The organism is Synechococcus sp. MU1642, assembly GCF_020514115.1.
In the GTDB taxonomy this organism is placed as follows: Bacteria; Cyanobacteriota; Cyanobacteriia; order PCC-6307; family Cyanobiaceae; genus Parasynechococcus.
This window is the reverse complement of sequence record NZ_VTKZ01000006.1, coordinates 1-56,353: the sequence shown is the minus strand read 5'-3', so window position 1 is coordinate 56,353 and position 56,353 is coordinate 1. Positions and strand designations below refer to the sequence as shown.

Here is a 56,353-nt window from a genome sequence, read left to right as displayed (position 1 = left end):
TCGAGAACACCGCCCTGCTCAACATGCAACTCCAGGAAGGCGGCATAGGCCTCATCGGAGCGTCGGGCCGAGGCCAAGGAGGGCCAATGCCCGCCGATGCGCGCCAGATTGTCCTGAATCGGCTGGCCATTGCTGGTGGCAAAACTCTCCGGGTCATCGGAGGCCGTGCCCGTCAAACCTTTGCAGCCCACCATGGTCGACTCCTCGTCGGCAAAGGCGATCAACTCGATTCCATGACGCAGGCGCAGGCCCTGGTCTTGAAGAGCGCGGCAGACTTCCAGACCGGCCAACACTCCCAGAGCCCCATCAAAACGTCCACCAGTAGGAACCGTGTCGAGGTGAGACCCGGTGACCAAGGCAGGACAATCGGGATCAAGGCCTTCAAAGCGTCCGATCAAGTTGCCAGCAGCATCGACACGCACCTGCATGCCGAGCTGCTTCATCCAATGGGCCAGCAACTCACGGCCCTGCACATCCTCAGGCGAGAACCCGCGTCTACAAACGCTGCCATCGGGCTTGGCACCAATGCTGGCCAGCTGCTCAATCGTTGCAATCAAACGATCACGGTTTGGTCGCGCAGCAAATTTGCTTGGCTCGCTCTCGGTTGCGGGTTTAGTCGGAGAAGCCGAGATGAGCGTGGGCAATGCCGTGACCTTCGTTTCAAACGGGGATCAATATTCACCCGAAAACCCGCGGAGCCTTGTAGCTAGCGCAACGATTTAATCCTGACCAAAGAATTCAAACGGGCATCAGCACCCGCCAGCCCAGACGGTCAGCCTCCCGACGGGCCAGGGCTGGCACGTCTTCGGCCACAAACATGCGGTGCAGCATCTGCACACCCAGCAGGTGGTTTATCACCGCATCCATCTGCACACGCTCCGCATCAGTGGTAGCCGGGTCCTCGTGACGCGCAAACAATGCATGCACTCCGGCTTTGCTCAACAAACCAGCGGCATCGATCACCTCATCACTGAGGTAGTCGTCGGCGAGCTGCTTCATCTGCTCCCACTTCTCAGGCTCAGTGTGGGCTGGCGGCGCCATGAAGGCGAACTTCTCACGCCGGTACAACACCTCCGGCAACAGGCCCGCCATGGCTTCCCGCAGCACGTATTTCTCGGTTTTCCCCTTGATCCGCAGTTCGGGCGGCACCTGCACCGCCACTGCTGCCAGATGATGATCCAGGAAGGCTGGTCGGGCCTCCATGGAATTGGCCATGTCGACCCGGTCGCCACCCCAGGTGAGGATCTGGCCCTCCAGCATGGTCTTGATCCAGACGTACTGGGCCTTATCCAGGGCATGGCGCCCGTCCAGTTGATCCGCATCCAGTTGCTCGGCAATCGCCTTGCCCGGGGAGTAATCCTTCAGGGCTTCGGCATGGGACTGCGCCAGAAGCTCAGGCACCAAGGGCGCGCAGGCCAGCCACGGCTGCAGACAGCTGGGGGTGAAGCCGACGACCGCATCGAGATCGGGATCATCCACCTGGTTTTCAGCCAGCATCGCCCCTTGAACCAGGGCATTGGACTGCTGCAAAAGGCTTTCCCAGCTGGCGCGCTCCTCCGGCGGCAGGTCATCCAAACCGTGCAGGAACATGTCGCGGCGAAAGGCGGGATAGCCGCCGAACAGCTCATCTGAGCCTTCACCGGTCATCACAACTTTGTAGTCCACATCGTTGACGTGGCGGCTCATCAAGAACTTCGCCACCGCCAAGGTGTTGTAGATCGTTCGCTCGGCGTGCCAGATGGTGCGCTCCATATGGCCATAGAGCTCCTGGCCCGAAAGACGCATCAGATCCTGCTCAGCCCCCGTGGCCTCGGCCATCTCCCGGGCGATCGGCGACTCGTCGTAACGAGCGTCATCAAATCCAATCGTGAACGCCTTCACCGGTGCCTGGCTGACGGCTGACGCCAAGCCGAGGATCGAACAGCTGTCGATGCCGCCGGAGAGGTAACAACCCACGGGCACGTCGGCCACCATGCGCAGCTCAACGGCCTCCAGCAACGCCGCACGAACGGCAGCGATGTGCTCGGCCTCAGTTCGGTTGGAGTCCCGCTCGTCTTTACGCGGAAAGTCGACATCCCAGTAGGTGGACTCCGATACCTCCAGCCGCCCACTCACCCGTTGCACCTTCAGCACATGGCCGGGCTTCACCTGGTGCACCCCCGCAAAGGCTGTGGTGCCGGGGACCATGGTCTGCATCAACTGGTGAAAGAGACCTTCCGAGGTGAAGCGTCGCTCCACCGCCGGATGGGCGAAGAGCACCTTCAACTCGGAACCGAACACCAGCCCCTCGGGCGTCATCGCCCAGTACTGCGGTTTGATGCCGAAGCGATCCCGCACTAGGTAGAGGCAGTCCTCTGCCCGATCAAACAAGGCGAAGGCGAACTCACCGCGCAACAGAGGCAGGGTCGCCTCTAACCCCTGGCGTTGGTAGAGCCGAAGCAGGATCTCTGAATCACTCTTGCTGCTGAAGCGCACCCCCTGGGCGGTGAGGTCAGCCCTGATGCGCTGGAAGTCGTAAAACTCACCGTTGTGGGCCATCAGCACCTCACCGTCATCTGTGAGGAAGGGCTGCCGAGCCCGCGACTCGTTCAGGTCAATGATCGAAAGGCGCGCATGGCAGAAGCCGACGCCAGCCTGATCGAGCACCTCAACCCCGAAGCCGTCGGGCCCGCGATGGGCCTGGATCGCCGCCATGTTGACCAGCAGCTGGCGATCCACCGTCTGTTGACGATCTGCATTAAAAACACCTCCGATTCCGCACATCAGATCGCCTCAGATCACATCCATCACGCGTTCGGCCCGATCCACCATGCAGGTGAGCAGGGCCATCCGCAGGAACACGGCTCCCCTGGCCTGACTGAAATACCAGTTGTGGGGCGTGTCATCCAGGCAGGTGCTGAGTTCCGCTCCCCGCGCCAAGGGATGGAGCACAATCGCCTCCGGTTTAAATGGCATGTCGCGGGTGAGGCGAAATCCTCCGCCGTGCACTTCATAGGAATCACCCACCCAGGCGATGGCGTTGATGTAAACGACATCCAAGTCGGGCACTTCAGCCTGCAGATCGGTGCTGGAGCGCACCTTCATCCCACACGCTTCAAGCTCCTCCAACTGTCCTGGGTCGAACAGCGGCTGATCCGGCTCCAACCCGGGGGCGTGAATTACTACCACCTCGTCCACCGTCTGCGGGAATTTGGCCAGGATCCTCAACAGGGAGCGAACCGTTCGCATCCGCGAGGGAATCCCGACGATCCCAATTCGAATCCGATCTGCAGGTGCCACGTCCAACTCAGCGAGCTGGGGACGCCACTTGAAGATTGTGTAGAGATCGGCCATCGCCTGGGTGGGATGCTCATCGATCCCATTTCCAGCATTGATGATCGGGATCCGAAGGGTGGACGTCATTGCATAAACGGCACCGGGATCGCTATCCCGAAGCACCACACAATCGCCATAGTTGTTGAACATATGGGCGACATCTTCGAGAGACTCGCCCTTGGCAATCCCTGTGGTGGCCCTATCGGTGATGTTGATGGAGGTACCGCCGAGTCGGTGCCAGGCACTGTCAAAAGACAGCCGGGTCCGCGTGCTTGGTTCGTAAAACGCGTTGATCAGAATCTTGCCGGTGAGTGGCGTGTTGTGACGGCAATAGCGATCTGGATTGCTCTCAAACTTCGCCGCCAGGCGAAACACCTGCAACAAAGCCTCGGGGCGAAACGGTTGGATCGACACCACGTGCTGATCCACCAAATCCTTCAAAGGCTCAACGTCTTCGGCAATCGCAGCCAACAGCTCCTGAGGTTGGTTCTGCCCGTAGACATCGGGCCCCATCGGCTCAAACCGAATCTGGACCGACGACGCGTCCACAACTGCTGATTTGGCCTGTGCCATAGCGGAATCGGATCAACACCCTGTTTGCCAGACCGAGTGCTAGAGCCAGGAACAACATCTTTCACCGGTAACAACAACCACACTCCTGCGTCCACGAAGAACCAGCTTCTTAAGCAAAGATCCGGAAAAAATGTTCAGCTGGTTACTAACACTTGCAGGCGTCACCACACACGATCATTCCGCCACTCCACCCACCAAATCAGCAGCAACACAAGCACCGACAGCACCAGGGCGAACTGACTGGCAACCAGCAGAAACTGAAAGCCAGATAGACCAACGAGGCCGGCCATCAAAGGAACCGTTTGGATCATCCCTCCTCCTGCAAAAAGGTGAAGTCAAAGCGTTCCGGCCAGATCCGACTGCCCATCAGCATCACAACCGCCGACACGGCCGCCGAAAACACAGCAGCGCAATAGGGCGCGATCAGCACATAGGCGAGCAGGCCCACAACGCTGCCGGCAAGCATGGCCGCAATAGCAGCCGTGCGGTTGGCCGTGCGCCAATACAAACCGCACGCCACAGGCCAGACCGTGGAGGCCACCAGGGCACCGGTGAAGAACAGCACCGAAGCCAGCGAATCCAACCTCGGCCAGGACAGCGCCAGGGTGACGACGGCCAACCCCACCACCATCAGCCGCGCCGCCTGCTTCAACTGCAGGTCACTGGCCTGGGGCCGCAACAGGCGAAAATAGACATCCTCCGCCAGCAGATCGGCGGTGGACGCCAGCAGCGAGTCCAGGGTGGAGGTGAGCGAGGCAAACACCACCACAAACACCAAAGCCGCTCCGCCAGCCCCGAGCAGATCAGCCGCCATCACTGGGAACACCATGTTCACCTGCTCGAGGGGCAACTCACGCGCCAGGGCCACCAGGCCGATTGAGCCCGTCACCATCGGCACGCTCATCCAGGCGATTCCCCCCAATACAAAAGAGGTCATCACCACCGAACGCCGACTGGCGAAGACCCGGGACCACCAGATGTTGTTGTGAAACACTTCGCCCATCGAAAAGAGGGCGGAATTCCAGGCAATCAACAAGCCCGCCGGCAACAGCAGATCAAGCCGATCGGGATGCCGGGCCAGCAAGGAAGCATGCACCTCGGGCATAGGGAATTGCCGGAAGGCGAGCACCGCCACCACCGCCAGCAGCACCATGATCAACAGCGACTGAATGAAATCGGTGCCGATCACGGCCCGCATTCCGCCGAACAGGGTGTACACGGTGGCGACACCAATCACCACCACCATTCCCACGTGGTAGTCGAAGCCTGAAAGGGCCTGCAGCAGCAGGCCAGCACCCATCGCCTGGGTCATCAGAAAGCCCAGGGTGTAGACCGCGGTGATCAGCATGAACACCCACCAGGCCAGACGCCCGTAGCGCAGGCGAATGAAGTCGCCGCTGGTGCGCCCGTTGGGCATCAGTTGCTTGATCCGCGAAGCCAGGGGGGCGAACAAAATCAGGCCAAGCCCGGCCAGGGCATAGCTGAACATGCCCCAGAGACCGGTTTTGTAGCCGAATTCAGGGGCGAGCAGGGTGGTGTTGCCGGTGACCCAGGAGGCCATCAACGTGGCCGTACTCAGGGCCAGCCCGATGTTGCGCCCCGCCAGCATGTAGTCGTCGGCATTGCCTTGCCCGCGCCGGCCCCAGGCAATCCCGAGCGCCACCCAGAGAACAGAGAACAGCACCACCAGCGCCCAGGCGATCCCGGGCTGTAGGAAGGGAACCGAGTCAGCGGACATCCGTCGACCCCCTGCGGTTCCAATAGATATGTCCGCGCAGAATCATCACCACCGTCGCCGCAGTCACAACGGCACCAAGGGCAAAGATCAGTCGGGCCCAGAGCAATTCATCCAAGGCGAAGAGCGTTTGAAATCCAAAAACAGATAAGCAAAGGAGGCACCAAACCCTCGCCCTGCGCCCTCCATACAGGTGCCTACGGATACCCAAACATCAAGCGATCAGCACCATGTCGCCTGAAATTGCGGAATGTGTAGCAACTACACCCAAAGGGGGTTGGGGCGACGCCTTGGATGACATACGCGCAGACCATCGGAATGTTCACCGACTACAAACCCACGGTCGGCTTCGACGAATATTTCTGCAGTGAAACGGCGAGACCTCGCGACGATCTGGCCACTCTGCTCACATCACTGGGGCAGCTGGGATTACCCGAGCTCAACCGCAGCCATGCCTCGGCCAGCCAGCTGCTGCGTCGCCTCGGCGCCACCTTCCGCTTGAACGATTCCGGGCTCAAGGGCAGTGAACGGATTCTTCCTTTCGATCCCTTGCCCCGACTGATCGGCCGCAGCGACTGGATCAACCTGGAGCGGGGACTACTGCAACGCCTGGAAGCCATCGACTGCTTCCTCGCCGACATCTACGGCCCCCAGCAGATCCTCAACGACGGTGTGATCCCGCGTGAAGACGTGGAAAGTTCCTCCGGTTGGCGACCCCAGATGCAGGGCATCAGTCTGCCCCTCAACCGCTGGTGCCACATCTCCGGGCTCGACCTGATTCGCGACGGCAATGGCACCTGGCGTGTGCTGGAAGACAACCTGCGCTGTCCATCGGGGGTGGCCTATTTCCTCGAGAATCGTCGGGTGATGAAAAGGTTGTTCCCTGGCCTGTTCGAGGGCCGTGCCGTTCAACCAATCGACGCCTATCCCTCCCATCTGCTGCGCACCCTTCAGGACCTGGCGCCCTGGAGTGACAGCCCCCGCGTGGCGATCCTGACCCCCGGGGTGTTCAACAGCGCCTATTTCGAGCACAGCTATCTGGCCCAGCAGATGGGCATTGCACTGGTGGAGGGACGCGACCTGGTCTGCGAAGACGGCCGGGTGTGGATGCGCAGCACCAGTGGCCTCGAACCCGTGGATGTGATCTACCGCCGCATCGACGATGATTTTCTTGATCCCACCGTGTTCCGCAAGGACTCAATGCTTGGGGTGCCGGGAATAATCGATGTGCTGCGGCAAGGACGGGTCGCCATCGCCAATGCTCCTGGCACCGGCGTCGCCGACGACAAGCTGATCTATGCCCATGTGCCGGGAATGATCCGCTACTACCTCGATGAGGAGCCAATCATCGAGAACGTTCCCACCTATCTCTGTGCCCGGCCAGACGATCAGCGCTATGTGCTCGAACACCTCGAGCAACTAGTAGTGAAATCAGTGGCGGAAGCCGGGGGCTACGGAATGCTGATCGGCCCCCAGGCCAGCCGATCGGAACTGGCTGACTTCGACACCAAGATCCGTGAGAATCCACGCAATTTCATCGCACAGCCCACGCTGCAGCTCTCCACCGTGCCATCCCTTAGTGACGGTGAGCTCTACCCCTGCCACGTGGATCTGCGCCCCTATGTGCTGCGCGGCGCCAGCAACTGGGTGAGCCCAGGGGGGCTGACGCGGGTGGCCCTCAAGCGGGGCTCACTGGTGGTGAATTCATCCCAAGGGGGCGGTTGCAAGGACACCTGGATCGTCGACGACCAACGGATAGCAGCACCGCAGCCAAAGGAGGCTGTGCCGTGTTGAGTCGCGTCGCCGATTCGCTCTACTGGATCAATCGCTATCTGGAACGCGCCGAAAACATCTCGCGTTTTCTGGAAGTGAGCGAAGCGATGGCGTTGGACTGTCCTCCGGGCAGCGCCGAGCCTTGGCTGCCCTTGGTGGAGGTGACGGGGGATCGCCACCGCTTTGATACGGCCTATCCCGATGCCACGCCGAAACAGGTGGTGCGCTTCCTGCTGCTGGACCGCAGCAATCCCAACAGCATCGTGAGTTGCATTGCGATGGCCCGGGAAAACGCACGGCAGATCAGGGATGTGATCACCACGGAGATGTGGGAGCAGATCAATGATCTGCACTGGACCCTGCAGGACGACGAAGACATCTGGCGGGAACCGGTGCAGGAGCAACTGCGGATCATTCGGCGTGGCTGCCAGCTCATGTACGGGATCACTGACACCACCCTGAGCCGTGATCTGAGCTGGCTGTTCAGTCAGCTGGGACGTTTGATCGAACGCGCCGACAAAACCTCCCGCATCCTCGACGTCAAATACTTCCTGCTGCTGCCCTCCCCCGAGGAGGTGGGCGGCGTGCTGGATGAATTGCAGTGGATCACCCTGCTGCGCACAGCGGGCGCCTATCAGATGTACCGCCAGAGCGTGCAGCAAGCGATCAGCCCTGCAGCGGTGGCCCGCTTTTTGCTGCTGGATCCCAGCTTTCCTCGATCGGTTCGGTATTGCCTCCAGGGCATCAGCGACACCTTGCAACAAATCCAGCAGCACCCGAGCCAAGACACCCCAGATGACCTCGACTGCTTGCGCGGACAGCTCCTGGCCCGCTGGAGCTATGTGCGGATCGACAACTTGATCGAAGCCGGTCTGCATGAAGCTATTGACCAGCTTCAGCAGGACCTCAACCAACTTCACAGCCTGATCCAGACCCGCTACTTCACCAGCGCCGACCTCCGTTCCGTTCCCACCGATCCCGCATGCGCGCTCTCATCGTTCACCGCCTGACATATCGGTATGAAGCCCCGGTGTATCTGGGAGAGCATCGCCTCTGTCTGAGACCCCGAGGGCAAGGGTTTCAGACCCTTCTGGAGCATCAACTGAGCGTGCTGCCGGAACCGGAACAACGTCGGGAACTGGTGGCCGCCAGCGGCGACGAAATCCAACGGCTCCGCTTTCTCGGCAGCACTGATGAACTGATCTTTGAAGCCCGCAGCCTGGTGGAGACCCGACCGGCACCTCCGCTAGAGATCTGCTTCAACGGACTCGAACCACCCTTGCCTTACCCGCAAGGGCAGCTCAACAGCGATCTGCAGGGAGCCTTGGAAGGCTGGTTGCCCAATGGCCAGCACGAACCTGCGGCCATAGAGCTCACCCAGGAAGCGCTGATGGGAAGCAACCAGCAGACCCTGGCCTTTCTGAAGCAACTGATTGAACTGATTCAAGAGCGGGTGAAATACACCCAACGCCATGTGGGGCCGGCCTGGCCAGCGGGCCGAACCCTGCGCGAGCGGATCGGCTCCTGCCGTGATCTGGCCATGTTGATGGTGGCCTGCTGCCGCGTGGTGGGTCTTCCCGCCCGCTTCGTGAGCGGCTATCAACTGCAGCAACCTCCCCCGAAGGACTACGACCTGCATGCCTGGGCGGAGGTCTACCTGCCAGGAGCGGGCTGGCGCGGCTTTGACCCCAGTGCCGGCGTGGAAGTCAACGATCGCTATGTGGTACTTGCCACCTCGTCCAAGCCCGAACTCACCGCAGCCGTGAGCGGCAGCTTCAGTGGTCCCCCCGAAACCACAAGTGAACTGAATTGGCAGATACAGATCAACGAGGAAACCTCCGGAACGGAGACCTCCTCACGAAACTTGGTTCAGGCCGCCTGAAGCAGAGGTTCCACCCCATGCAACTGGGGCTTCGGAGCCGAGCTCAGTGTGGCTGCCATCAAGGCCGGGATCTCGGCGCTGTTGTAGACGCGAAATTCCTGCACCAGAGAAGCGCCTTCCTCACGAACCGCCTGGTTCAAAACGACGGAACCATCGGGATCGGAGATCGAGCGGTGGAAGGTGCCGGGGGGGATACGAAGGATGTCACCACCGCTCTCGAGCCGAACGATGTGAAATGGCTTTTCCCAGGCCAGGTTCACCAAGAAGAAGGTTCTGCCGCCACTGGCCGCAAGCAGATTGTCTTCCTGATGGGGATGCAGATAAAACTGCCAGGCTCCGCTCTCAGGATCATTAGGAGGCGACACTGCCGGGCCGCTGTGAATTACCAGGTCGCGCGCATTCGAGGTGTCCACGGTGACGTCGAAAAAACGAACCGACGGGGTGTCGCGGAAGCGCTCGTAGGCCAGCAGTTCAAACATGTCGATGGATCCTTTTGGATCCTTCAGCTGCCCCGTTGTACCGGGAGCATCACGCAAAAACGGTGACGATCACGACGGTTCAGCCCCCCAGGTATGCCATTTCCGCATGGGTTGACGCAGCGGCGGCTGGATCACGCTCCTCGCTGTAGCGGTCTTGGCGCCGCTGCCAGAGCTGGCGCATGGCCTGCTCAAGCTGAAGCTCCGACGCGAGCGCGGGCTTGAGATCCGTGCCATCAGCCGAGAACAAACAGGTGAAAGCCTGCCCATCGGCGGTGACACGCAACCGGTTGCAATCACCGCAGAACGGCTCACTGATGGAGGCGATCACACCGATGGATCCTGCGCCATCGCCATAGCGCCAACGTCGAGCCGTCCCACCCTGCGGACGACCCATAGGTTCAAGGGGCCAACAGGCGTGAATACGCTCCAGCATCTGCGCCGCCGGCAGCACCTGGTCCAGCGTCCACTGGTTGCGGTTGCCCACATCCATGTACTCGATCAAGCGCAGCTCCACCCCCTGCTGCCGCGCCAAACCGGCCAAGGGCAGCAGCTGATCGTCATTGATCCCCCTTTGGATCACAGCATTGAGCTTGAGCTCACCGAAGGAAGGGTCAAAACCAGCAGCCTGTGCCGCCGCGATTCCGTCCTGCACTTGGCGCACCAGGCGGTCCCCAGCCACGGCGCCACCCTGAAGACCAGCCATGCGCGCCGCTGCCTCCCCTTCCGCTGCATCGAGGCTGATGGTGATGCGATCCAGCCCTGCGGCACGCAACGCCCGCGCTATCGGTTCCGACAACAGCACCCCGTTGCTGGTGAGCGCCACCGACTGAAGACCGGCGATCGGATCCGAACAATCCCGCCGGGCCTGCGCCACCGCCTCCAGCAAAGGCATCAAGCGCCGACTCAACAACGGCTCTCCACCGGTGAGCCGCAGTGTCTGTGCCCCCAGGCGCGCGGCCACACGAATGACGCGCAGCTGCTGCTCAAGCGTGAGCAGACCAGGGGGCTCCTCCACATCCGGACAGCAGTACGGACAGGCGAGATTGCAACGGGCCGTGAGCGACAGCCGCAGCACCCCGATGGGCCGGTTGAAACGATCTGCAAGCGGCAGCGGAGTGCTCATTCCTCCAACGCTGCCAGATCTGCAGGACAGTTGGCATTCAACAAAGCTTCTGCAGGCAAGCGCACCGTCTGATGGGGAACGCGGGTCAACCAGTCCATCCAGCGCAACTCACCGCGTTGGAGTTGCTGATCGAGGCAGGGGCGGAAAGGAGAACCTGAGGGGATCACCGCCAGCAACGGCTGCAGCCGCTGCCCGTCATGGGCCACCGCTGCTTGCTCCGGGGCACGATTCCAGGCTGCGATGAGCTGCTGGACAACGGCGGTGCGCAAAAGCGGCATGTCCACCGGCAGCACCAGCAAGGCCTCGCCGGGCATCGGAGACAGCACCTTGGCCAACGCCTGCAGTGGGCCATTCCAGGGAGGGAGCTCCAGCAGCACGGAACATCCGGGCCGGTGGGTCAGCAGCTCTGCGTGCGCGGCATGACGACTCAACACCTGTACCGGATGGCCGAGGGGCAGCAGCTGGTCGACCAGGGCCGTGAGCCAGACACCGCCAGAGGGATGCGGCAACAGTGCCTTATCACGCCCCATGCGACGGCTACTTCCGCCACTAAGTAAACAAACCCGCAAGCCTTGGCTCACATCGCCAACCAACAATCTGAACCAGCGAAGTCCAACAGCCCACAAAAGTTGCAACCGCTACCAAATCATCGCGGCACAAGAACACCTGATCCGATCAATCAGCCAAGTTGATGTTTGCTGGGGAACAGAAAAATAGAAATCGGTAACCAATCGGACCAAACATGGGCCCGACGAATTGATTAACTGCGCGGGTTAAACGGATTCTTTTTTCGACCGTTTTGCCATCCCCGGGCACCTTTCCTTTTGAAGCCCGTGGTTCCTTCTCTTCTCCTCAATGCTTGGCGACCTTTGGTCGTTCCAGGGCAGGTATCGAACCCTTCACCTGACCTGGATCGCCTTCTTCCTGACCTTCGTGGTCTGGTTCAACCTGGCCCCTCTGGCCACCACCGTGAAAGCGGATCTCGGACTGACCGTTGGTCAAATCCGCACCGTGGCCATCTGCAACGTGGCCCTCACCATCCCAGCGCGCGTGCTGATCGGCATGCTGCTGGACAAATTCGGACCCCGGATTACCTACTCCTCGATCTTGGTGTTCTCGGCGATTCCATGCCTGCTGTTTGCTTCCGCTCAGGACTTCAACCAGCTGGTGGTGGCCCGTCTGCTGCTCTCCATCGTCGGCGCTGGCTTCGTGATCGGCATCCGCATGGTGGCCGAGTGGTTCCCGCCCAAGGAAATCGGCCTGGCTGAAGGCATCTACGGCGGCTGGGGCAACTTCGGCTCCGCCTTCTCCGCCCTCACCATGGTTGCCCTCGCAGGCTTCCTCTCCTTCTCCGGCGGCTTCGAACTGCCCACCGGCGCCGTTCTGAACTGGCGCGGTGCAATCGCTCTGACCGGCATCGTCTCCGCTGCCTACGGCTTCTTCTACTTCTTCAACGTCACCGACACCCCCCCCGGCAAGACGTATCAGCGCCCTGCCAAGACCGCAGGTCTGGAAGTCACCTCCATGCGCGACTTTTGGGGTCTTCTGGGCATGAACGTGCCCTTCGCAGCCATCCTCTGCGTGCTCTGCTGGCGTCTCGGCAAGGTGGGCTTCCTAACCGCTGCCACCTACCCGCTGGCCCTCGGTGCCGTCGCCGTCTGGTTTGCCTTCCAAACCTGGGGAATCATCCGCACCAACCGCGACCTGATCCTTGGCAACAAGGTTTATCCCAAGGAAGACCGCTACGAGTTCCGCCAGGTGGCGATTCTCGAGCTCACTTACATCGTGAACTTCGGCTCCGAACTAGCCGTGGTTTCGATGCTGCCTACCTTCTTTGAAACCACCTTCGATCTGCCGAAGGCCACCGCCGGAATCCTGGCGTCCTGCTTCGCTTTCGTGAACCTTGTGGCGCGCCCTGCCGGTGGACTGATCTCCGACCGCGTCGGCAGCCGCAAGAACACCATGGGCTTCCTCACCGCCGGTCTCGGGGTGGGGTATCTGGTGATGAGCATGATCAAGCCGGGCACCTTCACCGGCACCACCGGCATTGCTGTTGCCGTGGTGATCACCATGCTCGCCTCCTTCTTCGTGCAGTCCGGTGAAGGCGCCACCTTCGCGCTGGTGCCCCTTGTCAAACGTCGCGTTACCGGTCAGGTTGCCGGCCTGGTTGGTGCCTACGGCAACGTTGGCGCTGTGACTTACCTGACCATCTTCAGCCTCCTGCCGATGTGGATGGGCGGCGGCGGCGAACCCACCCCCGAGGTGATCGCGGCTTCCAACAGTGCCTTCTTCCAGATCCTGGGCGTGGCCGGTCTGATTGTGGCCTTCTTCTGCTTCTTCTTCCTGAAGGAGCCCAAGGGGTCCTTTGCAGACCTGCACGAAGGCGAAACCGCCTGAGCCATCTCCGTCCGCAGCACCCTGACGCTGCACAACGACCCGGAGCTTCGGCTCCGGGTTTTGTTCTTTTTTTGGTTCCTCAATGACCAACTCACCCCGCAGCGTGCGCAGCCAGTGCCCCTACTGCGGCGTGGGTTGTGGCCTGGAGCTTTTGCCTCCTGCCGTGAAGGGTGAGGCCGTGAAGCGGGATGCTGAGGGCAACCCGATGTGGACCGCCCGCGGCGACCGCGGGCACCCCTCCAGCCTTGGCCAGGTCTGCATCAAGGGTGCCACCGTCGGCGAAACTCTGGCTCCAGGCCGCCTGCGCCAACCCCTGTTCCGCCAGACCCTCGAGGACGACTTCGCTCCGATCAGCTGGGACGACGCCCTCAACAAAATCACCGGTCAGATCCAGGCGAGCGCGGCGCGGCGCGGCAACGCCGATGGCATTGCCATGTATGGCTCCGGTCAGTTCCACACCGAGGATTACTACCTGGCCCAGAAACTGCTGAAAGGCGCCCTGGGCACCAACAATTTCGACGCCAACTCGCGGCTGTGCATGAGCTCAGCGGTGGCGGGCTACACCCGCAGCCTGGGCTCCGATGGTCCCCCCTGCAGCTATGAGGACCTCGACCACTGCACGGTGGCGTTTCTGATCGGCACCAACACGGCCGAATGCCATCCGGTGCTGTTCCAGCGGCTGCTGAAGCGAAAACGCAAAAACCCAGGCAGCTTCAAGATCGTGGTGGTGGATCCACGCCGCACTGACACCGCTAAAGCCGCCGATATCCACCTGCCGATTGCACCGGGCAGCGACCTGGCCCTGCTGCACGGCATCGCCCACCTCGTGCTGCGAGAAAACGGCCAGGACCCGGCCTTCATCGACGACCACACCGAGAATTACGACGCATTTTTTGACGTCGCCGCCCGCTGGACCCCCCGACGGGTGGCCCTCTTCTGCAACATCCCCGAAAAACGCCTGCGGGAAGTGGCGGCACTGTTCCACCGGCGCGAGAAGGTGCTCAGCCTTTGGTCGATGGGGGTGAACCAACGCCGTGAAGGAACTGCTGTGGTGCAGGGGTTGATTAATCTGCATCTGCTCACCGGCCAGATCGGCAAAGAAGGAGCTGGTCCGTTTTCCCTCACCGGCCAACCCAACGCCATGGGCGGACGCGAGGCCGGAGGCTTGGCCCACCTGCTGCCGGGCTACCGCCTGGTGGCCAACGCAGAACACCGCGCCGAAGTGGAACAGGCCTGGCAGCTGCCGGCAGGACGAATCAACGCCAAGCCCGGATTGGCGGCCTGGCAGCAGATCGAAGCCATGGAACATGAGGAGCTGGATCTGTGGTGGGTGGCCGCCACCAACCCCCTGGTAAGCCTCCCGGATCTGGACCGGGTGAAATCGGCCATGCAGAAGTGCCCGCTGGTGGTGGTAAGCGAGGCCTACGCCGACTCAGAAACGTCCCACTACGCCCACCTGCTTTTGCCCGCAGCCCAGTGGAGCGAGAAGGCCGGCGCCATGACCAATTCCGAACGGCGGGTGACCTACTGCCCGGCCTATCGACGCCGCTTCGGCGAGAGCCGTCCCGACTGGGAAGTGTTTGCCGACGTGGGCCGCCGCCTGGGTTACAACAAGCAGTTCAACTTCGGTTCAGCGGCTGAGGTGTACGCCGAATTCACGGCTCTCACCCGAGGCAGGCTTTGCGATGTGAGCGGCCTAAGCCATGAACTGCTGGACAACGAAGGACCGCAGCAATGGCCCTATCCCAGCGGCAGCACCCCCACCACAGCAGCCAAACGCCTCTACGAAAACCATCAGTTCGCCTCCCCCACCAAACGCGCCCGCTTCAGCACCGATCAACCGCTCGGATTGGCGGAACCCCCCTGCGAGACCTATCCGCTCGTACTGACGGTGGGCCGCTACCTAGGCCAATGGCACACGATGACCCGCACTGGCAAGGTGGAACGGCTGATGAAACAGCATCCCGAGCCACTGCTGGAGATTCACCCAGGTGACGCTCAGGAGTTAAAACTGCGCAACGGCGAGCTGGCGGCGATCAGCTCACGCCGCGGCCACCTCACCGCCACGGTGAAAGTCACCGATCGCATCCGGCGTGGATCGGTCTTCCTGCCAATGCACTGGGGGTTCACGCAGGAGAAGGCCTGCGAAGCGAACACCCTCATGCACGACGAGGCCTGCCCTGTGTCGAAGCAGCCTGAACTCAAGGCCTGCGCGGTGATCGTGGCTCCAGCCGTCTCGGTAGTGAAGCCAGTTGAACAGCAGAAAGGAAGGTTGGAGGCCCTGCGCCGGCTGCTCACACCAGCACTTCGCTGAAAGCTGCCTCAAGGTTGTGGTGATCGTGCCCCGGCCGGGCCAGCTTGCACAACGCAAAGCGATCCAGCTCACTGAGCTTGGTCCATTGCTCAAGAGTCAGCACCACACCCCGCACTGTGGCCGCCTCCTGCACCACAGCGGGCATCTGCGCATGCTGTTGCCAGGGGGAACCGCTCACTGGTGGCAGATCCTTGGCCATTCCATCGGCCATAGGGCGCGTGCAATCGCGCAGGTGTTGGCGAAGCTGCTCGAGAGCATCGGCCGCATCCGACCAATCCACCAAGGCTTGACGTTGCTCCTGGGAAAGTTCAAGCCAGTGGTTGAGCTTTAACTTCACCCCACACAGATCCAATTTGCGTCGCACACACAGGGGAATGCAGCGCCAGTTGCCGATGAAGTCCTGCTCAAAGGCAAAGCAATGGCTGGCGGAATCACGACGGCTGGACATCAACCAAAGCCTTGATCGGTGTCAATGATGACAACGGAAGTCCACGAAAACAGAGATGTTTACTTTGATACAAATGATGGTCTGTGCGCTTCGCTCTCTCCCTTGGAATGTTGCTGGGAATGTCCCATGGATGGGTCACGGCTGAAGCACTCCAACAACAACCCATGCAGGGCTTTAATCCCATAGAAACTGTTAATTCCGCTACACAATTCAGCTCATTTAGTAGTCATTCACACCAATTCTTTCCATACTGAAGCTCTGTTTAAAGAGTTTCTGCCGTGACCAGCAGCATCTCGTCCGCTTCCGGCCGCAGCCCCATCACCCTGGCCGCCGGTTTCCTGGGTGCCTTCATAGTTGGTTCTCTTGCCGTGCAGCTGGTGCGCAGCCAGACGGCCTTCGTTCAGGCCGGCGCCACTGGCGTGGAACCGGTGATCGCCGGGCCTGCCGCTCTCTGGGCTCCCTTGGCCGAGCGCGACATCGCCAGCGCCAACTCAGGCGCAACGGCCCAACCCGCTGCTGCCATCCAGCCCGCTGTGGAACCTGTTGTGGGTTCCGAAGCCACCCTCTGGGCACCCTTCGGCCAGCGCTGATCGCACGGGCTAAATAAGGTGGCGGCATGGGGATTCAGCGCCGCCACTTCCTCCAGCAAACGGGCGGTCTGGCCTTGACCGCCCTGATACAAGCGCGGCCTGTTGACGCTGCGGAGGAAGGGTTCTGCGTTCCCGACGATCCACTCCAGGCCCTGATGGCGGGGAACCGCCGGTTTGCCAATGCCTGGCGCCGAGCCGAGCAAAACGAGGGAACGACGCTCCGAACGGCGGATCCCGACCCGCGCTGCTTCAACTCCCCCAATGCTTTGGCAACCAGTCAACATCCCTGGGCCACCGTGCTTACCTGCTCTGATTCACGGGTGGCGCCTAGCTGGGTGTTCGACACCACCCCTGGCGAGCTGTTCGTGATCCGCAACGCCGGCAACAGCGCCTTCACCGAAGCCATTGCCTCCATTGAGTACGGCGTCAGCGTTCTCAAGACGCCACTGCTGATGGTGATGGGGCACAGCGGCTGCGGAGCCGTCACGGCGGCAATGGACGGCAACCCGCTGACTCCTTCCCTAGACCGGCTGATCCAACCCATCCGGAAGAACATCAACGGCAGCAGCAATCTCGAGGAAGCCGTGAAGCGCAATGCCCTCGCCAGCGCCTCCACCTTGATTCAATGCAGCACCGTTCTGGCCGACGCCAAAGCCAGTGGTGCGCTGAAACTGGTGGTGGGTTGTTACCAACTCAACAGCGGTGTTGTCACCTTGATCGAATGACGCAAAACCTGAGTCATCTGAACCAGCAAGGCGAGGTTCACATGGTGGACGTGGGGGACCGTCCAGCCACAAACCGCGAAGCCCATGCCCGTGGGGCCATTCGCATGGAAGCCTCAACCCTCAGCCTGATCCAGCGGGGCGAGACTCCAAAAGGAGATCTTCTGGCCGTCGCCCGGGTAGCAGCGATCCAGGCAGCCAAACGCACCTGGGAGCTGATTCCCCTGTGCCATCCCCTGCCACTCAGTGGCATGGATGTGTCGATCGACGCCGACGCATCGCTCCCTGGCCTGGTCGTCCACTGCCGTTGCCGCACCACAGGCCAAACCGGGGTGGAAATGGAAGCGATGACGGCGGTGTCCGTGGGGCTGCTGACCCTTTACGACATGCTCAAAGCGGTCGATCCAGCCATGACGATCGAGGCGATCCAACTGGAGTTCAAAGAAGGAGGGCGGAACGGTGTCTGGAAACGCTGAGCCCTACGGACGCGAAGGGCTACCCCTGGAGGAGGCACGTCAACGGGTTCTGGCGGCACTCCAGCCGATCACCGCACAGAGAACCGTTCCCCTGCAACAGGCCCTTGGCCGGGTAAGCGCAGCGGATGTGTTGGCCTGCGCGGCCGTTCCGGGGTTTCGGGCCTCGATCATGGACGGCTACGCCCTGGGGCAAAGCCACCAGCCCAAGCTTGGGGAGACTTGGCAGCTGAAGGGACGCTCCGCCGCCGGCCAACCCTTCTACGGGACCCTGGCCAACAGCGATGCGATCCGCATCCTCACAGGCGCTCAACTGCCGGACGGTGCCGGCTGGGTGCTGCCCCAAGAGCTCATCAGCGTGGACGGCACCAGCCTCCAGCTGACAAAAGAGGCATCGGATCGTCCCTGGATTCGCCCCGAGGATGAGGAATGCCGACCAGGAGACCTGCTGCTGGCCGCTGGCCAGCGACTGGGTGCCGCCGATCTCGCACGGCTCGCCGGCTGCGGCATCGCCGACCTGACCGTTGCTCAGCAACCCCGCATCGGGCTGCTGATCAGCGGTGACGAGCTGGTGCCACCCGGAACAGCGCGAAAACCCGGTGCCATCTGGGAGAGCAACGGCACGCTTCTGGAGACGATGCTCCGGGCCCTCGGGCAGTCAGTGACCCGGCGACTAGTGGTGGCCGATCAACCCGACGCTCTGCGGCAGGCTCTGCTGGATCTGGCCCATGACTGCGACGTGGTGGTGAGCACCGGCGGCGTCTCCGCCGGCGACACCGACTGGATCCGGCCCCTGATTGCGGAGCTGGGCACTATGGACTTCTGGAAACTGTTCCTGCGTCCGGGTCGTCCCTTCGCCTTCGGCAGCATCGGTAAGGGAGTGCCATTTTTCGGACTGCCGGGCAATCCCGTGGCGGCGGCGGTCTCTGCCCTGCAACTGCTCTGGCCCGCCCTGCAGGTCCTGGAGGGCCAGAGCGAACCGGAGCTGTTCCCCCGAGTAATGGTGGAACTTGCCGACTCGTTGTCTCGCCGACCGGGACGACCGGAACTGGCCCGGGCCCGCCTCGACACCAACACCGCAGGGACTCTGCTGGCACGGGTGGATGGCTCACAGGCCTCATCCCGGATCGGTTCGCTGCAACACGCCGATCTGCTGTTGGAACTGCCGGCTGAAGCCGGCCCACTGGAAAGCGGCACCCGCCTCTGGGCCCAGGTGATTCGTCAGCGGATTTTCTGAGCCAGATCAGGCTGAAAGTGTCGGCGCTCCCAGGCCATGAGCTGGCCCGATGCATCGAAATGGATGCTGATCTGCTGAAACAGCGCAGCACCTAGACGGCCACCGATCTCGAGGCTGAAGGGCTGCTGGGGAATCTCGCTGGGCACCGAGAAAACCAAGCCGTCGGACATCACGGCTGAGCAGTCGTTATGCAACAGCTGGCTTGGATCGAACACCAGCGGATCAGCGTCCTCAGCCTGGCCGTTCACCCCCGCTTGCGGCCTGAGCATCTGCCGCTTACCGCTCCATCCCTGCACCGGCGCCAGCAGGGCCTGGGGTGTCCCGCATGCGGGACGGTCGGGTTCGGGATCGAAGCTGTTCAAGCAACGGAAACCCACCGCCCCAACACGCTGCAAACGCCAGCTGCCGTCAAGTGGTTCCCAGAGCAGCACCAGCATCGAGCGGGAACGACCGCAGAACAGGTTGATCTCATGGCCGAAGCGGGGGCGATCGGGATCAAGCTCCAGGCTGGACTGACCTCCCGCCCCGGAAAACTGCCAGCAGCCTCCACCGGCGTTGTAGGTGGCCCGACTGATGGGATAGGTGGCCTGGCCCCCGGAGGCCAAGGCCAGACCCGATCCATCCCACACCCCGTGGTCGTCATCGGAAAAGGAAATCGCGTAGGTAGTGGGGTCAATCCGACGGGACGGACGGTGCATATCCAGCCGACCGCTGCCGTTCCGCTCAAACCAATGGCCACAGCCCTGCCAATGGCCCGCGAAATTGCGGCGGTTGAGGGTCCATTGATCGGTCATGTCAGTGACGGCATGGAGCGGTGGATCTCCTTAGGGTCGCCCCAACAGGCATCCCCACCATGGACCTGACGATCGTTGGCTGCGGCTATGTGGGGCTCGCCCTGGCGGAGCGGCTGCAACCGAAACGGCCACAACTGCGACTGACACTGACCACCACCAGCAGCGAACGGCTGGAGCAACTCAGCCCCCTTGCCGATAGAGTGGAGGTGTGCGACGCCACCGACCCCGCACAATTGCTGGCTGCCCTTCGGCAGAGAAGCAGCGCCGTGTTCTGCCTCGGGCCCAAGGGAGATCGCCAGGTGGATGCCAACGGCTACCGCCACACCTTCGTCGATAGCTTCCGCTGCCTGACGTCGCTGTTGCCACAACTGCCGGAACTGCGGCAAATCGTCTACACGGGCAGTTGCTCGGTGTACGGCGATGCCGAGGGGGACTGGGTGGATGAGCAAACACCGCCCGAACCAGGCCGCGGCCATGGCGATGTTCTGCTGGAGGGCGAATACCTGCTCAGCGGCATCAGCGACCGGCGGGTATGCATCCTGCGACTCGGGGCGCTGTATGGCCCTGGCCGCGAACTTGATCAACGCTTGCGCGGGCTGGCCGGGCTGGAACGCCCTGGCAGCGGAGCGACCTACAGCAACTGGCTGCATGTGGCGGATGCCGCCGGCGCCCTGGAAGCAGCTCTCGATGCTGAATGGGCCGGCCTGGTGAATGTGGTCAACGACGAGCCGATTCGGCTGCGGGATCTGGTGGGGCGCAGCCTGCAGCGCCAGGGTCTGGCCCCCGTGCGCTGGCTTGGGCAGGACACACCGGGTTCAGGGGGCCGACGGATTCTCAACACCCGGCTCAAACAATTGGGCTACCAACTGCAGCACCCGAACCTTGATCAGAGCGGCGTATTGGCCACCAGCCAGGTGCCCTGACCAGCGCACCACTCCCGCTTCCAAAACGGGGCCTGGTGCTTGAGCTGCTCCAACAACGCGGCAGAGCAGCGTTGCGCCGCCCCACGACGATCGGCCTGCACCGCCACCAGCACGATCGGCTCACCGGGGGCGAGCCGGCCCACCCGATGCAGCACCAAAATCGGCCCCGCCCGGTGCTCCTGCTGCAGACGCTGTGCCATGGCCGTGATCTGACGTTCGCAAAGGCCGGGGAAGTGCTCCAGCTCCAGCGCCTCCAGAGGCCGACCATCCGTCGTGGTGGGACGAACCCGACCAATGAAAATCGCCGCGGCCGCTTCATCACCACCCCAAAGCGCAAGCTGCTGCCAAGGATCAAAGGGATCCGGGCACACCTCGACACGGCAACCGGTCACGATTCAACCCCCCGTGAACGGTGGAAGAAAAGCCAGCTCATCACCGGCCTGCAACGGCTGATTGGCACCGACCAACTCCTGGTTCACAGCAACGCTGATGCCCTCAAGCGGGCCAAGATCCAACTGGTTCCAGACCTCACGGGCCGTCGATACCCCTGGGGTGAACGGAAGAGAACGCTCGGCCCAACCGGCGCGTTCTCGCAGTGAAGCGAACAGCAGCACCTTCAGCACCACGTCCATGGCAGCTGGAGCGGTTCTAGCGTCCGAAGGCTCCGCCGCTGTGCCATGGGCCTGTCCATCGCCCTGCTCACCATCTCCGACACACGCACCTTGGCGGACGACAGCAGCGGAGATCAGCTGCTGCACAGCCTTGAAGCTGCCGACCATCGGCTTCACGAGCGACAACTCTGTCCGGATGATCGCTATCAAATCCGCCGTGAACTAAGCCGCTGGATCGCCGATCCTGCAGTTGATGTGGTGATCACCAGCGGCGGCACCGGTCTCACCGGCCGCGATGGCACCCCCGAAGCGGTGGCACCGCTGCTGGACAAAACAATCGAAGGATTCGGGGAATTATTCCGCGTGCTCTCCTTCGAGAGCATCGGCACCAGCACCCTGCAAAGCCGCTGCCTTGCTGGGGTGGCCAACGGCACGTTTGTGTTTGTGCTGCCGGGATCTCTTGATGCGGTGACCACAGCCTGGAACCAGCTAATCCGGGCTCAGCTCGATGCCGACACCCGGCCTTGCAATCTGGCCCAGCTCCGGGCTCGCTTAAAGGAATAGAGCGGAGCTGTTCAGAACGGAATCGGCATCGTCACCGCTGCCGGTGTGGGCATGCAGGCTTCAACCTGCTGATCAATCACCTCTCCCACCACAACGATCGAGGGTGACTTGAAGGCTTGCGCACGGCATTGATTAGCAACATCCGCCAAGGTGGCCTTGAGGCAGCGTTGCCCCGCGACTGTGCCCTGCTGGATCACCGCCACGGGGGTTGTCGCGGCCAAACCGCCCGCCATCAGCTCTTCCGCGATCCGAGGCAAGTTATGCAGCCCCATGTAGATCACTAACCCGTCACTGGCCGCGGCCAGGGCACGCCAATCCACAGAAGGACGGCGCTTGTCGATTTCCTCATGACCGGTGACGAAGGTCACCGATGAGCCCGCCCGCCGGTGGGTGACGGGAATTCCGGCGTAGGCAGGGGCGGCAATGCCAGCGGTGACACCAGGTACCACCTGAACAGGGATATTCCGCTCCGCCAGGTAAGCCGCTTCTTCCCCTCCACGACCAAACAGGAAGGGATCACCTCCCTTCAAGCGCACCACCGTGCTGTGCTTCTGGGCCATTTCAACCAGCACGGCATTGGTGCTTGGTTGTGGCACCGAATGATGTCCGCGACGCTTGCCGACAAAACAGCGTTCACAGGACGCCGGCACAAGATCCAGCACTTCTTTGGGCACCAGCGAGTCGTACACCAGGGCATCGCACTGGCTCAACAGCCGATGCGCCTTCAGCGTGAGCAACTCGGGATCGCCGGGACCGGCTCCCACCAGATAAACGGTTCCGGTTTGTTCAGCAGTGCTCACGGCAGAGAAACAAGCAGATCGATCAGGGCCTGACGGGTGGGGGGATGCTCCAGCAGAGGAGGCAATCCATCAGCTTCGCTCAACGCATCCGTCATGCGGTTCGGCGCAAGGGTTAATGGGAGTGGCCGGGCGCTGGGATGGCGCTGCTGGAACTCGGGCCAGGCATCAAAGGCAACCAACGGCAAGGCCAGGCGAGATGCCAGCATCGCGAGAAAGCGATCCGCCACCCCCGGGCGCAGGGGATGGTGCACCAGCACGGCATCCCGGAGCTCAGACGCAGGAAGTGCTGAGAGCACAGCGTTCCACCAGGTGGTCCAAGAACCCAGATAAGGCAGCAAACGCACACTGGCCCCGGCCGCACGAAGTCTGTTCCGAATCGCCGGCACATCCGAGCGGGCGTGCTCCCCAGGCAACAGAAGCAACGGAACAATCCAAGAGGATTGGGGAAGCGCCGAGACGGCTTGTTCAGCCGTCAGAACCTCCAGCTGTACGGGCGCCGAGCGGCGCTTAGCCAAGAGATCCGGCAAGGAGGCCAAACAGTCAGGCACAACACCGCCACTGCGGCCGTGCACCACCAGATGCAGCCCATGCCGCCCTGAATCGGAAGCGTCATTCCGTAGCAATGGCCACGGATCGATGACCGCACTGACTGATGTCATCGGTTCGTTGTGAACGTTGGATGAGTCATGGCACCCCGCCGTCGTTTTGATCGTGCCCCATTGGACAGCCGCTCCTACCGGGAGCCTCTGGACGGACGCATTGAGCGGTACGACCGGGACGACCGGTACAGCCCGGGATACGCACCCAGGGAGGACCGGTACGGGTACGACCGACGCTTCGATCGTCCCGCCGGGCCCTCCGAGCTCGACCAAGACTTCGCTGCGATGAAGCGGGTTTGGCAGATGATCCGGGCCGGAGCGGTGCGGATGGTTGGCGAAATTGGACGCCAATACTGAGGCCGAAACAAGTTGCCTTTTACGGCCTCGCGGGAACTACCAGATGTAGCCGGTATTACAAATCCGAGAGAACAAAGCCCCCGGCATTGATCAACGCCAAAAGTGTTCTCTTTGTTACGGACCAAGGTTGTCATCGCAGTGTTTATTCAATCAACCCAGCGCTCCCCTTCGTTTTGAAGCGTTGCAGGTCTTCGGGCCATCTCGATTGATTCGCACCTCGTCTTTGAGCAATCAATCCGCCCACTCGTTAATCGACTTATGACCCTTAGCTCTCCCTCTAGGCCTTACCTGGATGGCAAGAAGCTCAACAAGATCGAGCAGAACAAGGCGGCCAAAGATGGCCTGTTGGTCGGCAGCGAAATCGAGAAGTTCGCCGAGCTCGGCTGGGAGCAGGTGGATGAAACCGACCTTCAGCTTCGCTTGAAGTGGTACGGAATGTTCTGGCGTCCGAAAACTCCCGGCAAATTCATGCTGCGGCTTCGGGTGCCCAATGGCGTGCTGACGGCCGATCAGCTGCGGGTGGTTGGCTCCATCGTTGAGCGCTATGGCGAAAACGGCAGCTGCGACATAACAACGAGGCAAAACCTGCAGTTGCGCGGTGTGTTGCTGGGAGACCTGCCTGAAATCCTCAAGCGCCTGAAGGAAGCCGGTCTAAGCACGATCCAATCCGGCTTTGACAATCCCCGCAACGTCACCGGCAACCCCATCGCCGGCATCGATCCCAACGAGATCATTGACACTCGGCCGTACACCACCGAGCTACAGAACTTCCTCACCAACAACTGCCAGGGCAACCCGGAATATTCCAACCTGCCCCGCAAGTGGAACACTGCCGTGGCCGGCGCGAAAGACAACTTCCTGCTCCATAACGACATCGTTTTCCATCCCGTGGAACGGGAAGGAGTAATGGGATTTGGTGTGTGGATCGGCGGTGTTCTGTCATCGCAGATGAACGCTTATGCCGTTCCGCTGAACGCCTGGGTGAAACCAGACGAAATCTGCAAGATGACCGACGCCGTGATCCGGCTCTGGCGCGACAACGGTGAGCGCGACAAGCGCCCCAAAGGCCGTTTCCGCCTCTACTTGGATCAGGTGGGACATGACATGTTCCGCAGCCAAGTGGAAGAAGTGTTCGGTCCATTGACTCCCGACCCCGGGTCCGTGTTCAACACCACTCCTCGCTCCCACTACGGCTTCCATCCCCAAAAACAAGAAGGGCTCTCCTACGCCGGTCTTCACGTTCCGGTTGGTCGCCTGACCGCCCAGGATCTGCAAGATCTCGCAACCACCAGCCTCAATTACGGCAGCGGCGAGGTGCGACTCACGGAAGACCAGAACGTCATCCTCGTGGGGCTTCCCACCGACAAGCTCGAGGCCCTGAAGGCTGATGCACTGGTGCAGCGCTTCCCACTGAAGCCCGGTCACATCTCAGCTGGAACGGTGTCCTGCACCGGCAACACCTACTGCGGTTTTGCCCTCACCAACACCAAGGACCAAGCCCTGGAAGCAGCCAAGGAACTAGACCAAGAGCTCAATCTCCCTGAGGAGCTGAAAATCCACTGGACCGGCTGCCCCAACACATGCGGCCAGGCCTACATGGGTGCCATCGGCCTTACCGGCACCAAGGCCAAGAACAGCGAAGGCGTGATGGGCGAGGGCTACACGATGACCATCGGTGGATCCCAAGGTGCCAACCCGAGCATCGGCGAAATCCACCGCAAGGCCATCCCCGCCGATGAGATCAAGGCCGCTCTCAAAGAGGTGTTGATCGACAAGTTCGGGGCCACCCCCAAGGCCTGATCGCTGCGTTCGCCGTGACGCTTCCTTTTGAAGTCACGGCTCCCCGCAACGACCACTCCCCCTCACCGTCATGGCCAACCGCAACGACGTGTTCTCTCGTTTCATCAACTGGCTTAGCGCCAGTGGTCGCGATGGAGCCGCCATCAACCGTCAGGGCGGCAGCCCTGATCTGTTCTCCCGCCTGATGAACCGCATCAGCGGCTGACATCAAAACCTTCATCCAACTCTCAATCTCATCTAATGGACTACGTCCTACCCAATGAGCTTGTCGACGGCATGATTGCCGCCGGCGGCAAAAAATCAACGGTCAGCGTGAAAAACCTGCTGATCCGTGGCTTTTACTCCGGAGCCATCCTGGGCCTGGCCGTGATCCTTGCCCTCACCGTGGGCATCACCGTCAAAGCCCCCTTCGTTGGCTCACTGCTCTTCCCCTTCGGCTTCGCCAGCATCGTGCTGTTCGGCATGGAACTGGTGACCGGCAACTTCGCCCTGCTGCCAATGGCCACCTGGGCTGGAAAAAGCACCTGGGGTGCCACCTTCCGCAACTGGGTCTGGGTGTGGATCGGCAACTGGATTGGCACCGCCGTTGTGGCCGTGATCATGGCCATCAGCCTCACAAGCGGCACCATGGACGGCGCCGCTGACAACATCGGCCCACCGATCTGGGATGCCGTGGCCCAGAAGATCATGGCCCTCAATCAAATCAACGTTGAGAAGAAATACGAAGCCCTGGGAAGCTTGGGCTTCTTCCTCGCCTTTCTGCGCGGACTGGTAGCCAACTGGTTGGTTTGTCTGGGCGTGACCATGGCTCTGGTGAGCAAGAGCGTCCCCGGCAAGATTCTGGCCTGCTGGCTTCCGATCACCGCCTTCCAATCGATGGGCATGGAGCACATCGTGGTGAACCAATTCCTGCACACCGCTGGCCCGATCCTCGGTTCAGGCGTCCCCTTCACAAAGGTGATCTTCTGGAACTTCCTGCCTGTCACCCTCGGCAACATCGTGGGCGGCATGGTGTTTATTGGCATGCTCTTCTACAGCACCCATCGCACCCCGATGGAGAACGTGCTGCCCACCGAGCACGATGAAAAGCTGGAGCGTGAGCTCGCTGCTGAACTGGGTGCCCGCTGATCCATCCATGAACGAGGAAGCCGTTCTCTGGGAACGGCTCGCCCGATCTCGACGCGCTCCTTTGGAGCCCGCTTGGCTGGGGGAGGCCTACTCCCCCAGCCTTTCTGTTGATCTGAGGCGAGCCCTGTGCGAAAAACTGGGGATGCAGGCCGAGCGCGGCTGGCCCGTGATCCAAGACCTCCTCGCCAGCCATGGGGTTCTCCCCGACCTAGTAATGGCTGCAGGGCTATGCCACCAGAGCGAGGCCCGCGATTGGTTGTTGGCTCAACTCGAGCAAACCTCGGACAATGAAGATGCCAACCTGATGGTGGTTCAGGCGCTCGCCTGTTGGGGCGCCGATGTTCCTGAATCGTGTGTGGTGAATTGCCTGCATCATCCGGGCCAACTGCACCGACTGGCCGGTCTTCAACTGCTCAGCTTCCGGTCCCACTGCCTCGACGACGGCAAACTGCTGGAGTTCTGCCAAGAGGTTTTGAATGATTTTCGCGATCCAGTGGTTGTGGCCGCGATTCGGGTTCTGCAACGCCGCGATGGCGTCTTGATCAGCGAAAAGCTGGCAGAGCTTTGCCGCAACGGTTCCCTGCCTATTGCCGAGGCTGCCTTCCGCGCGCTGGGTTGCATCGCCACACCTGCCAGTCAGCGCTGTCTGCTGGAACTGAGCCAAGACCTGAATGACGACAGTCGACGCAAAATGGCCAGCACCCAACTGAACCAACAATTCCGCCAATAAAAAAGCCCCGCTGTAGCGGGGCCTTGATGTCTTCATTCAAGACACTTGGCTATTCACCACTTTTTGTAAGGCAGGAACTTACCGCACATGGTGATTTTGACGCGATCACCTTTGGGATCCTCCACTTTGTCGACATCAAGCGTGAAGTCAATCGCGCTCATGATGCCGTCACCAAAATGTTCCTGAATAACATCTTTCAGGGGCATTCCATAGACCTGCATGATCTCGTAAAAACGATAGATCAGGGGATCAGTGGGGATCACCGGATCGAGGCTTCCCTTGGTGGGGAACTCCTGCAAAGCGGCGGTTATGGCCGAATCAAGGGAGAGCAGTTCAGCCAGCTTTTCAGCTTCTTCCTTGGAGGCCGTGGCTTGTCCGTAGAACAAGGAAGCAATCCAGACCTCATCAAGGCCCATCGCCGACTCAAGATCGGCAAAACTCATGCCTTTGGCTTTCTTGGCAGCCATCAAGGCAGCAGTAACAGTCATGATTGAACGAAAAATTGTTATAGCCGCTTTAAAAACAGCGTTCCAAGCTGGAACGTCTCAGCAGCTATGGAACTGTTGCGTAAACGCTGACCCAACAATGAAGCATTAACTACAAAACAACAGCCTGTTTTGAAGCAACAAGCACAGCCAACAAGCCCATGCTGCGAGTGAAATTAGTTTTGAAGAAGAAATTTGGAATGAGCCAATTTTTCCAATCCATGGCAACCCTGCTTCAGGCGCAATTTCTTCCACCGACAACCGCTCCCCAACTGATCCTGGAGCGGCTCTATTACGCCGAAGGACGCCACCACCCTGAGCATCCACGTCATGGCAGCTTCGAAGGGTTATCCCGATTAAGCAGGCCCTGAACTTTCGTAGCAATTGCTACCCCTGCCGGGTCAGTCGCTCCTGAAGACTGACCACAGCTTGAGGCCGGACCTTTGACAAGCGAAGTTCTCTCCGGCCGCAACCGCTTCAAGCAGCACCTGCGCAAAGTGGGAAGCGGTGAACACACCAGCAAAGGCATGAGTCGCGAGGAAGCGGCTGATGCCATGGAGCTGATGCTGCAGGGCGAAGCGACGCCCGCACAGATCGGCGCCTTCCTTATTGCCCATCGCATCCGACGACCCGAACCCCAGGAACTCACGGGGATGCTCGACACCTACCGAACCCACGGACCGGTGCTGCAATCCACCGCTGGCAGTCGAACACCGCTCTGTTTCGGCATGCCCTATGACGGGCGCACGCGCACAGCGCCGATTTACCCGCTCACCGCGCTGGTGCTGCTGGCCTGTGGTCAGCCTGTGGTTCTGCAGGGCGGTAACCGGATGCCGATCAAATACGGCGTCACCGCTGTTGATCTGTTCCGTCTTCTCAATCTCGACCTGACAGGTCTGCCGATCAGCGCCGTTGCAAAGGGGTTCCAGCAGAACGGCTTCGCCCTGATCCACCAACCGGACCACTTCCCCATCGCGGAAACCCTGATCGGCTACCGCGAGGAGCTGGGCAAGCGTCCCCCGGTTGCCAGCCTGGAACTGCTCTGGACACCCCACCAAGGTGACCATCTTCTCGTGAGTGGCTTTGTCCACCCACCAACAGAAGCCCGCGCCTGGGAAGCCCTAAAGCAAGCCGGCGAAACCGATGTCCTCACCGTGAAGGGGTTGGAAGGAGGAACCGACCTGCCCATCGGCAGGGCCTGCATCACGGCCCGGGTGCGAAACGGCGAAGCCGAACGATTGATCCTGCACCCCCGTGACCATGGCTGTCACGACGCCGATGTGGAATGGGCAGACGACAGCACCTGGGCCGATCAGGCACGAAACGCCCTGCAGCACAAAGGCCCTCTTTGCGACGCCGTGCGCTGGAACGCCGGCGCCTATCTGTGGTTCTCCGGCTGCAGTGAATCCCTAAAACAGGGCATTCAACAGGCAGCGTCTGCTCTGCAAACGGGCCAAGCCCAAGCCATGCTCGATCAACTCTGCACTTGGCGGAGCCGCTTGACCATCCGATAACGCTCGAACGGAACGCCTCCAATCAGGATTGTCTCCGGCACTTCCACACACCAGCCGCGTCGCTCCAGCAACGGTCGGCTGAACTGGCTGGCCTCCGTTCGCAGGTGCCAGACGCCGGACGCCAGCGCATCCGCCTCAATCCGATTCAAAAGCGCATTGCCATGCCCGCGCCTCGAGGCACAACCACGGCAGTAGAGCAACGACAGACGATCTTCGGGATGGCGGATCGCAAACGCTGAACCATCGGTGGTAAGCCATCCCGAGCCTTCCCGAAAACTCGCGTCGAGCACGCCGGGCAACCAAGCCAGGGCCGCCCAAGCCCTGACTTGTTCATCTGAATAAAGGAGGGGAGCCTGCGATTCGATCGCATCGGCATAGATCTCCCGCAAGAGCGGTTGATCCTCCGGAGCAATCGGACGCAAAGCCATGGCAGCCGCCTGTTGGAATGTGAGTCTCTCCTGCGTGGCAGCAAGCTTGCAGCGTCCTCGGATTCCCACACTGCTCAGCGCGTTTCTAACGCTGCTTAACGACCGGCTCAGCGAAAGCATTGTCTTTCCGCTGTTGCCCTTTCTCCTGGCCCAGTTCGCCCCAGACGGACGAACCCTAGGTCTGTTGGCGGGAAGCTATGCCCTTGCTCAGTTCCTGGTCACCCCGCTGATCGGCGCGCTGAGTGATCGGTACGGCCGCCGCCCCGTGATCAGCATCTGCGTTGCAGGATCCGTCGTGGGACTCGGCCTGTTTGCAGTAACGGTTTCACTGCCTTGGCCCAGCCAAAGCCTGCTTCCCCTGTTGCTGCTGTTCGCAGCTCGGATCATTGACGGCATCAGTGGGGGTACGGCAGCGACGGCCAGCGCCGTGCTCGCGGACATCACTCCTCCCGACAAGCGGGCCCGTGCCTTCGGCTTGATTGGCGTTGCCTTTGGCTTTGGGTTCATCCTTGGGCCCTTCGTTGGCGGGCAACTGGCCCAGGTGGCGGTGTCCCTTCCCGTTTGGGTGGCCACAGGCTTTGCTGCTCTCAACCTCTTGGTGGTGCTCAATCTGCTGCCAGAAACCCATCCTCAGGACTCGCGAAAAAGCCTGCCCAGAAAACGCGACCTAAATCCATTTGCACGACTCAGCCAGGTGCTGATGAACCCCAGCGTGGGGCGACTGTGCGGAGCTTTTTTCCTGTTCTTTCTGGCCTTCAACGGGTTCACCGCCATCCTGGTGCTCTATTTCAAGCAGCGCTTCGGCTGGGGCCCTGAATTGGCCACCACAGCGTTCCTTGTCGTAGGGGTCGTCGCCACCGTGGTTCAAGGAGGGCTGATCGGGCCCCTGGTGAAACAGTTTGGTGAATGGCGGCTGACCTTGCTGGGGCTGGGCCTGGTGATCATTGGATGTCTGCTAATCCCCAGCATCGGTGCATCCGATCGAGCCGGCGCAATCTTCACCGCCGTCGGCATCCTGGCCCTGGGCACCGGCTTGGTCACACCAAGCCTGCGCAGCCTGGTGTCGCGACGCCTGGGTCGGGAGGGGCAAGGAAGCGCCCTCGGCAGCCTTCAGGCCCTGCAGAGTTTGGGCAGTTTTCTCGGTCCCCCCCTGGCGGGATTGAGCTACGACCTTCTGGGTCCAGTGAGCCCCTTTGCTGCTGCGGCAACCCTGTTGGTGATCGTGATCGGCCTTGTGGCCGGCAGCCCTCTGCCGGCCATCTCCGACACACAACCAAGCCAGTCCTGATTGCTACGTTTCAGCTGAAGACACCAGCGCCTAGCCATTCAGCCCATGTGCGCAGCAGCCTTAGCTCCGGAGCACTACATCAACCGGGAGCTGAGCTGGATTGCCTTCAACGAGAGGGTGCTGGCTCAAGCCCTGGATCCGCGCACACCTCTGCTCGATCAAGCCAAGTTCAGCGCCATCTTCAGCAACAACCTCGACGAATTCTTCATGGTTCGCGTGGCGTCACTGAAGTCTCAGGTTGAGGCGGGCGTCAACAAACCGAGTGAGGATGGCAAATCGCCCTTGGAGCAGCTGCTAGCGATCCGAGAGCGATTGATTCCCCTGCTGCGAGAGCAACAGGTGCATTACCGCCATCACCTGAGGCCGAAGCTGCTGGAACACAGAGTTGAGCTGCTGGATTACAGACAGCTGAACGACGACCAACGCCAGTGGGTTGACGACACCTTTCAGACGTCGGTGTTTCCAGTGCTCACACCCCTGGCAGTGGACCCGGCCCATCCGTTCCCCTTCGTTAGCAACCTGAGCCTGAACGTTGCCGCCGTGGTTGTTGATCCGGAAACGGGACAACGGCAATTTGCACGGGTCAAAGTTCCCCAGAAAAACCTTCCTCGCTTCATCGCCATCCCCTCGAACCTGAGCGGCCAGGAGCACAATCCCGTTCACAGTGCCATCGCACTCGAGCAGGTGATCGCCTTCAACCTGAAGGAGCTGTTCCCTGGCATGAAGATCGAGGGGCACTACTTCTTCCGCGTGACGCGGGATGCAGATCTCGAGCTAAGGGATCTGGAAGCCGATGACCTGATGCTGGCCCTGGAACAGGGATTGCGAAAGCGACGGATGGGCGGAGAGGTGGTGCGCCTGGAGGTGCCCAACGAGATGCCTCAGGACGTGGTGGAGATGCTGATGACAGGACTCAGCGTTGAAGAAGAAGATCTCTATGTGATCGATGGCCCCCTGGGCCTGGACGACCTGCTCAGCCTGACTTCACTACCGCTACCGAACCTCAAGAGCCAAACCCACGGAGGCCAGACACCGACGCTGCTTGCCCGCAGTCAGCAGCACCTGCTGGACGAGGGAGCGATCAAACCGGATGAGTTCAAATCGATCTTCTCGGTAATTCGCCGTCAGGACATCCTCCTGCACCACCCCTATGAGCTGTTCTCGACAACCGTCGAAGAGTTCATCAACCAGGCAGCGGACGATCCCCAGGTGATGGGCATCAAGATGACGCTCTACCGCACCTCAAAAGACTCACCGATCATCGCCGCACTGATCCGTGCCGCCGAAAACGGCAAGCAGGTGATGGCACTGGTGGAATTGAAAGCACGATTTGACGAAGACAACAACATCCAATGGGCCCGGCACCTGGAGCAGTCCGGAGTGCATGTGGTCTACGGAGTGCTGGGGCTAAAAACCCACACCAAGATTGTTCTGGTGGTGCGCAAGGAGAAGGAAAAGCTTCAGAGCTATGTACACATCGGCACGGGCAACTACAACTCCAAAACCTCCAAGCTCTACACCGACCTAGGCCTACTCACAGCCAACCAGGAACTGGGGCAAGACCTGGTGGAACTGTTTAATTACCTCACCGGTTTTTCTAAGCAGCAAAGTTTTCGTCGCCTGCTCGTGGCCCCCGTCACCCTGCGGAAAGGCATGGAGCTGTTGATCCGCCGCGAAATTGAACATGCTCAGCAGGGCCGAGAGGCTGTTATCCGAGCGAAGATGAATTCGCTGGTGGATCCAACGATCATTGCGCTTCTTTATGAAGCGTCCCAGGCCGGAGTGACGATCGAATTGATCATTCGCGGCATGTGCAGCCTCTACCCCAGTCGCGAAGGACTGAGTGAAAACATTCGGGTAATCAGCATCATCGGCACGTTCCTGGAACACTCAAGAATCTTTTCATTCGCCAACGGCGGCTCTCCGGAGGTGTACATCGGCAGTGCCGACTGGATGAGCCGCAACCTCGACCGCCGCATTGAAGCGGTCACACCGATCGAACACCCCGAACATCGGCAGAAACTGGAACGCCTGCTGCAGCTCTACTTCAATGACAATCAGGGCGCCTGGGACATGCAGAGCGACGGCACATTTGTGCAGCGCAAACCCGAAAATGGTGACTCAGAACGTAATTCCCAGATTCAATTGGTCAAGGAGTGGAGCAACGGCATCCAAGCCTTGTGATTCTTTTGGTTTTGAGAAGTGAATGCGTCTGTGACGTCCGATACACAACATTGCTTCAAAAACAAACTTGAAGTAGCCAAGATCACAGCCAAATCAGTTGCTTTGAAAGGCCAAAGATTCAGCTCCTGAAATTCTTTCGATTCGAAACAGTCAGCGCCGTTGCCTGGTGCTAAGTTCAGCCCAAATTCATTCAGGAGACCAGGGTGATGGGGATCCCTCTGGAATCTTCCGGCACGACAAAAAAGTCGTCTCGGAAGGAACCTGCGTTGCCGTCCACCGGACGTCGACCATCAACTCGACAAGGAGGGCGGCTTGCCACCGACTCCATCGGTTTTTATCTGAGCAGCATCGGACGCATCCCCTTGCTGACGGCAGCTGAAGAAATCGAACTTGCACATCATGTGCAGGCGATGAAGCAACTTCAGGAGCTACCGGAAGAGGAACTGACCTCTCGGCATCGCCACAAGATCCGCATGGGCAAACGCGCCCGCGACAGAATGATGGCCGCCAACCTCCGCCTCGTGGTGAGCGTGGCAAAAAAATATCAAAACCAAGGTCTGGAACTGCTCGATCTGGTTCAGGAAGGTGCCATCGGCCTGGAACGAGCAGTCGACAAGTTCGACCCCGCCATGGGCTACAAATTTTCCACCTATGCCTACTGGTGGATTCGCCAAGGCATGACACGGGCCATCGACAACAGCGCCCGCACCATTCGCCTGCCGATCCACATCAGCGAAAAGCTCTCCAAGATGCGTCGCATCTCCCGGGAGCTGTCCCACCGTTTCGGCCGTCAACCGAATCGGCTGGAATTGGCAAGTGCCATGGGCATCGAACCGCGGGAACTGGAGGATCTGATCTCCCAGAGCGCACCTTGTGCATCACTCGATGCCCATGCCCGTGGCGAGGAAGATCGCAGCACCCTGGGCGAATTGATCCCGGATCCCAACGGTGAAGAGCCGATGGAAGGGATGGATCGCAGCATCCAGAAGGAACATCTGGGAGGCTGGCTATCGCAGTTGAACGAGCGCGAGCAGAAGATTCTGAAGTTGCGGTTCGGTCTCGGCGGTGAAGAGCCTCTAACCCTTGCGGAAATCGGTCGTCAGATCAATGTGTCCCGTGAGCGCGTTCGACAGCTCGAGGCCAAAGCGATTCTCAAACTGCGAGCGATGACCAACCACCAACAAGCCGCCTAAGCAACTTGCTTTCCTTCACCGGACCAATCGCCATCCTGATATGGATGGCGATGGTGACAGCAGGCGCTGTGTTGTGTCGTCGCCTTCGGCCGAACCAACGGGAACTGAGCCGAAAGATTGTGCACATCGGAACCGGAGCCGTGGTTCCTTTGGCCTGGTTCTTTCAGATTCCCTTCGTAGTTGCCCTGCCTGTCGCGGCAGTCATCACCCTTATGACGGCGTTGAACCACCAATGGCGCTTCATACCCGCCGTTGAAGATATTGATCGCAACAGCTACGGCACCATTGCCTACGGCATCGCGATCACAATGCTGCTGCTGCTGTTCTGGCCAACCCGAGCCGATGCGGTGTCCGCTGGGGTTCTCGTGATGGCCCTTGGGGATGGCCTTGCAGGGTTGATCGGCCGCAACGTCGAGTCCCTGAAATGGGTTCTTTTTGGTCAGACCAAATCAAGTGTCGGCACGATGACCATGGCTGTTGTCTCAAGCCTGGTGCTGATCGGCCTGGCGCGATGGTCGGGGGCTGACCTGTCCCTCCCGGCAACCCTTGGCATGGTCGCCATCGCAACCGGGCTGGAACAGCTCAGCTGGGGCGGTCTCGACAACCTCAGCGTTCCCCTCAGCGTTGGAGTTCTGTGGAATCAACTGGTGGTCTGAGCCAAGGCGTTGATGCTCAGGCGGTGACCGTCTGTTTGCGACTGGCCACGGCCGCGGCGAGATCATCCAACAAAGCTTCGGTGGTCTCGAGGCTGATGCAGGCATCAGTGACGCTCTGGCCATAGGTCAGCTGCGTTAGGTCGGCGTTCAGTTTCTGGTTGCCTTCCACCAGATGGCTCTCAATCATGACGCCCATCACGTGGTTGGAGCCACCTCGCAACTGCTCGGCAACGCTGGCCAGGACGTCCGCCTGTCGGCGGAAGTCTTTGTTGCTGTTGGCATGGCTGCAATCCACCATCAGACGATCCTGCAGGCCGGCCTTGCGCAACTCGGCTGCGGCCTCCTCCACAGCCTCCAAGTGGTAGTTGCTGCCTTGGCTGCCGCCGCGGAGCACGAGGTGGCCATAGGGATTGCCCGTGGTGCTGACGATCGAGGCATGACCCTCGCGATTGATGCCGAGGAAGTGATGCGGCTTCGCTGCCGCCTGCATGGCATTGATCGCGATGGTGGCGCTGCCATTGGTGCTGTTCTTATAGCCAATCGGCATCGACAGCCCTGAGGCCATTTCGCGGTGGGTCTGACTTTCCGTCGTCCTGGCGCCGATCGCAGTCCAGCTGATCAAATCGGCGATGTACTGCGGAACCACGGGATCGAGCAGTTCCGTTGCAGTAGGCATCCCCTCACGGGAGAGATCCAACAGCAATCCCCGGGCCCGCCGCAGACCGGTATTGATGTCGTAAGAGTTATCGAGGTGAGGGTCGTTGATCAACCCCTTCCAGCCGACCGTGGTGCGCGGCTTCTCGAAGTACACCCGCATCACCACCTCGAGCTGATCCTTCAAGCGCTCGCGGATCGGAGCCAGGCGCTGGGCATACTCCCGGGCAGCTTTGACGTCATGCACGGAGCAGGGACCCACCACCACCAGCAAGCGCTGATCACGGCCACTGAGGGTGTCTTGAATGCGCTGGCGAGCGGATGCCACGGTCTCGAGCGCCGCAGCGTCCATTGGCAGCTCCTGATGCAACACAGCAGGGGCCACCAAGGGACGTGTCTCCACCACATGCAAATCGGAGGTGGTGGCCATGACTGGACGCGAGACTCCGACCAAGGCTACGCACCCCGCTCACTGGCAACAGACACGGTCCGGAAGAATGGTGGTCATCCCTGCACAGAGATCTCAATGCTGAGCGCTTACCGCGAGCTGGCCACCGCCCGGGAAGCCCAGGGCGTTCCCGCTCTTCCGCTCAACGCAGAGCAGACCCAGGGACTGACGGAACTGCTGCAGAACCCTCCCGCCGGCGAGGAGAAATTCCTGCTGCACCTGCTCAGCGAACGGATCCCCCCGGGTGTGGATGAAGCCGCTTATGTGAAGGCCACCTGGCTCAGCGCCGTGGCTCAGGGAGACGCCAAGAGCCCCCTGGTGTCACCACTGGAAGCCACCCGCCTGCTGGGAACGATGGTGGGTGGATACAACGTCGCAGCCCTGATCGAGCTACTGAAGAACTCCGACGCAGCACTGGCTGGCTGTGCTGCTGAGGGACTCGGCCGAACGCTGCTCGTCTATGACGCATTCAACGAAGTAATGGATCTGGCAGCGGACAACCGCTTTGCCAAGCAAGTTGTGGACAGCTGGGCCGCTGCCGAGTGGTTCACCTCCAAACCTGAACTAGCCGAAAGCATCACCGTGACGGTGTTCAAGGTCGAAGGCGAAACCAACACGGACGATCTTTCACCGGCCACCCACGCCACCACCCGGCCGGACATCCCCATCCATGCCCTTGCGATGCTCGAGACCCGGGATCCAGAGGGCCTGAAGACCATCGCGACCCTGAAAGAAAAAGGCCATCCCGTGGCTTACATCGGCGACGTGGTGGGCACCGGCAGCTCGCGCAAGAGCGCCATCAATTCAGTGCTCTGGCACACCGGCAATGACATCCCCCATGTGCCCAACAAACGAGCGGGTGGCGTGATCCTTGGTGGCAAGATCGCCCCGATCTTTTTCAACACCGCTGAAGACTCCGGTGCCCTGCCGATCGAATGCGATGTCACCGAACTGAACACCGGTGATGTGATCACCATTCGCCCCCACGCCGGCACAATCGAACGGGACGGCAGCGTGGTGAGTCGGTTCGACCTGAAACCCACCACGATCAGCGACGAGGTGCGGGCCGGTGGTCGCATCCCCCTGATGATCGGTCGCGCCCTGACCGACAAGGTGCGGGCCAAGCTTGGCCTCACCCCTTCGGATCTGTTCATCCGCCCCTCAGCCCCGGCAGACACCGGTAAGGGCTTCACCCTGGCGCAAAAGATGGTGGGCAAGGCCTGCGGTCTCGCGGGCGTCCGACCCGGCACCAGCTGCGAACCGCTAATGACCACCGTCGGCTCCCAGGACACCACCGGCCCGATGACGCGCGACGAAATGAAGGAACTGGCCTGCCTGGGCTTCTCCTCCGACCTGGTGATGCAGAGCTTCTGCCACACCGCCGCCTATCCGAAGCCGGTGGATCTGCAGACCCAGAACGAACTGCCCGACTTCTTCGCCCAGCGCGGTGGCGTGGCCCTTCGGCCCGGTGACGGCATCATTCACAGCTGGCTGAACCGGATGCTTCTGCCCGACACCGTCGGCACCGGCGGCGATAGCCACACCCGCTTCCCCCTCGGCATTTCTTTCCCAGGCGGCTCTGGGGTTGTGGCCTTTGCGGCCGCCATCGGCGCCATGCCGTTGGATATGCCGGAATCGGTGCTGGTGCGCTTCAGCGGATCCCTGCAACCGGGAGTCACGCTCCGGGATGTGGTGAACGCCATCCCTTGGGTGGCCATTCAACGAGGACTGCTCACCGTTGAAAAGGCCAACAAGAAAAACCTGTTCAATGGCCGGATCATGGAGATCGAAGGTCTGCCCGACCTAAAGCTGGAACAGGCTTTCGAACTCACCGATGCCAGTGCCGAGCGCTCCTGCGCCGGCTGCACAATCAAGCTCTCCGAAGACACGGTGAGCGAATACCTGCGCAGCAACGTGGCGCTACTTAAAAACATGATCGCCCGCGGCTACAGCGACGCCCGCACCCTGGCCCGCCGGATCAAGGAGATGGAGGCCTGGCTTGCGAACCCGCAGCTGATGAGCGCTGACGCTGACGCTGAGTACGCGGAAGTGCTGGAAATCAACCTCGACGAGCTCACCGAACCGGTGGTGGCCTGCCCCAACGACCCCGACAACGTGAAGCTGCTGAGCGAGGTGGCTGGTGACCCTGTGCAGGAGGTGTTCATCGGCTCATGCATGACAAACATCGGCCATTACCGCGCCGCGGCCAAGGTGCTGGAAGGCGCCGGCCAGAACACGGCGCGCCTCTGGGTCTGCCCCCCAACGCGAATGGACGAGGAGACCCTCAAAGAGGAGGGCTACTACGCCACCTTCGAAGCCGCCGGGTCCCGCATGGAGATGCCGGGTTGCTCCCTTTGCATGGGCAACCAGGCCCGCGTGGAGGACAACACCACCGTGTTCTCCACCAGCACCCGCAACTTCAACAACCGCCTGGGCAAAGGTGCTCAGGTGTACCTGGGCAGCGCCGAACTGGCCGCCGTCTGCGCCCAGCTGGGACGCATCCCCACTCCAGACGAATACCGAAGCATTGCGGCCGAAAAGATCGATCCCCTCTCCGACGAGCTCTACCGCTACCTGAACTTCGATCAGATCAGCGGCTTTGAAGACCAGGGGCGGGTGGTCAGTGCTGACGACGAAGCAACCGTTATGGCTCAGGCCTGATCCGGGATCACCTCATCTGTGCCAGCACTAAGCGAACCCAAACAACGACACCACCTCCTGGGCTCCAGCCGGAGCATCAGGAGGATGTTGGAACGCCGCTGGCTGGTGGTGGTTTTGGCTCTGGCGCTCACGGGCCTTGGGGCCGCCATCACCGGTCTGCTCTTCACCAGCGGCATCAACCTGCTGCGGGATTGGCGGCTCGATTTGCTCGATGAGTTTCCAGCCTGGGTGGTACTCCCCGCCCTCGGCGCCCTCGGCGGGATGGTCTCGGCCTGGTTGATTAGCAACCTATCTCCGGCCGCTGGCGGAGCCGGGATCACCCACATCATGGGTTTCCTGCGGCACCGTTCTGTTCCGATGGGGCTTCGGGTGGGCCTGGTAAAACTGGTGGCAGGCATCATTGCGATCGGCTCAGGTTTCCCCCTGGGTCCGGAAGGCCCCGCCGTTCAGATGGGCGGGTCCGTGGCCTGGCAGATGTCCCGCTGGCTGCGGGCACCGGTGGCCTTTCGCCGGGTGATCGTGGCCGCCGGTGGCGGTGCCGGTATTGCCGCAGTGTTCAGCGCTCCGATCGGTGGATTCATCTACGCGATCGAGGAGCTGCTCCACTCCGCCAGGCCCGTGGTGCTGCTGCTGGTGATCATCACCACCTTCTCGGCCGACACCCTGGCGGATGTGCTCGGCTTTCTTGGTCTCAACCCCGGGGGCGGCGGGCTCAACAGCACCATCGGATTTCAACTGGAACGGGAATACACCCCCCTGGTGCGCTTCCTGCCTGTCGATCTGCTGTATCTGGTCGCTCTCGGTGTGGTGATCGGCGTGCTGGCGGAGCTGTACACCCGCTACGTGCTCACCATGCAGCGGCAGGGCAACCGTTGGTTCGGAGACCGACTGATCCTGCGCATGACCTTGAGCGGGCTCGTGCTGGGCTGCGTCTATGCAGCCCTGCCGGATGCCTTCCATAACCCCAGCGAACTGAAGCACCTGATCGGAGCTGGCAAGGCCGACATCAGCCTGGCCCTTGCCAGCTTTGTGATGCTTTTCTTCAGCACCGGTCTGGCGGCGGGCTCGGGAGCTCCAGGGGGACTGTTCATGCCAATGCTAACGCTGGGAGGGGCCATTGGATTGGCCTGTGGTAGTGGCGTTGAGGCCCTCACCGGCCATGTGCCCACCACCTATGTCTTCGCGGGCATGGGCGCCTTCGTTGCCGGCTGTTCCCGCACACCGATCTCGGCGATGTTCCTTGCATTTGCCCTCACCAAGGATCTGCTGATCCTCAAGCCGATCCTGGTGGCCTGCCTCACCAGCTTCGTCATCGCCCGACTATTCCACCCCCACTCGATCTACGAACGTCAGATGGGCATGGAACTCGACTCGGAAGATCGGATGGCGATGAAGCTCAACCGCTACAGACGTCCGTTCACGCCGCCAACCCCGCCATCAGGCCCAACAGGAGGCCCCAGCTGAACCAGGAAACGCTGTTATTTGATCCGGTGACGCCGGAGCCCGGAGCCCTACGCACTGTCCTGGCCTTCCCCAGCACTTACACGGTGGGAATTACCAGCCTTGGTTATCAGATCGTCTGGTCCACCCTGGCGATGCGGTCCGATGTTGACGTGCGCCGTCTGTTCACTGATCAGGGGGATCCACCCCACCGACACTGCGACCTGTTTGGGCTTTCTCTGAGCTGGGAACTCGACGGACCGGTCCTGCTCGATCTGCTGGAGCAGCAGCGAATCCCGATCTGGAGCCACACGCGCACGAACGACCATCCGATCGTGTTTGGTGGCGGACCTGTGCTCACCGCCAATCCAGAGCCCCTTGCACCGTTTTTTGATGTAGTGCTGCTAGGCGATGGCGAAGACCTGCTGCCCGCCTTCATCGATGCTCTCCAGAGCGTGAAGGGCCAACCCCGAGCCGAACAACTGCAGCATCTGGCCCGAGTGCCGGGGATCTATGTGCCGGAGCTCCATGCACCCCGCTATGCAGCGGATGGCACCCTGCTGGGGGTGACACCGGTGGACGCAACCCTGCCGGAGCGGGTGGCCAAACAGACCTGGCGCGGCAATAGCCTCAGCCACTCAACGGTCATCACCCCGGAAGCGGCGTGGCCCGACATCCACATGGTTGAAGTGGTGCGCAGCTGCCCGGAACTGTGCCGCTTCTGCCTGGCCAGCTATCTGACCCTGCCGTTCCGAACACCATCATTGGATGACGGGCTGATCCCAGCGGTGGAGAAAGGCCTTACAGCCACTAAACGCCTCGGTCTGCTGGGGGCATCCGTGACACAGCACCCCCAGTTCAGCGATCTGCTCCAGTGGCTGGCCCAAGACCGCTTCGATGACCTCCGCGTCAGCGTTAGTTCCGTGCGGGCCGCAACGGTCACTCCAGAGCTGGCGGCTGTGTTGGCAGGGCGAGGCAGCAAATCCCTCACCATCGCCATCGAGAGCGGCAGCGAGCGCATGCGCCGCGTGGTCAACAAAAAACTCAGCACTGAGGAAATCGAAGCAGCCGCCCGCCATGCCAAGCAAGGCGGACTGAAGGCCCTCAAGCTCTACGGAATGGTTGGACTCCCCTGCGAAAACAACGACGATGTGGAAAGCACCGCAGCACTGCTGCTGAGCGTTAAGAAAGCCACCCCCGGCCTGCGCTTCACCCTGGGTGTGAGCACATTCGTGCCCAAAGCGCACACCCCGTTCCAATGGCAAGGGGTACGCCCCGAAGCGGAAAAACGCCTGAAGTTGCTGGCGAAACGTCTCAAACCCAAAGGCATTGATCTGCGCCCGGAAAGCTATGGCTGGAGCGTGATTCAGGCCCTGCTGTCTCGGAGCGACCGGCGCCTGGCCCCCGTAATCGCAGCGGTGCGCGGCTCGCAGGAAAGCCTGGGGGGTTGGAAGAAGGCCTACAGAGCCGCCCTGGCTGGTGAACTCCCTGAAGCCCGCAGCGCGGGAGTGGTCTTGCCACTGCCTCCCAGTTGGGAAAGCGTGGTGCACGACCAATGGGCCTCTGACACGGTCTTGCCCTGGGGCCATCTCGATGGCCCCTTGAGCCAGGAGAAGCTGCAGGAGCACCACCAACAGGCCCTCAGCCTGGGCTGACCGCTGGCGTCTCAGTTTGCCGAATCCGACTGCGCAGTCCGGCTATCAGAATCCAACCGGCAATGTTCAAGCGGCTGTCAAAGAAAGGCATGTCGGTGCCGTGAAGCACCACCAGAACAAGCACCGCAGCCCACCAGGCGCGATCAAACAAACCCATGCGGCTGCAGCGCAAGGAGACGATCATCAACGCCAGCACCAGAACCACCAGCGCAAGCGCCGCCGGCACCCCACTGCTGACCGCCAGCTCCAACGGCAGGTTGTGGGAATGGCCATGCCATTTGTCCGTGCGCAAGAGGTACAGCACGGAAAAAGCCGCAGCACCCCAGCCCAGCCATGGCCGTTCAGTGATCAACTGCAAAGCAAAACCCCACTGACTGAGACGAGTGGAAGCCAGGGCACGCTCCCCGGCATAGCGGCTGTCACTGAGCCGTGACCAGACCGACTCGGGAACCAACGCCCGAGCGGGGTCCTGGAGAAGCTCCGGGACACCGGGCAACACCGCCAGCAGAACAGGGATCAATCCAAGGGCCAACAGAGGCAGCAACCAGGGCCAACTCACCGGCCCAAGCACCAGGGGCACCACCAGCACCAACGCGCCCCAACCGTTGCGGGACTCCGTAAGCACGAGAGCCGTCACCAAAGCGACAGCCAGGATCAGCACCACACTCCGACGACGGCGATCGAGTCCGGGTTGCACCAGGGCCGCCAGCATCAACGGCCATACCAGCGCCAACCAGGCCGCGGCGATGTTGGCGTAATCGAACAGACCCGACAGCCGGCCCTCCGGCTCGCCTCCAGGAGCCATGAACCAGATCACCAGGCCACCCAGGGACTGCCAGGGCCCCTGCCAACCCAACCACAACTGACCCAAACCAGTCACCACCACAGGCACGGTGCCCGCCACCATCCAAAGCGCCGCACGGCGGCGTGCCCCAGCCTCCGCCACATAGGGCTGGAACCCCCAGAACCCCCAAAAGAAAGGCAGCCAATTGGCCAGACCTGCCCAAGCCAGATCAGCACGCAAGGCGCTGAAACAGCCGAGCAACATGAGCCCGCCAGCCACCAGGAGCGGCCAGTTCCAGCGGTCACGCCAGTAGGCGCATTCACGACGGAGGCTGCCCAGGACCAAGGCCGGCACAAATAGCAAGCTGGCCAGCAACACTGACGAGGGAAGCAACAGCAGTCCGAGCTGAAACAGGCACCAACCCCAAGGGGAAGAGGCGGCCGGACACTCGCCCCTCAGCCATGCGTACAGACCTACCGTCATGCAAACACGGCCGTACGTCCGCGATACACCATCACCTGACGGCGCAGATGCAGACGAAGGGCCCGCGCCAAGGCAAGGCGTTCTGTGTCACGGCCCTTACGGATCAAATCCTCCACCTCGTCCCGGTGGCTGACGGGAACGGTGGTTTGCTCAATGATCGGTCCGTCATCCAGATCTTCAGTGACGTAGTGGGCTGTAGCGCCGATGAGCTTGACCCCACGGTCCCAGGCGCGGTGGTACGGCTGGGCGCCCTTGAACGCTGGCAGAAACGAATGGTGAATGTTGATCACCTGGGGGAAGCGCTCGAGGAAATCACTACTCAACACCTGCATGTATTTGGCCAGAACCGCAAGTTCAACCTTGTTCTCCTCAAGCAGCTGCAGCATCCGCTGCTCCGCTTCCGCCTTGGTGTCCCGGCTGACGGGAACACAAACAAAGGGAACCTCAAACGACGCACACAGGGGTTCCAAATCCGGATGGTTGGCGATGACCAGGGGAACCTGCATCGGCAGCTCCCCGCTTTGAACCCGCCAGAGCAAGTCCTGCAGGGAGTGGCTCTGCTTGCTGGCGAAAATCGCCACGCGGGGCAAGTCGTCTGAGAAGTGGAGCTGCGCCTCCCCACCAAGCCGCTGTCCCAGAGCCTGAGCTGCTTCAGGAAGCACATCCCGGGGTATGCCGAATCCCTGGAACTGCCACTCAATCCTGCTGAGAAACAACCCAGCTCCCGCGTCCGTGTGGTGATCGGCATGACGAATGCTGCCGCCGTTGGCTGCTACCCAACCCGCCAATTCGCTGACCAGGCCCGGCCGATCGGGGCAGATCATCTGGAGGATGACCGTGGCGTCACTCACAACAACGCTTTGAAAAACAAAATTCTCCCGCGCAGGAGGTGCTGGTTAAAGTCGCAGGGAAATTTTCAATCACCATGCTGAAGGCTCTGAGCCGCCTTGCCGCGTTCTGCCTCTGCGTCGCTTTGAGCCTGGGTCTGATGGCCCCGGCTGCTGTCAATGCTGCCGGAATCAGTCCTAACGATCTGGGCGTGATCCGCCGCCAAGCCGCAGCATTTGATGACGCAAAATCCCGTCTCCCTGATCTGGCCCGGCTGGTGAGTGAAAAGGATTGGGTCTTCACTCGCAACCTTCTGCATGGCCCCATGCAGGAAGTGAGCCGGGAAATGCTCTACATCAATCAGCGCCTTGACAAGAGCGAGCGCAAAGAGGCCACCAAGGTGGCCCGCTCCTTGAAAGAAGCTCTGGCTGATCTGGATGAAGCGGCACGCCTGCAGGACTTCAGCCGCATGCAGAAGTCCTACAGCGCGGTAGCTGCCGGATTCGATGCTTACAGCGATCTGATCCCTGCTGAGGCCTTCAGCTGAGCCGCTCCGTTGGAGTGATTGGTGCCGGGGCCATCGGCCTCGGCACCGCCTGGCATCTAGCCCAGCAAGGGCATGCTGTTTCTGTTTACGACCCTCGCCTGAACAAGCCCGTTCATCGCCAGGGATCAGCAAACGATTTGAGTGGAACATCGGCATCCCTCGGAGTGCTGATGGGACACATCTTTCGCCGCAGCAGCGGACGGGGCTGGAGGCTGCGCCGCCGGAGCATGGAGCTCTGGCCCCAGTGGATCGAAACGCTTCAGGCTCACCAGCCTGATCTCAAGCTCCACCAAGGCCTACTGCAAATCGCCGAGGATGAACGAGCGGCTGGGCGGATGGAGTCGCTGGCCGCACAACGTGTTGACCTGGGACTGCACATGGTGTCCAACACCGACCTAGCAGCGGTCTGGCCGACGGCCAACCACGGTGGCCTCTACTCGCGTCACGACGGTCGGGTGGATCCACTGCTGCTGCAACTGGCCCTGCGGCAGGCGCTAGCAGAGCAAAGTGTGGCGCTGAATGCCACGGCGGTAGTCCGTCTGGAGCGCAACGACAACTACTGGCATGTGCATCGAGCCGACGGAGACAACTCCGTTCACGACCTTGTGATCATCTCCACAGCACTGTGCTCGGATGCCTTACTGAAACCCCTGGGCCATGCCCGAGCGATGACAGCGGTGTTGGGCCAAGCCCTGTCACTCCAATTAACAACTGGTCCGAAGGCGTGGAGCAACTGGCCCTCGGTGCTGGTGGATCAGGGCTTCAACCTGATTCCCACCGCACCCGGACGGTTACTGCTCGGAGCCACCGTGGAACCGGGCAATCGCGCTTCAGAGGATCCTCTGACCCTGATGCGCAGCCTGAATGAGCGGGCACCGGAATGGCTGAGCTCAGCCACGGTGGTTGGCCATTGGAGCGGACTGCGAGCCCGGCCCGTGGATCGACCGGCCCCTCTGCTGGAGGAGCTGCAACCTGGGTTGATCCTTGCTAGTGGGCACTACCGCAACGGCGTTTTGCTCACGCCTGGCACCGCAGAGTGGGTCGCCGCTGCCGTTCAACAGGAAGAAAAAAAGGGCCCCAGAGGGCCCTAACGGGTTGGTGGTTCAACCGATCACTTGGTCTCGGTGAACTCTGCATCGATGACATCGTCGCTGGCGTCGCCACCACCGGAGTTGGCACCAGCACCGGCATCAGCGCCTGACGCACCAGCTGCAGCCCCTTCCTGCTGGTAGACGGAAGCACCCACGGTGTAGAGCTCCTGCTGCAATTCCTCCAGCAGAGTCTTCATCGCGTCGTAATCGTCCTTCTCGGTTGCTTCCTTGAGCTTGAGGCGCTTCTCCTCCAGCTTCGCCTTGGCGTCGGCATCAACTTTGTCGCCCAGTTCGCCCATCTGCTTTTCAGCCTGATAGACGAGGGTTTCGGCCTGATTCTTGAGGTCGATTTTCTCGCGCTTCTCCTTGTCAGCGCTGGCGTTGGCCTCGGCGTCCTTGACCATCTTGTCGACCTCGGAATCCGAGAGGGTCGACGCACCAGTGATCGAGATGGACTGCTCCTTGCCGCTGCCCTTGTCCTTGGCGGTGACGCTAAGGATGCCGTTGGCATCGATGTCGAAGGTCACTTCGATCTGAGGCACGCCCCGAGGAGCAGGAGGAATGCCATCGAGGCGGAAGGTTCCGAGCGACTTGTTGTCGGATGCCATCTCGCGCTCGCCCTGGAGCACGTGAATTTCCACATTGGTCTGACCATCCACAGCCGTGGAATAGGTCTCAGTCTTTTTGGTGGGAACCGTGGTGTTGCGGGTGATCATCTTGGTCATCACACCGCCGAGGGTCTCCACACCCAGGGAGAGAGGCGTGACGTCGAGCAGGAGGATGTCCTTAACCTCGCCGGCCAGCACACCGCCCTGAATGGCAGCACCGACAGCCACCACCTCATCGGGGTTCACCGTCTGGTTGGGGTCTTTGCCAGTGATGCGCTTGACCAGCTCAAGCACAGCCGGGATGCGGGTGGAACCACCCACCATCACGATCTCGTCCAGCTCGCCGGAGGACAACTTGGCGTCCTTGAGCGCCTGCTCCACAGGCATCGCACAGCGGTCGATCAGCTTGGAAGCCAGTTCCTCGAACTTGGCGCGGGTGAGGGTGAGGTCCAGGTGCTTGGGACCCTCGGGCGTGGCCGTGATGAACGGCAGGTTGATCTCGCTCTGAGTGGCGTTGGACAGCTCAACCTTCGCTTTTTCAGCGGCTTCGGTGAGGCGTTGCAGGGCCTGCTTGTCCTGACGTAGATCGATGCCTTCGTTGGATTTGAAGGTCTCGGCCAGGTGATCAACGATCACTTTGTCGAAGTCGTCACCGCCGAGGTGCGTGTCACCAGCGGTGGACAACACCTCAAACACGCCGTCGCCAACTTCCAGAACGGAGACGTCGAAGGTGCCACCGCCCAGGTCGAAGACCAGGATGCGCTCGTTGCTCTTCTTGTCGAGGCCGTAGGCCAGAGCCGCGGCGGTCGGCTCGTTGATGATGCGCAGCACCTCAAGGCCAGCGATCTTGCCGGCATCCTTGGTGGCCTGGCGCTGGGAGTCGTTGAAGTAGGCCGGAACGGTGATCACCGCTTGGCTGACGGTTTCACCGAGGTATTTACCGGCGTCCTCAGCCAGTTTGCGCAGCACCTGGGCGGAAACCTCCTCGGGCGCAAATTGCTTGTCGAGGACAGGGCACTTCACCTTCACGTTGGAGCCGGCCTTTTCAACGCCGTAGCTCACCTCTTTCGACTCCTCATTCACCTCATCAACCCGACGGCCGATGAAACGCTTGACGGAATAAAAGGTGTTGTCTGGATTCATCACCGCCTGACGTTTGGCGATCTGACCCACCAGCTGATCCTGGTTCTTGGTGTAAGCAACCACGGAGGGCGTGGTGCGGAAGCCCTCGGCGTTCGCGATCACGGTGGGCTTACCGCCCTCCATCACGGAAACACAGCTATTCGTAGTGCCAAGGTCAATGCCGACAACCTTGCCCATCGGTGCCCACCTCCAGAAATGGTGATTTGAATGGCCACATCCTCCACAGCAGACCCTCTGACAGGCGAGGTGTGGTTCCCGAACAGGCAGGCTGGTGGAGCGATCCAGCCCTGGCAATGATCAACGGCGGCACCAGCCTTGTGGGCCTGCTTGGCAATCCAGTGCGCCACTCGCTTTCGCCGGTGATGCAGAACGCCGCCCTCGAAAGCATGGGGCTCAACTGGCGCTATCTGGCCCTGCCCTGCGAAAGCGAAAGTCTTGATCAGGTGTTGAACGGTCTCAGGGCCGTTGGCTGCCAGGGCCTCAACGTCACCATCCCGCACAAACAAGCCATCGCCGAGCTCTGCGAGGAGCTGAGCCCGCTGGCGAAACGGCTCGGTGCCGTCAACACCCTGATCCCAGGAACAGGCGGTGGCTGGTTCGGCACCAACACCGACGTGGAGGGCTTTCTGGCACCCCTCGGTGCCAACGACGCCTGGGCAAGACGCCATGCCGTGGTGATCGGCTGCGGCGGATCAGCTCGAGCAGTAGTGGCCGGTCTGCAGACCCTGGACCTCAGCAGCATCACCGTTGTGGGACGGCGAAGCGAGGCACTGCAAGGCTTCATCACTGATCTGCAGCAGGGCCACGCCCCCCTGACGGCCTGTCTCGACAACACTGTTCAGCTCAACGCGAGCGTGGCTCAAGCGGCTCTCGTGGTGAACACCACCCCGGTGGGCATGGCACAGCACGATGACCCCAGGGCGATGCCGTTGGGGGCAGAACTCTGGTCAGGCCTGAACGGAGAGGCGGTGTTGTACGACCTGATCTACACCCCACGGCCCACCAGCTGGCTCGCCGCTGGGCAACAACGGGGCCATCGCTGCATCGATGGCCTTGAGATGCTGGTGCAGCAGGGCGCTGCCTCGCTGCGGCTCTGGAGTGGTCGCAATGAAGTTCCTGTCGAGGCGATGCGAAGCGCCGCCGCGACTGCTCTTGCGGCCTAAGGTCCCAACAATCCCAAGCTCCACCGTGCAGATTCCCCTCTGGCAGCGTCTGCTTGCACCGCTGGTGTACCTGCTCCCCTGGAGTGATGCCATTCCGTTTGGCCTCGGGGCTGACGGCGTGTTCAACCAGATCCCATTGCTGAGGCTGCTGATCGTTCCAGCGGTACCGCTGATTCAATTGGATCGAGGAGTTCCCTTCGGTGGCCTGCTGCTCTTCTTTGTGTTGTTTCTGGCGGTGGTGCGCAATCCAGCCGTTCCTTACTTCTTGCGCTTCAACACGCTCCAGGCCCTGCTCACCGACATCGTGATCGTTGTGCTCAGCTTCGCGTTTGGCATCCTGCTGCAACCGATTGCTGGGGGCAGCCTGCTGCTGGGCACCCTGTCCAGCACGATCGTGGTGGCGGTGCTGGCGATCCTTCTGTTCGCCCTGGTGGAGTGCTGGCGCGGGCGCGAACCTGATCTGCCCGGCATCAGCCAGGCCGTACGCATGCAGCTCTACTGAAAGTGTGGGGACACGCCAGGGGATAAGGTGTTGGATCCGTCGCTCACTCCGGTGAGCCTGATGCCCCTTAGGTGCTGGCCATGACGCACGATCCGTATTACGAAACCATGTACATCCTTCGTCCGGACATTCCGGAGGAGGAAGTTGAAAGCCATCTCACCAAGTACCGCGACATGCTCGTGGAAACTGGTGCCGACGTTCTGGACAACCAGATGCGTGGCAAGCGCCGTCTGGCTTACCCGATTGCCAAGCACAAGGAAGGCATTTACGTGCAACTGAGCCACAACGGCGATGGCCAGCAAGTTGCTGTTCTCGAGAAGGCGATGCGTCTCAGTGAAGACGTGATCCGCTATCTGACCGTGAAGCAGGAAGGCCCCCTTCCCGCACCTCGGGTAATGCCGGGCAGCGAAGCTGCTCAACAGCAACAAGCCGAAACCGCTGCATCAGCTGACTGATCAGCATTGTTGGATTCGTGGGTGGGCGATACCGTCCACCCATTGATTCGAAACACGACCAACCTCAGCCAACCGAACCTGTTTGGAACGAGCGTCATGGCGACGCTGAAGTGATTCGATTGCTGAAAAAAAGAATTTCAGAGCTCGAGGGCGAGATCAAGGTCCATAACGAGCTTCTAGCCGAACTACCGGACATTTTTGAACGCCGCTTCCAACAGCGGCTTGAGCCCTTGATGGAGCGTTATCAACTGCTGGCTGAACAATGTTGATCAAGAACAGAGCGAGCGGTCTCAGCCGACCCTGCCTGGAAGCTCAGAACCGGACAACGTTGTGCGTTTTCCAGACCTGAGACTTCCCAAGTTCCTGCAGAAACTGCAGCTCTCAACTTGAACGGCGCTGGGATGCTGACCACAGTCGGGTTGGCAGACCCCAGACGTAAATAAAGCCCTCTGCAGCGCGGTGATCGAACTGATCCTCACTGCCGTAGGAGGCCATTTCGGGGACGTACAGGCTGCTGTCTGCTGAGCCGCGTCCAGTGACCATGGCCGTTCCTTTGTGCAGACGGAGGCGAACGACACCATTGACGGTGGTCTGGGTGCGGTCCATGAAGCCGTCCAAAGCATTTTTGAGAGGGCCAAACCAAAGCCCCTGGTAGATGAGGTCAGCCCACTGCATTTCCAATTGCCGCTTGCTGCGCAGCACATCGGCAGCCAGGGTCAGGCTTTCCAATTCCTGGTGGGCCTGGATCAGCAGCAATAGCCCGGGCGTTTCGTAGATCTCCCGGGATTTGATGCCTACCACCCGGTTCTCGATCATGTCGAGGCGGCCAATGCCATGGGTGCCCGCTAGACGATTGGCTTCACGGATCAAAGCCACGGGGTCCAGCTGCTGACCGTTGATTGCCACAGGATTTCCTGCTTCAAAAGCAATCTCGATCTCTTCGGAGAGATCCGGAGCAGCCTCCACCGATCGCGTCATCGCAAACACCTCCTCCGGCGGGGCCACCATCGGGTCTTCGAGGGGTCCTGCCTCGATGCTGCGGCCCAGCAGATTGAGGTCGATCGAGTAAGGCGACTTCTTGCTCACCGGTGCGGGCAGACCACAGCGTTCGCCGTAGGCGATGGTCTCCTCACGGCTCATGCCCCACTCACGGGCTGGGGTGAGCACCTTGAGATCCGGTGCCAAAGCAGCGATGGCCACATCAAAACGCACCTGATCGTTGCCCTTGCCTGTGCATCCATGGGCGACAGCATCGGCGCCCACTTCCCGGGCCACCTCGACTAGGCGCTTGGCTATCAGAGGCCTCGCCAGAGCCGTGGAGAGGGGGTAACGGCCTTCATAGAGGGCGTTGGCACGAATCGCCGGAAAGGCGAAATCCTTAATGAAGGGCTCGATCAGATCTCCCACCAGCGACTGACTGGCACCGGCATCTAGCGCTTTCTGACGAATCGGCTCCAGTTCATCGCCCTGGCCGAGATCAGCGGCAAATGTGATCACATCCTCCACACCCCATTCCTGCTTGAGGTAAGGGATGCAGACACTGGTATCAACTCCCCCGGAATAGGCGAGTACCACCTTCTTGGCGCGGCCCATCAATGGGTCTCCTGATCACAATCGTCTGATTCTCTCGTCTCGCCGGCCGCCACCTTTGAGGAAGCCACAAGCAACCATCCAGCCAACGCCAGAGCCGGGGAAAAGACCAGCAGCAGCGCCAGCGCCCAAGAGGTCTGCAACGGTTCAGGCCGCTGCAAACCCCACCAATGCAGGCCAGCACTGATGATCAGGGCCAGGCTCCACAGAAAAACGAGCAGCGCAGGTTTGTTCAGGGGTAGGCCAAAAACAGCACGTGGTTTATCTTGGTTGATTGGCCCGCGTCCCTCCCTGCATGAGCGCTCTGGTTGATTTAAACGCCCTGGACAGCGTCAACCCGTCCCTCACCCGCTATGGGCGCCGCGACCCTGCGCCCGTGCTGCCCCTGCGTGAGGAGCCCGACCTCCTGTCCTGGCTCGAAACCAGCGGTCGTCTCGTTGCTGACGAAGAATCCGGATCACCTGAAGTGAGCACCGTCGAAGAGGAAGAACTCTCTGCGCTCATGGGTGAGAAAGAGGATTACAACAAGGATGACGAGCAAAACGAGGAGCAGTGGGAGGACTGACGTCCCCCAAGCACTGACTGGTCGACCCTGAGCGACTCACCTAGGGTCCCAGCGACCAGTCCAGTGCCGCTTTGCAATCCACGGATTCAAACCACCGTCCTTGGTGGGAGAACGGCTCATTGAGTGCCAGCTTGCTGATGCTGGTGGTCTTGATGACCAGCTTTGCAGCCGACAAATGGATCACCAATGCGCAACTGAGCCTGCCGCTCTTGATTTCAGCGGTCTGCGCTACAGCGACTGCGGCCTTGGGCATTCCCCTTCTGCGTCGCTTGAAGATGGGGCAGTTCATCCGTAAGGAAGGCCCCAAAGCCCATCAGAGCAAAGCGGGAACCCCAACTATGGGGGGCCTTCTGGTGGTTCCCGTCGGGGTCATTCTCGGGAGCTTGATCACGCGGGACGCCGTGGCGTCGCAACAACTGCTCAGCCTGGCAGGACTCACCTTGGCGTTCATGCTGATCGGCGGCATCGATGATTGGAGCAGCCTCACCAAACACACCAATAGAGGCCTGACGGCACAAGGGAAATTGATGCTGCAAGCCATGGCGGCCGCAGCCTTTCTTGCAATCGCTGCCTGGCAGGGCTGGATCAGCAGCGGCATTGCTTTGCCCTATGGCCTTGAACTGCCGTTGGGACTGCTGATCTGGCCGCTTGGGTTGTTTGTCGTTCTAGCGGAGAGCAACGCCACCAACCTCACCGACGGCCTGGATGGCTTGGCCAGCGGCTGCGGAGCACTGGTTTTTACGGGTCTGGCACTTCAACTGATGCTGCGAGGGGACAACGGAGATCCCGCCTTGGCTGGCTTCTGCATGGCCATGGCCGGGGCATGGCTTGGGTTTCTCGTCCACAACCGAAACCCGGCTCGGGCCTTCATGGGCGACACGGGATCCCTAGCAATGGGGGCCGCTCTCAGCGGTGTGGCCCTGTTGTCCAACAGCCTCTGGCCGCTGCTGGTGATGGGAGGCATCTTCGTAGCGGAATCCCTCTCCGTGATCATCCAGGTTTGGGTGTTTAAGGCCACGAAAGGCCCTGATGGGCAAGGGCGACGCGTGTTCCGCATGGCGCCACTCCATCACCATTTTGAGCTGGGGGGCACCGATGAACGAAGCGTGGTGCCTGCGTTCTGGCTTGTCACAGCAGGGCTTGTGCTTCTCGGACTGGTACTGCGTCCCTGATCTTTGATCCATTCCTGAAGACAATCGTTTGAAGCAATCTCAAGGATGCAGTGATTCAAATCGCCAATAAGATTGAACTTGGTTTCGTACCACACGAAGCCAATATCTTCCGAGAAAGATTGAACCTGACGCAGGAAATATGACCGACGTTTTCACATTTTGGATTGACCGCAACCAGGTGCATTGAATGAAGGGAGGCCTGAACGACACACCTGGTATCCACGGGATTTTTTATGTTCAGAACGAAAGCTTTATTCCGCTCATATCCCTTAAAGTCATGTTTTAAGGCAGCAGGGCAGGATGACCTACTTCACCTGGCACGAAGTGGGTTAAGGCTATAGCTTGTGTTTACAGGATTCAGAACCTGCCATACACACAGCATTGACACACGCAAGCGCCGAGCGATGCCAACCATTGTTGAAAAACAAGAGGTACTAAACGGCCGCGACCAAGTGATCAGATATGGCTCTGGAACATCAGCCGGCTCGTACTTCTACAAAGAAAAGATCCCAGGAGAACGTCGATAAAAAACTCGCCAAATCCCAGGTGCAACAACCATTGAAGAAGCCAGGCAGATGGGCTGGGTCGCCTTCATGTGGCAAGACGAGTACACCCATGAACGTAAATGTATTGCAGCAGCAGAATCACAAAACCAATCACTAATATCGACGACGTAGTTGAGATCTACTTGAAATCAGGTTGTGCTCGGATACGGCTTAAGAAGCGGAGAATCCTTAAATCAATGCCTGAGGAGAATTCACTAACTTGAGGGACAACGAAAGTAAGGATTAAGCGAAAGAAAGGACAAGTCAAACAAAGGCAACTATCATGATAGCCTGCAAAAGATTAAGCCAGTGAAATGCCAAAACTTATTTTACATATTGGAACCGAAAAGACAGGCTCGACTGCGCTACAGAACTATTTGGCGCACAATAAAGATAGACTTCTAGAAACAAATTTCTTTATCCCTACTTTTCTTGGAACGATAGATCATAGGTGGCTTCCCGTAATTATGTACCCTTCAGATCGCAGGGATGATCTTACCAACTCTTGTATAAAGAGTTGCTGACAAGAAAATTGAATTCTCCAGCCAAGTATTAAAACACAAAAAACAAACCTAGATAATCAGCAGCGAGCACTTGCAGGCAAGACTACGGACAAATAAAGAGGTAGAAGAATTGAAAAACTTTTTACTCGAACATTTCGAAGAAGTAAATGTTATTTGCTACATGAGGAAACCAATTGAAGCTGTTATCTCTTTGTGGAGCACTGCTGCGAGACCAGGCCATTGCTGGGAAACACTCCCATTACCAGGCTCACATATCGATAGGCTATGCAACCACAGGAATACGGATCAAATATGGTCAGGATCATTTGGGACGCGGTTTAATGCAAGACTTTATACAAAATCAGATCTTCTCAAAGGGAACATTATTGACGACTTTTGCAATTATGCAGGCATCGACCCATCAGGACTTAAGTCACCATCTGAAATGCACAACACCTCCTTGAGCGAAGCAGCTATTAAAACAATATCTTTTATAAATAAATACACAATTTTAGCCTTGAGAAGTCAACTACAAGATGCAGATCGGCAAACGCTGATCAGAGACGTAGAAGATGCTTTTTCATCACTACCTAGGATTACACCTACACATGAAGAAGAGAAAGCATACTACGAGAATTACAAGAAATCAGACGATTACATTACGAAGAAGCACTTCCCTGATAGGACAGAACTCTGGCCTGCCCCTCAAAAACTAGAAGAGGAAAATGCAGGAAGAAACATGAGAATAGAGCAATGCACTTACGAGCAGTTTGCGAAATTGCTCATAGGAACGAAGCTGAAAGAAAAATATAGACAAATAGAATTAGAGCAAAAATATATTCGTTGAAGAACGAAATAAACGCAATCAAATCCACAAAATCATATCGTTTATCTAGGTTATTAACAATAATCAGACAAAAGCTAACTAACTACTTTTAGAAATAAAAATCAAAATCGATTATGCCTGCTGAGAGAGGGAAATGCTATCACTCCAGTAGATACACAAGCGGTTGTTCATGACAGAGATCCTTCTATTTCACCCCTCGAGGGTACAGAAAGAACTAGATCAGAGTCTATTGCTTGAACTAGTTTCGATAATTCGCCCCCGAAGATCCTTTGAATTTACAATCCAATGATATGCAATGAACATCAATTCCTGAATTGCATCATTCTTCTTTTCAAGAGAATTTTTTATTTCTTGATAATTGTTGAAGCTGCTAATTTTATTTGCAAGTTTCGGTTGGTTGGTTTTTAGTTGACTTTCAAATACTCTTGCTTGTTCGACAAAAGTGCCCCAAGAGGTAGAGCAATACCGCTTAATCCTTAGCCCAATGATGCAATAAGGCAATTGATGAGTGTCTCTAGAAAGTAAAAGGACGTTTTTGTCTGAAATTCCGCCGGTGCCTATATGACAAAACAAGCGTTCTCTTAGGTCTTTGCCAAACATATTCTGCATCGCAAATTTAAAGTCATTTTGTAACGTCCTTCGAAAGTATTCATCTCCTATGCATTTTAGTGTTGACGTGGATGAGCTACCATCTATTCCACATCCAGACAAGATGTATATTTTGGAAAAGCATTGAAGCAAGTAGTCGTCCCCAAAGAAAATTTTGATTTCGTCGGGAATTATTTTGTACCGTGATCTTTTCATCATTAGAAAGTGACCACATGAATACAGTTCAGAATCCCATATCACTGGTATTTTTTTACTACAATCATGATATCTTCTAATGTTTAAATTAGTCGAATTATCCATGATTTGGGCGCAAACAATTAACTCATCACTCCATTCAATAGAAACAAGATACTCAAATACTTCTTTGTGCACTACTACATCATCATTGATTATTGCCAGATACTCTGAAGAAGCCAGTTTTGCTCCAATATTCCAAGCATTGTTGACAAAAATATTTGAATATTGCGGGACATGAATTACTCGTGGATTTTTGATTTTGGAAAGAGCTTTAGACTGAGGCGTGTTGATATTGTTATCAATTATTATTATGCGTGAAATGCAATGACAGGACAAATATACTCCTATATATTTAGACAAGAAGTCAGGGCATGCGTGTATAGTTGGAATAACAATATCTATCATACTAAGTATTTATAATTAGATAATCATACGCGTAGAGCTTTTTCAAAATACTGATGCTGTGGGCTGTCAATATGTCAGAATCTTGCATAAATTTTTTGGAGACTATGCTTTTGTTTAAATGCGGCATCGCCTTCGAATTAAATTTATGATCAGAATTAAATAACATAGCTTTTAAATACTGCTCCGTTAATTTATGCCCTCTGTTGTCCAAGTTAAATAAGTCATACCTGACCCCAGGGTATAGAAAATTTTTTTGAGGTAAAAAATGATTATCCATCCACCCCTCTTTCATATACATACTAG

The 56,353-nt window shown here is 59.7% G+C and carries 57 protein-coding genes (1 of these 57 cut by a window edge); 34 read left to right on the top strand and 23 right to left on the bottom strand.

Annotated elements, in window-relative coordinates:
* The 5 genes from FZZ85_RS07485 to FZZ85_RS07470 all read right to left on the bottom strand — a co-directional run.
* Positions 1-557 carry the beginning of a Zn-dependent hydrolase gene (locus FZZ85_RS07485; protein WP_255616080.1) on the bottom strand. It extends 646 nt beyond the left edge of the window, so 557 of the gene's 1,203 nt are visible here — the first part of the coding sequence; the start codon lies at positions 555-557; its stop codon lies off the left edge, out of view.
* Between the two features lie 181 nt (positions 558-738).
* Positions 739-2,763 carry an asparagine synthase (glutamine-hydrolyzing) gene (asnB, locus tag FZZ85_RS07480; RefSeq protein WP_226413734.1) on the bottom strand — a complete coding sequence of 675 codons (2,025 nt, stop codon included), beginning with the start codon at positions 2,761-2,763 and terminating at the stop codon, positions 739-741.
* A 9-nt stretch (positions 2,764-2,772) separates the two neighbouring features.
* Positions 2,773-3,888: an aspartate carbamoyltransferase gene (locus tag FZZ85_RS07475; protein WP_226413732.1), complete on the bottom strand. Its 1,116-nt coding sequence runs from the start codon at positions 3,886-3,888 to the stop codon at positions 2,773-2,775.
* A gap of 161 nt (positions 3,889-4,049) precedes the next feature.
* Positions 4,050-4,178, bottom strand: coding sequence for a hypothetical protein (locus tag FZZ85_RS12075; RefSeq protein ID WP_255616079.1), 129 nt, complete (start codon positions 4,176-4,178; stop codon positions 4,050-4,052).
* A 17-nt stretch (positions 4,179-4,195) separates the two neighbouring features.
* A complete protein-coding gene (locus FZZ85_RS07470) occupies positions 4,196-5,626 on the bottom strand; it encodes a sodium:solute symporter family protein (RefSeq protein WP_226413730.1) in 1,431 nt (476 codons plus the stop codon).
* Between the two features lie 315 nt (positions 5,627-5,941).
* Here FZZ85_RS07470 and FZZ85_RS07465 point away from each other — a divergent pair, with 315 nt between their 5' ends.
* The 3 genes from FZZ85_RS07465 to FZZ85_RS07455 are packed head-to-tail and all read left to right on the top strand — an operon-like array spanning position 5,942 to position 9,278.
* Positions 5,942-7,417, top strand: coding sequence for a circularly permuted type 2 ATP-grasp protein (locus tag FZZ85_RS07465; RefSeq protein ID WP_226413883.1), 1,476 nt, complete (start codon positions 5,942-5,944; stop codon positions 7,415-7,417).
* Entirely contained in the window at positions 7,411-8,406 is a 996-nt protein-coding gene (locus tag FZZ85_RS07460; protein ID WP_226413728.1) for an alpha-E domain-containing protein, read from the top strand. Before FZZ85_RS07465 ends, FZZ85_RS07460 begins: the two co-directional genes overlap by 7 nt.
* Positions 8,379-9,278 (top strand): transglutaminase family protein, encoded by a 900-nt coding sequence (locus FZZ85_RS07455; protein ID WP_226413726.1) that lies wholly within the window; start codon positions 8,379-8,381, stop codon positions 9,276-9,278. Before FZZ85_RS07460 ends, FZZ85_RS07455 begins: the two co-directional genes overlap by 28 nt.
* Here the strand turns inward: FZZ85_RS07455 and FZZ85_RS07450 are convergent.
* The 3 genes from FZZ85_RS07450 to FZZ85_RS07440 form a co-directional block, all read right to left on the bottom strand.
* Positions 9,266-9,757, bottom strand: a complete 492-nt coding sequence (locus FZZ85_RS07450) for a redox protein (RefSeq protein ID WP_226401098.1) — start codon at positions 9,755-9,757, stop codon at positions 9,266-9,268. The genes FZZ85_RS07455 and FZZ85_RS07450 overlap by 13 nt on opposite strands.
* Positions 9,758-9,836: 79 nt before the next feature.
* On the bottom strand, positions 9,837-10,880 hold the full coding sequence (gene moaA / locus FZZ85_RS07445; RefSeq protein ID WP_226413724.1) for a GTP 3',8-cyclase MoaA: 1,044 nt from the start codon (positions 10,878-10,880) through the stop codon (positions 9,837-9,839).
* Positions 10,877-11,461, bottom strand: a complete 585-nt coding sequence (locus FZZ85_RS07440; protein ID WP_370631154.1) for a molybdenum cofactor guanylyltransferase — start codon at positions 11,459-11,461, stop codon at positions 10,877-10,879. Before FZZ85_RS07440 ends, moaA begins: the two co-directional genes overlap by 4 nt.
* Before the next feature lie 274 nt (positions 11,462-11,735).
* Here FZZ85_RS07440 and FZZ85_RS07435 point away from each other — a divergent pair, with 274 nt between their 5' ends.
* Together FZZ85_RS07435 and FZZ85_RS07430 are read left to right on the top strand one after the other, a co-directional pair.
* Positions 11,736-13,277 carry a NarK family nitrate/nitrite MFS transporter gene (locus tag FZZ85_RS07435; protein ID WP_226413720.1) on the top strand — a complete coding sequence of 514 codons (1,542 nt, stop codon included), beginning with the start codon at positions 11,736-11,738 and terminating at the stop codon, positions 13,275-13,277.
* An 82-nt stretch (positions 13,278-13,359) separates the two neighbouring features.
* Entirely contained in the window at positions 13,360-15,591 is a 2,232-nt protein-coding gene (locus FZZ85_RS07430) for a molybdopterin oxidoreductase family protein (protein ID WP_226413718.1), read from the top strand.
* On the opposite strand, the gene FZZ85_RS07425 is transcribed toward FZZ85_RS07430, so the two are convergent.
* Positions 15,572-16,039: a nitrate reductase associated protein gene (locus tag FZZ85_RS07425; RefSeq protein ID WP_226413716.1), complete on the bottom strand. Its 468-nt coding sequence runs from the start codon at positions 16,037-16,039 to the stop codon at positions 15,572-15,574. The genes FZZ85_RS07430 and FZZ85_RS07425 overlap by 20 nt on opposite strands.
* A gap of 278 nt (positions 16,040-16,317) precedes the next feature.
* On the opposite strand from FZZ85_RS07425, the gene FZZ85_RS07420 reads away from it, so the two are divergent.
* From FZZ85_RS07420 to FZZ85_RS07405, 4 genes are read left to right on the top strand one after another with little or no spacing between them, the layout of a single operon-like run.
* On the top strand, positions 16,318-16,629 hold the full coding sequence (locus FZZ85_RS07420; protein ID WP_226413714.1) for a hypothetical protein: 312 nt from the start codon (positions 16,318-16,320) through the stop codon (positions 16,627-16,629).
* Positions 16,630-16,655: 26 nt separating this feature from the next.
* Entirely contained in the window at positions 16,656-17,354 is a 699-nt protein-coding gene (locus FZZ85_RS07415) for a carbonic anhydrase (RefSeq protein WP_226413712.1), read from the top strand.
* Positions 17,351-17,827 (top strand): cyclic pyranopterin monophosphate synthase MoaC, encoded by a 477-nt coding sequence (gene moaC / locus FZZ85_RS07410; protein ID WP_226413710.1) that lies wholly within the window; start codon positions 17,351-17,353, stop codon positions 17,825-17,827. Before FZZ85_RS07415 ends, moaC begins: the two co-directional genes overlap by 4 nt.
* Positions 17,811-19,061 (top strand): molybdopterin molybdotransferase MoeA, encoded by a 1,251-nt coding sequence (locus FZZ85_RS07405; RefSeq protein ID WP_226413708.1) that lies wholly within the window; start codon positions 17,811-17,813, stop codon positions 19,059-19,061. The genes moaC and FZZ85_RS07405 overlap by 17 nt, the downstream gene beginning before the upstream one ends.
* Here the strand turns inward: FZZ85_RS07405 and FZZ85_RS07400 are convergent.
* Entirely contained in the window at positions 19,046-19,855 is an 810-nt protein-coding gene (locus FZZ85_RS07400; protein ID WP_226413706.1) for a hypothetical protein, read from the bottom strand. The two genes, FZZ85_RS07405 and FZZ85_RS07400, sit on opposite strands and share 16 nt — an antisense overlap.
* Before the next feature lie 59 nt (positions 19,856-19,914).
* On the opposite strand from FZZ85_RS07400, the gene FZZ85_RS07395 reads away from it, so the two are divergent.
* Positions 19,915-20,778, top strand: a complete 864-nt coding sequence (locus FZZ85_RS07395) for an NAD-dependent epimerase/dehydratase family protein (RefSeq protein WP_226413704.1) — start codon at positions 19,915-19,917, stop codon at positions 20,776-20,778.
* Here the strand turns inward: FZZ85_RS07395 and FZZ85_RS07390 are convergent.
* Together FZZ85_RS07390 and FZZ85_RS07385 are read right to left on the bottom strand one after the other, a co-directional pair.
* Positions 20,742-21,170, bottom strand: a complete 429-nt coding sequence (locus tag FZZ85_RS07390) for a molybdenum cofactor biosynthesis protein MoaE (protein WP_226413702.1) — start codon at positions 21,168-21,170, stop codon at positions 20,742-20,744. The genes FZZ85_RS07395 and FZZ85_RS07390 overlap by 37 nt on opposite strands.
* 3 nt (positions 21,171-21,173) lie before the next feature.
* Positions 21,174-21,410 (bottom strand): MoaD/ThiS family protein, encoded by a 237-nt coding sequence (locus tag FZZ85_RS07385; RefSeq protein ID WP_226413700.1) that lies wholly within the window; start codon positions 21,408-21,410, stop codon positions 21,174-21,176.
* A 45-nt stretch (positions 21,411-21,455) separates the two neighbouring features.
* On the opposite strand from FZZ85_RS07385, the gene moaB reads away from it, so the two are divergent.
* A complete protein-coding gene (moaB, locus tag FZZ85_RS07380) occupies positions 21,456-21,953 on the top strand; it encodes a molybdenum cofactor biosynthesis protein B (RefSeq protein ID WP_226413698.1) in 498 nt (165 codons plus the stop codon).
* A gap of 11 nt (positions 21,954-21,964) precedes the next feature.
* Here moaB and cobA read toward each other — a convergent pair whose 3' ends face one another.
* Together cobA and FZZ85_RS07370 are read right to left on the bottom strand one after the other, a co-directional pair.
* Positions 21,965-22,753, bottom strand: coding sequence for a uroporphyrinogen-III C-methyltransferase (gene cobA, locus FZZ85_RS07375; RefSeq protein ID WP_226413696.1), 789 nt, complete (start codon positions 22,751-22,753; stop codon positions 21,965-21,967).
* Positions 22,750-23,412, bottom strand: a complete 663-nt coding sequence (locus tag FZZ85_RS07370; RefSeq protein ID WP_226413694.1) for a DNA mismatch repair protein MutS — start codon at positions 23,410-23,412, stop codon at positions 22,750-22,752. Before FZZ85_RS07370 ends, cobA begins: the two co-directional genes overlap by 4 nt.
* Positions 23,413-23,439: 27 nt before the next feature.
* On the opposite strand from FZZ85_RS07370, the gene FZZ85_RS07365 reads away from it, so the two are divergent.
* The 5 genes from FZZ85_RS07365 to FZZ85_RS07345 all read left to right on the top strand — a co-directional run bounded on the left by FZZ85_RS07365 (position 23,440) and on the right by FZZ85_RS07345 (position 27,367).
* Positions 23,440-23,709, top strand: coding sequence for a hypothetical protein (locus FZZ85_RS07365; RefSeq protein ID WP_226413692.1), 270 nt, complete (start codon positions 23,440-23,442; stop codon positions 23,707-23,709).
* Between the two features lie 258 nt (positions 23,710-23,967).
* Complete coding sequence (locus FZZ85_RS07360) at positions 23,968-25,509, top strand: ferredoxin--nitrite reductase (RefSeq protein ID WP_226413690.1); 1,542 nt, start codon at positions 23,968-23,970, stop codon at positions 25,507-25,509.
* Between the two features lie 70 nt (positions 25,510-25,579).
* The gene (locus FZZ85_RS07355; protein WP_226413688.1) at positions 25,580-25,714 is read left to right on the top strand and encodes a ferredoxin--nitrite reductase; all 135 of its coding nucleotides are present in this window, start codon (positions 25,580-25,582) and stop codon (positions 25,712-25,714) included.
* Between the two features lie 35 nt (positions 25,715-25,749).
* Positions 25,750-26,637, top strand: coding sequence for a formate/nitrite transporter family protein (locus FZZ85_RS07350; protein ID WP_226413686.1), 888 nt, complete (start codon positions 25,750-25,752; stop codon positions 26,635-26,637).
* Between the two features lie 7 nt (positions 26,638-26,644).
* On the top strand, positions 26,645-27,367 hold the full coding sequence (locus FZZ85_RS07345) for a HEAT repeat domain-containing protein (protein WP_226413881.1): 723 nt from the start codon (positions 26,645-26,647) through the stop codon (positions 27,365-27,367).
* A 53-nt stretch (positions 27,368-27,420) separates the two neighbouring features.
* Here the strand turns inward: FZZ85_RS07345 and cynS are convergent, their stop codons facing one another.
* Positions 27,421-27,855 carry a cyanase gene (gene cynS, locus FZZ85_RS07340; protein ID WP_226400635.1) on the bottom strand — a complete coding sequence of 145 codons (435 nt, stop codon included), beginning with the start codon at positions 27,853-27,855 and terminating at the stop codon, positions 27,421-27,423.
* 197 nt (positions 27,856-28,052) lie between these two features.
* Here cynS and FZZ85_RS07335 point away from each other — a divergent pair, with 197 nt between their 5' ends.
* Both FZZ85_RS07335 and FZZ85_RS07330 read left to right on the top strand, forming a co-directional pair.
* Positions 28,053-28,223 (top strand): cyanate hydratase, encoded by a 171-nt coding sequence (locus FZZ85_RS07335; RefSeq protein ID WP_226413684.1) that lies wholly within the window; start codon positions 28,053-28,055, stop codon positions 28,221-28,223.
* A 72-nt stretch (positions 28,224-28,295) separates the two neighbouring features.
* Entirely contained in the window at positions 28,296-29,366 is a 1,071-nt protein-coding gene (locus tag FZZ85_RS07330) for an anthranilate phosphoribosyltransferase family protein (RefSeq protein ID WP_226413682.1), read from the top strand.
* Here the strand turns inward: FZZ85_RS07330 and FZZ85_RS07325 are convergent.
* Positions 29,327-29,794 (bottom strand): GNAT family N-acetyltransferase, encoded by a 468-nt coding sequence (locus tag FZZ85_RS07325; protein ID WP_226413680.1) that lies wholly within the window; start codon positions 29,792-29,794, stop codon positions 29,327-29,329. The two genes, FZZ85_RS07330 and FZZ85_RS07325, sit on opposite strands and share 40 nt — an antisense overlap.
* On the opposite strand from FZZ85_RS07325, the gene FZZ85_RS07320 reads away from it, so the two are divergent.
* From FZZ85_RS07320 to FZZ85_RS07305, 4 genes are all read left to right on the top strand, one after another.
* Entirely contained in the window at positions 29,793-31,082 is a 1,290-nt protein-coding gene (locus FZZ85_RS07320) for an MFS transporter (protein WP_226413678.1), read from the top strand. The genes FZZ85_RS07325 and FZZ85_RS07320 overlap by 2 nt on opposite strands.
* 45 nt (positions 31,083-31,127) lie before the next feature.
* Positions 31,128-33,266 carry a polyphosphate kinase 1 gene (ppk1, locus tag FZZ85_RS07315; RefSeq protein WP_226413676.1) on the top strand — a complete coding sequence of 713 codons (2,139 nt, stop codon included), beginning with the start codon at positions 31,128-31,130 and terminating at the stop codon, positions 33,264-33,266.
* 206 nt (positions 33,267-33,472) lie between these two features.
* Positions 33,473-34,459 (top strand): RpoD/SigA family RNA polymerase sigma factor, encoded by a 987-nt coding sequence (locus FZZ85_RS07310; protein WP_025362584.1) that lies wholly within the window; start codon positions 33,473-33,475, stop codon positions 34,457-34,459.
* A 44-nt stretch (positions 34,460-34,503) separates the two neighbouring features.
* A complete protein-coding gene (locus FZZ85_RS07305) occupies positions 34,504-35,115 on the top strand; it encodes a diacylglycerol/polyprenol kinase family protein (RefSeq protein ID WP_226413674.1) in 612 nt (203 codons plus the stop codon).
* Between the two features lie 16 nt (positions 35,116-35,131).
* Here the strand turns inward: FZZ85_RS07305 and FZZ85_RS07300 are convergent, their stop codons facing one another.
* A complete protein-coding gene (locus FZZ85_RS07300; protein WP_226413672.1) occupies positions 35,132-36,199 on the bottom strand; it encodes a 3-deoxy-7-phosphoheptulonate synthase in 1,068 nt (355 codons plus the stop codon).
* Between the two features lie 96 nt (positions 36,200-36,295).
* Between FZZ85_RS07300 and acnB the strand changes: the two genes are divergently transcribed.
* From acnB to FZZ85_RS07285, 3 genes are read left to right on the top strand one after another with little or no spacing between them, the layout of a single operon-like run.
* Entirely contained in the window at positions 36,296-38,878 is a 2,583-nt protein-coding gene (gene acnB / locus FZZ85_RS07295; RefSeq protein ID WP_226413670.1) for a bifunctional aconitate hydratase 2/2-methylisocitrate dehydratase, read from the top strand.
* A gap of 18 nt (positions 38,879-38,896) precedes the next feature.
* Positions 38,897-40,342 carry a ClC family H(+)/Cl(-) exchange transporter gene (locus FZZ85_RS07290; RefSeq protein WP_226413668.1) on the top strand — a complete coding sequence of 482 codons (1,446 nt, stop codon included), beginning with the start codon at positions 38,897-38,899 and terminating at the stop codon, positions 40,340-40,342.
* 26 nt (positions 40,343-40,368) lie between these two features.
* On the top strand, positions 40,369-41,973 hold the full coding sequence (locus FZZ85_RS07285; protein ID WP_226413666.1) for a radical SAM protein: 1,605 nt from the start codon (positions 40,369-40,371) through the stop codon (positions 41,971-41,973).
* Here FZZ85_RS07285 and FZZ85_RS07280 read toward each other — a convergent pair.
* Together FZZ85_RS07280 and purU are read right to left on the bottom strand one after the other, a co-directional pair.
* On the bottom strand, positions 41,960-43,240 hold the full coding sequence (locus tag FZZ85_RS07280; RefSeq protein WP_226413664.1) for an O-antigen ligase: 1,281 nt from the start codon (positions 43,238-43,240) through the stop codon (positions 41,960-41,962). The genes FZZ85_RS07285 and FZZ85_RS07280 overlap by 14 nt on opposite strands.
* Positions 43,237-44,091 (bottom strand): formyltetrahydrofolate deformylase, encoded by an 855-nt coding sequence (purU, locus tag FZZ85_RS07275; RefSeq protein ID WP_226413662.1) that lies wholly within the window; start codon positions 44,089-44,091, stop codon positions 43,237-43,239. The genes FZZ85_RS07280 and purU overlap by 4 nt, the downstream gene beginning before the upstream one ends.
* A gap of 74 nt (positions 44,092-44,165) precedes the next feature.
* On the opposite strand from purU, the gene psbQ reads away from it, so the two are divergent.
* A complete protein-coding gene (gene psbQ / locus FZZ85_RS07270) occupies positions 44,166-44,615 on the top strand; it encodes a photosystem II protein PsbQ (RefSeq protein WP_226413660.1) in 450 nt (149 codons plus the stop codon).
* 14 nt (positions 44,616-44,629) lie between these two features.
* Positions 44,630-45,706 (top strand): FAD-dependent oxidoreductase, encoded by a 1,077-nt coding sequence (locus FZZ85_RS07265; protein WP_226413658.1) that lies wholly within the window; start codon positions 44,630-44,632, stop codon positions 45,704-45,706.
* A 20-nt stretch (positions 45,707-45,726) separates the two neighbouring features.
* Here the strand turns inward: FZZ85_RS07265 and dnaK are convergent, their stop codons facing one another.
* Entirely contained in the window at positions 45,727-47,634 is a 1,908-nt protein-coding gene (gene dnaK, locus FZZ85_RS07260; protein WP_226413656.1) for a molecular chaperone DnaK, read from the bottom strand.
* 116 nt (positions 47,635-47,750) lie between these two features.
* On the opposite strand from dnaK, the gene FZZ85_RS07255 reads away from it, so the two are divergent.
* The 4 genes from FZZ85_RS07255 (at position 47,751) to FZZ85_RS07240 (ending at position 49,846) form a co-directional block, all read left to right on the top strand.
* Positions 47,751-48,620 carry a shikimate dehydrogenase gene (locus FZZ85_RS07255; RefSeq protein ID WP_226413879.1) on the top strand — a complete coding sequence of 290 codons (870 nt, stop codon included), beginning with the start codon at positions 47,751-47,753 and terminating at the stop codon, positions 48,618-48,620.
* A complete protein-coding gene (locus FZZ85_RS07250) occupies positions 48,610-49,122 on the top strand; it encodes a Tic20 family protein (protein WP_226413654.1) in 513 nt (170 codons plus the stop codon). Before FZZ85_RS07255 ends, FZZ85_RS07250 begins: the two co-directional genes overlap by 11 nt.
* An 80-nt stretch (positions 49,123-49,202) precedes the next feature.
* Positions 49,203-49,577: a 30S ribosomal protein S6 gene (gene rpsF / locus FZZ85_RS07245; RefSeq protein ID WP_226413652.1), complete on the top strand. Its 375-nt coding sequence runs from the start codon at positions 49,203-49,205 to the stop codon at positions 49,575-49,577.
* A gap of 110 nt (positions 49,578-49,687) precedes the next feature.
* The gene (locus FZZ85_RS07240; protein ID WP_226413650.1) at positions 49,688-49,846 is read left to right on the top strand and encodes a hypothetical protein; all 159 of its coding nucleotides are present in this window, start codon (positions 49,688-49,690) and stop codon (positions 49,844-49,846) included.
* 112 nt (positions 49,847-49,958) lie between these two features.
* Here the strand turns inward: FZZ85_RS07240 and FZZ85_RS07235 are convergent, their stop codons facing one another.
* Positions 49,959-51,170 (bottom strand): argininosuccinate synthase, encoded by a 1,212-nt coding sequence (locus tag FZZ85_RS07235; RefSeq protein WP_226413648.1) that lies wholly within the window; start codon positions 51,168-51,170, stop codon positions 49,959-49,961.
* 292 nt (positions 51,171-51,462) lie between these two features.
* On the opposite strand from FZZ85_RS07235, the gene FZZ85_RS07230 reads away from it, so the two are divergent.
* The 3 genes from FZZ85_RS07230 to FZZ85_RS07220 all read left to right on the top strand — a co-directional run bounded on the left by FZZ85_RS07230 (position 51,463) and on the right by FZZ85_RS07220 (position 54,799).
* The gene (locus tag FZZ85_RS07230; RefSeq protein ID WP_006850710.1) at positions 51,463-51,732 is read left to right on the top strand and encodes a DUF3134 domain-containing protein; all 270 of its coding nucleotides are present in this window, start codon (positions 51,463-51,465) and stop codon (positions 51,730-51,732) included.
* 137 nt (positions 51,733-51,869) lie between these two features.
* Positions 51,870-52,904, top strand: a complete 1,035-nt coding sequence (gene mraY / locus FZZ85_RS07225; protein WP_226413877.1) for a phospho-N-acetylmuramoyl-pentapeptide-transferase — start codon at positions 51,870-51,872, stop codon at positions 52,902-52,904.
* A 1,139-nt stretch (positions 52,905-54,043) separates the two neighbouring features.
* A complete protein-coding gene (locus FZZ85_RS07220) occupies positions 54,044-54,799 on the top strand; it encodes a hypothetical protein (protein ID WP_226413646.1) in 756 nt (251 codons plus the stop codon).
* Positions 54,800-55,018: 219 nt separating this feature from the next.
* Here the strand turns inward: FZZ85_RS07220 and FZZ85_RS07215 are convergent, their stop codons facing one another.
* Both FZZ85_RS07215 and FZZ85_RS07210 read right to left on the bottom strand, forming a co-directional pair.
* A complete protein-coding gene (locus tag FZZ85_RS07215) occupies positions 55,019-56,050 on the bottom strand; it encodes a glycosyltransferase (protein ID WP_226413643.1) in 1,032 nt (343 codons plus the stop codon).
* Between the two features lies 1 nt (position 56,051).
* Positions 56,052-56,353: hypothetical protein (locus tag FZZ85_RS07210; RefSeq protein ID WP_226413641.1), on the bottom strand; the 302-nt coding region annotated here is incomplete at its 5' end.

Bases quoted from the DNA above. Each gene is read 5' to 3' on its own strand.
- asnB (WP_226413734.1), bottom strand. From the start codon at position 2,763: ATGTGCGGAATCGGAGGTGTTTTTAATGCAGATCGTCAACAGACGGTG.
- FZZ85_RS07475 (WP_226413732.1), bottom strand. From the start codon at position 3,888: ATGGCACAGGCCAAATCAGCAGTTGTGGACGCGTCGTCGGTCCAGATT.
- FZZ85_RS12075 (WP_255616079.1), bottom strand. From the start codon at position 4,178: ATGGCCGGCCTCGTTGGTCTATCTGGCTTTCAGTTTCTGCTGGTTGCC.
- FZZ85_RS07470 (WP_226413730.1), bottom strand. From the start codon at position 5,626: ATGTCCGCTGACTCGGTTCCCTTCCTACAGCCCGGGATCGCCTGGGCG.
- FZZ85_RS07465 (WP_226413883.1), top strand. From the start codon at position 5,942: ATGTTCACCGACTACAAACCCACGGTCGGCTTCGACGAATATTTCTGC.
- FZZ85_RS07455 (WP_226413726.1), top strand. From the start codon at position 8,379: ATGCGCGCTCTCATCGTTCACCGCCTGACATATCGGTATGAAGCCCCG.
- FZZ85_RS07450 (WP_226401098.1), bottom strand. From the start codon at position 9,757: ATGTTTGAACTGCTGGCCTACGAGCGCTTCCGCGACACCCCGTCGGTT.
- moaA (WP_226413724.1), bottom strand. From the start codon at position 10,880: ATGAGCACTCCGCTGCCGCTTGCAGATCGTTTCAACCGGCCCATCGGG.
- FZZ85_RS07435 (WP_226413720.1), top strand. From the start codon at position 11,736: ATGCTTGGCGACCTTTGGTCGTTCCAGGGCAGGTATCGAACCCTTCAC.
- FZZ85_RS07430 (WP_226413718.1), top strand. From the start codon at position 13,360: ATGACCAACTCACCCCGCAGCGTGCGCAGCCAGTGCCCCTACTGCGGC.
- FZZ85_RS07425 (WP_226413716.1), bottom strand. From the start codon at position 16,039: ATGTCCAGCCGTCGTGATTCCGCCAGCCATTGCTTTGCCTTTGAGCAG.
- FZZ85_RS07415 (WP_226413712.1), top strand. From the start codon at position 16,656: ATGGGGATTCAGCGCCGCCACTTCCTCCAGCAAACGGGCGGTCTGGCC.
- moaC (WP_226413710.1), top strand. From the start codon at position 17,351: ATGACGCAAAACCTGAGTCATCTGAACCAGCAAGGCGAGGTTCACATG.
- FZZ85_RS07400 (WP_226413706.1), bottom strand. From the start codon at position 19,855: ATGACCGATCAATGGACCCTCAACCGCCGCAATTTCGCGGGCCATTGG.
- FZZ85_RS07395 (WP_226413704.1), top strand. From the start codon at position 19,915: ATGGACCTGACGATCGTTGGCTGCGGCTATGTGGGGCTCGCCCTGGCG.
- FZZ85_RS07385 (WP_226413700.1), bottom strand. From the start codon at position 21,410: ATGGACGTGGTGCTGAAGGTGCTGCTGTTCGCTTCACTGCGAGAACGC.
- moaB (WP_226413698.1), top strand. From the start codon at position 21,456: ATGGGCCTGTCCATCGCCCTGCTCACCATCTCCGACACACGCACCTTG.
- FZZ85_RS07370 (WP_226413694.1), bottom strand. From the start codon at position 23,412: ATGACATCAGTCAGTGCGGTCATCGATCCGTGGCCATTGCTACGGAAT.
- FZZ85_RS07365 (WP_226413692.1), top strand. From the start codon at position 23,440: ATGGCACCCCGCCGTCGTTTTGATCGTGCCCCATTGGACAGCCGCTCC.
- FZZ85_RS07360 (WP_226413690.1), top strand. From the start codon at position 23,968: ATGACCCTTAGCTCTCCCTCTAGGCCTTACCTGGATGGCAAGAAGCTC.
- FZZ85_RS07355 (WP_226413688.1), top strand. From the start codon at position 25,580: ATGGCCAACCGCAACGACGTGTTCTCTCGTTTCATCAACTGGCTTAGC.
- FZZ85_RS07350 (WP_226413686.1), top strand. From the start codon at position 25,750: ATGGACTACGTCCTACCCAATGAGCTTGTCGACGGCATGATTGCCGCC.
- FZZ85_RS07345 (WP_226413881.1), top strand. From the start codon at position 26,645: ATGAACGAGGAAGCCGTTCTCTGGGAACGGCTCGCCCGATCTCGACGC.
- cynS (WP_226400635.1), bottom strand. From the start codon at position 27,855: ATGACTGTTACTGCTGCCTTGATGGCTGCCAAGAAAGCCAAAGGCATG.
- FZZ85_RS07335 (WP_226413684.1), top strand. From the start codon at position 28,053: ATGAGCCAATTTTTCCAATCCATGGCAACCCTGCTTCAGGCGCAATTT.
- FZZ85_RS07320 (WP_226413678.1), top strand. From the start codon at position 29,793: ATGGCAGCCGCCTGTTGGAATGTGAGTCTCTCCTGCGTGGCAGCAAGC.
- FZZ85_RS07325 (WP_226413680.1), bottom strand. From the start codon at position 29,794: ATGGCTTTGCGTCCGATTGCTCCGGAGGATCAACCGCTCTTGCGGGAG.
- ppk1 (WP_226413676.1), top strand. From the start codon at position 31,128: ATGTGCGCAGCAGCCTTAGCTCCGGAGCACTACATCAACCGGGAGCTG.
- FZZ85_RS07310 (WP_025362584.1), top strand. From the start codon at position 33,473: ATGGGGATCCCTCTGGAATCTTCCGGCACGACAAAAAAGTCGTCTCGG.
- FZZ85_RS07305 (WP_226413674.1), top strand. From the start codon at position 34,504: ATGGCGATGGTGACAGCAGGCGCTGTGTTGTGTCGTCGCCTTCGGCCG.
- FZZ85_RS07300 (WP_226413672.1), bottom strand. From the start codon at position 36,199: ATGGCCACCACCTCCGATTTGCATGTGGTGGAGACACGTCCCTTGGTG.
- acnB (WP_226413670.1), top strand. From the start codon at position 36,296: ATGCTGAGCGCTTACCGCGAGCTGGCCACCGCCCGGGAAGCCCAGGGC.
- FZZ85_RS07280 (WP_226413664.1), bottom strand. From the start codon at position 43,240: ATGACGGTAGGTCTGTACGCATGGCTGAGGGGCGAGTGTCCGGCCGCC.
- psbQ (WP_226413660.1), top strand. From the start codon at position 44,166: ATGCTGAAGGCTCTGAGCCGCCTTGCCGCGTTCTGCCTCTGCGTCGCT.
- dnaK (WP_226413656.1), bottom strand. From the start codon at position 47,634: ATGGGCAAGGTTGTCGGCATTGACCTTGGCACTACGAATAGCTGTGTT.
- FZZ85_RS07255 (WP_226413879.1), top strand. From the start codon at position 47,751: ATGATCAACGGCGGCACCAGCCTTGTGGGCCTGCTTGGCAATCCAGTG.
- rpsF (WP_226413652.1), top strand. From the start codon at position 49,203: ATGACGCACGATCCGTATTACGAAACCATGTACATCCTTCGTCCGGAC.
- FZZ85_RS07235 (WP_226413648.1), bottom strand. From the start codon at position 51,170: ATGGGCCGCGCCAAGAAGGTGGTACTCGCCTATTCCGGGGGAGTTGAT.
- FZZ85_RS07230 (WP_006850710.1), top strand. From the start codon at position 51,463: ATGAGCGCTCTGGTTGATTTAAACGCCCTGGACAGCGTCAACCCGTCC.
- mraY (WP_226413877.1), top strand. From the start codon at position 51,870: ATGCTGGTGGTCTTGATGACCAGCTTTGCAGCCGACAAATGGATCACC.
- FZZ85_RS07215 (WP_226413643.1), bottom strand. From the start codon at position 56,050: ATGATAGATATTGTTATTCCAACTATACACGCATGCCCTGACTTCTTG.